General features: G+C 65.5%; 49 protein-coding genes and 2 tRNA genes (1 of these 51 running past the window's edge). 30 read left to right on the forward strand and 21 right to left on the reverse strand.

Going from position 1 to position 46711, the window contains the following annotated elements; genetic code table 11:
• Positions 1-728, forward strand: the 3' portion of a protein-coding gene (locus tag AC6EKW_RS11580) for a zinc-dependent metalloprotease (protein ID WP_498514465.1). 301 nt of this gene lie to the left of the window's left edge; the window shows 728 of its 1029 coding nt (coding positions 302-1029); its start codon lies beyond the left edge, outside the window; its stop codon occupies positions 726-728.
• Position 729: 1 nt separating this feature from the next.
• The gene (locus AC6EKW_RS11585; RefSeq protein ID WP_273846495.1) at positions 730-1062 is read left to right on the forward strand and encodes a hypothetical protein; all 333 of its coding nucleotides are present in this window, start codon (positions 730-732) and stop codon (positions 1060-1062) included.
• A gap of 9 nt (positions 1063-1071) precedes the next feature.
• Here AC6EKW_RS11585 and AC6EKW_RS11590 read toward each other — a convergent pair whose 3' ends face one another.
• Positions 1072-1365 carry a hypothetical protein gene (locus AC6EKW_RS11590; protein WP_273889441.1) on the reverse strand — a complete coding sequence of 98 codons (294 nt, stop codon included), beginning with the start codon at positions 1363-1365 and terminating at the stop codon, positions 1072-1074.
• Positions 1366-1472: 107 nt separating this feature from the next.
• On the opposite strand from AC6EKW_RS11590, the gene selA reads away from it, so the two are divergent.
• From selA to tatC, 17 genes are all read left to right on the forward strand, one after another.
• A complete protein-coding gene (selA, locus tag AC6EKW_RS11595; RefSeq protein WP_498514466.1) occupies positions 1473-2834 on the forward strand; it encodes an L-seryl-tRNA(Sec) selenium transferase in 1362 nt (453 codons plus the stop codon).
• Entirely contained in the window at positions 2809-4668 is a 1860-nt protein-coding gene (gene selB, locus AC6EKW_RS11600; protein ID WP_498514467.1) for a selenocysteine-specific translation elongation factor, read from the forward strand. Before selA ends, selB begins: the two co-directional genes overlap by 26 nt.
• 23 nt (positions 4669-4691) lie before the next feature.
• A tRNA-Sec gene (locus AC6EKW_RS11605) sits at positions 4692-4783 on the forward strand.
• Positions 4784-4818: 35 nt separating this feature from the next.
• Entirely contained in the window at positions 4819-5274 is a 456-nt protein-coding gene (moaC, locus tag AC6EKW_RS11610) for a cyclic pyranopterin monophosphate synthase MoaC (protein ID WP_498514489.1), read from the forward strand.
• Positions 5275-5361: 87 nt separating this feature from the next.
• Positions 5362-5931, forward strand: a complete 570-nt coding sequence (locus AC6EKW_RS11615; RefSeq protein WP_273889437.1) for a precorrin-2 dehydrogenase/sirohydrochlorin ferrochelatase family protein — start codon at positions 5362-5364, stop codon at positions 5929-5931.
• Positions 5907-7190 (forward strand): glutamyl-tRNA reductase, encoded by a 1284-nt coding sequence (gene hemA / locus AC6EKW_RS11620; protein ID WP_273889436.1) that lies wholly within the window; start codon positions 5907-5909, stop codon positions 7188-7190. Before AC6EKW_RS11615 ends, hemA begins: the two co-directional genes overlap by 25 nt.
• Positions 7187-8113 (forward strand): hydroxymethylbilane synthase, encoded by a 927-nt coding sequence (gene hemC, locus AC6EKW_RS11625; protein ID WP_498514468.1) that lies wholly within the window; start codon positions 7187-7189, stop codon positions 8111-8113. Before hemA ends, hemC begins: the two co-directional genes overlap by 4 nt.
• A complete protein-coding gene (cobA, locus tag AC6EKW_RS11630) occupies positions 8110-9651 on the forward strand; it encodes a uroporphyrinogen-III C-methyltransferase (RefSeq protein WP_273888447.1) in 1542 nt (513 codons plus the stop codon). Before hemC ends, cobA begins: the two co-directional genes overlap by 4 nt.
• A gap of 1 nt (position 9652) precedes the next feature.
• Positions 9653-10636 carry a porphobilinogen synthase gene (gene hemB, locus AC6EKW_RS11635; protein ID WP_273842990.1) on the forward strand — a complete coding sequence of 328 codons (984 nt, stop codon included), beginning with the start codon at positions 9653-9655 and terminating at the stop codon, positions 10634-10636.
• A gap of 64 nt (positions 10637-10700) precedes the next feature.
• A complete protein-coding gene (hemL, locus tag AC6EKW_RS11640; RefSeq protein WP_498514469.1) occupies positions 10701-12035 on the forward strand; it encodes a glutamate-1-semialdehyde 2,1-aminomutase in 1335 nt (444 codons plus the stop codon).
• A 3-nt stretch (positions 12036-12038) separates the two neighbouring features.
• Positions 12039-12458, forward strand: coding sequence for a hypothetical protein (locus tag AC6EKW_RS11645; RefSeq protein WP_273888449.1), 420 nt, complete (start codon positions 12039-12041; stop codon positions 12456-12458).
• Positions 12459-12460: 2 nt separating this feature from the next.
• Complete coding sequence (locus tag AC6EKW_RS11650; protein WP_273888552.1) at positions 12461-13189, forward strand: ubiquinone/menaquinone biosynthesis methyltransferase; 729 nt, start codon at positions 12461-12463, stop codon at positions 13187-13189.
• A gap of 10 nt (positions 13190-13199) precedes the next feature.
• The gene (locus AC6EKW_RS11655) at positions 13200-14150 is read left to right on the forward strand and encodes a polyprenyl synthetase family protein (protein WP_273888450.1); all 951 of its coding nucleotides are present in this window, start codon (positions 13200-13202) and stop codon (positions 14148-14150) included.
• Positions 14143-15375: an amidohydrolase family protein gene (locus AC6EKW_RS11660; protein WP_498514470.1), complete on the forward strand. Its 1233-nt coding sequence runs from the start codon at positions 14143-14145 to the stop codon at positions 15373-15375. The genes AC6EKW_RS11655 and AC6EKW_RS11660 overlap by 8 nt, the downstream gene beginning before the upstream one ends.
• Before the next feature lie 30 nt (positions 15376-15405).
• The gene (locus AC6EKW_RS11665; RefSeq protein WP_273888452.1) at positions 15406-16038 is read left to right on the forward strand and encodes a tetratricopeptide repeat protein; all 633 of its coding nucleotides are present in this window, start codon (positions 15406-15408) and stop codon (positions 16036-16038) included.
• A 72-nt stretch (positions 16039-16110) separates the two neighbouring features.
• Positions 16111-16305 carry a twin-arginine translocase TatA/TatE family subunit gene (gene tatA, locus AC6EKW_RS11670; RefSeq protein ID WP_273888453.1) on the forward strand — a complete coding sequence of 65 codons (195 nt, stop codon included), beginning with the start codon at positions 16111-16113 and terminating at the stop codon, positions 16303-16305.
• Between the two features lie 35 nt (positions 16306-16340).
• The gene (tatC, locus tag AC6EKW_RS11675; protein ID WP_498514471.1) at positions 16341-17159 is read left to right on the forward strand and encodes a twin-arginine translocase subunit TatC; all 819 of its coding nucleotides are present in this window, start codon (positions 16341-16343) and stop codon (positions 17157-17159) included.
• Here tatC and AC6EKW_RS11680 read toward each other — a convergent pair.
• Together AC6EKW_RS11680 and AC6EKW_RS11685 are read right to left on the reverse strand one after the other, a co-directional pair.
• Complete coding sequence (locus AC6EKW_RS11680; RefSeq protein WP_273888456.1) at positions 17138-17629, reverse strand: SRPBCC family protein; 492 nt, start codon at positions 17627-17629, stop codon at positions 17138-17140. The two genes, tatC and AC6EKW_RS11680, sit on opposite strands and share 22 nt — an antisense overlap.
• Positions 17629-18528, reverse strand: a complete 900-nt coding sequence (locus AC6EKW_RS11685; RefSeq protein ID WP_273888457.1) for a 1,4-dihydroxy-2-naphthoate polyprenyltransferase — start codon at positions 18526-18528, stop codon at positions 17629-17631. The genes AC6EKW_RS11680 and AC6EKW_RS11685 overlap by 1 nt, the downstream gene beginning before the upstream one ends.
• Positions 18529-18683: 155 nt before the next feature.
• Here AC6EKW_RS11685 and AC6EKW_RS11690 point away from each other — a divergent pair, with 155 nt between their 5' ends.
• The 8 genes from AC6EKW_RS11690 (at position 18684) to AC6EKW_RS11725 (ending at position 27143) form a co-directional block, all read left to right on the forward strand.
• Positions 18684-19568 carry a decaprenyl-phosphate phosphoribosyltransferase gene (locus tag AC6EKW_RS11690; protein ID WP_273888458.1) on the forward strand — a complete coding sequence of 295 codons (885 nt, stop codon included), beginning with the start codon at positions 18684-18686 and terminating at the stop codon, positions 19566-19568.
• A gap of 10 nt (positions 19569-19578) precedes the next feature.
• Positions 19579-20544 carry a lysylphosphatidylglycerol synthase transmembrane domain-containing protein gene (locus tag AC6EKW_RS11695; RefSeq protein WP_273888459.1) on the forward strand — a complete coding sequence of 322 codons (966 nt, stop codon included), beginning with the start codon at positions 19579-19581 and terminating at the stop codon, positions 20542-20544.
• Positions 20545-20628: 84 nt separating this feature from the next.
• Positions 20629-22707, forward strand: coding sequence for a DNA topoisomerase I (locus AC6EKW_RS11700; protein WP_273888460.1), 2079 nt, complete (start codon positions 20629-20631; stop codon positions 22705-22707).
• Between the two features lie 188 nt (positions 22708-22895).
• Positions 22896-23636 carry a gamma-glutamyl-gamma-aminobutyrate hydrolase family protein gene (locus tag AC6EKW_RS11705; RefSeq protein ID WP_498514472.1) on the forward strand — a complete coding sequence of 247 codons (741 nt, stop codon included), beginning with the start codon at positions 22896-22898 and terminating at the stop codon, positions 23634-23636.
• Positions 23609-24253, forward strand: coding sequence for a dTMP kinase (gene tmk / locus AC6EKW_RS11710; RefSeq protein ID WP_273888462.1), 645 nt, complete (start codon positions 23609-23611; stop codon positions 24251-24253). Before AC6EKW_RS11705 ends, tmk begins: the two co-directional genes overlap by 28 nt.
• A 4-nt stretch (positions 24254-24257) precedes the next feature.
• Positions 24258-25331: a DNA polymerase III subunit gene (locus tag AC6EKW_RS11715; protein ID WP_498514473.1), complete on the forward strand. Its 1074-nt coding sequence runs from the start codon at positions 24258-24260 to the stop codon at positions 25329-25331.
• Entirely contained in the window at positions 25325-26182 is an 858-nt protein-coding gene (gene ricT / locus AC6EKW_RS11720; protein ID WP_273888553.1) for a regulatory iron-sulfur-containing complex subunit RicT, read from the forward strand. Before AC6EKW_RS11715 ends, ricT begins: the two co-directional genes overlap by 7 nt.
• Entirely contained in the window at positions 26175-27143 is a 969-nt protein-coding gene (locus AC6EKW_RS11725; RefSeq protein ID WP_498514474.1) for a P1 family peptidase, read from the forward strand. The genes ricT and AC6EKW_RS11725 overlap by 8 nt, the downstream gene beginning before the upstream one ends.
• Here the strand turns inward: AC6EKW_RS11725 and AC6EKW_RS11730 are convergent.
• Complete coding sequence (locus AC6EKW_RS11730; protein WP_498514475.1) at positions 27137-27685, reverse strand: septal ring lytic transglycosylase RlpA family protein; 549 nt, start codon at positions 27683-27685, stop codon at positions 27137-27139. The two genes, AC6EKW_RS11725 and AC6EKW_RS11730, sit on opposite strands and share 7 nt — an antisense overlap.
• Positions 27686-27997: 312 nt before the next feature.
• Here AC6EKW_RS11730 and AC6EKW_RS11735 point away from each other — a divergent pair, with 312 nt between their 5' ends.
• Positions 27998-28639, forward strand: a complete 642-nt coding sequence (locus AC6EKW_RS11735) for a MerR family transcriptional regulator (protein WP_498514476.1) — start codon at positions 27998-28000, stop codon at positions 28637-28639.
• A gap of 54 nt (positions 28640-28693) precedes the next feature.
• Here the strand turns inward: AC6EKW_RS11735 and AC6EKW_RS11740 are convergent, their stop codons facing one another.
• The 3 genes from AC6EKW_RS11740 to AC6EKW_RS11750 are packed head-to-tail and all read right to left on the reverse strand — an operon-like array spanning position 28694 to position 31478.
• Complete coding sequence (locus AC6EKW_RS11740; protein WP_498514477.1) at positions 28694-29740, reverse strand: NAD(P)-dependent alcohol dehydrogenase; 1047 nt, start codon at positions 29738-29740, stop codon at positions 28694-28696.
• Complete coding sequence (locus AC6EKW_RS11745; protein WP_498514478.1) at positions 29737-30441, reverse strand: iron-sulfur cluster assembly protein; 705 nt, start codon at positions 30439-30441, stop codon at positions 29737-29739. Before AC6EKW_RS11745 ends, AC6EKW_RS11740 begins: the two co-directional genes overlap by 4 nt.
• Positions 30438-31478, reverse strand: coding sequence for an amidohydrolase family protein (locus tag AC6EKW_RS11750; RefSeq protein WP_498514479.1), 1041 nt, complete (start codon positions 31476-31478; stop codon positions 30438-30440). The genes AC6EKW_RS11745 and AC6EKW_RS11750 overlap by 4 nt, the downstream gene beginning before the upstream one ends.
• A 238-nt stretch (positions 31479-31716) precedes the next feature.
• Here AC6EKW_RS11750 and AC6EKW_RS11755 point away from each other — a divergent pair, with 238 nt between their 5' ends.
• Together AC6EKW_RS11755 and AC6EKW_RS11760 are read left to right on the forward strand one after the other, a co-directional pair.
• The gene (locus AC6EKW_RS11755; RefSeq protein WP_498514480.1) at positions 31717-32493 is read left to right on the forward strand and encodes an IclR family transcriptional regulator; all 777 of its coding nucleotides are present in this window, start codon (positions 31717-31719) and stop codon (positions 32491-32493) included.
• A 58-nt stretch (positions 32494-32551) separates the two neighbouring features.
• A tRNA-Thr gene (locus AC6EKW_RS11760) sits at positions 32552-32624 on the forward strand.
• Positions 32625-32714: 90 nt separating this feature from the next.
• Here AC6EKW_RS11760 and AC6EKW_RS11765 read toward each other — a convergent pair.
• From AC6EKW_RS11765 to AC6EKW_RS11830, 14 genes are all read right to left on the reverse strand, one after another.
• Positions 32715-36092, reverse strand: a complete 3378-nt coding sequence (locus AC6EKW_RS11765) for a pyruvate carboxylase (protein WP_498514481.1) — start codon at positions 36090-36092, stop codon at positions 32715-32717.
• Positions 36093-36231: 139 nt separating this feature from the next.
• Positions 36232-36453: a dodecin gene (locus AC6EKW_RS11770; RefSeq protein WP_273888506.1), complete on the reverse strand. Its 222-nt coding sequence runs from the start codon at positions 36451-36453 to the stop codon at positions 36232-36234.
• Between the two features lie 104 nt (positions 36454-36557).
• Positions 36558-37637: an epoxyqueuosine reductase gene (locus AC6EKW_RS11775; protein ID WP_498514482.1), complete on the reverse strand. Its 1080-nt coding sequence runs from the start codon at positions 37635-37637 to the stop codon at positions 36558-36560.
• Positions 37638-37731: 94 nt separating this feature from the next.
• Positions 37732-37932 (reverse strand): tautomerase family protein, encoded by a 201-nt coding sequence (locus AC6EKW_RS11780; protein ID WP_498514483.1) that lies wholly within the window; start codon positions 37930-37932, stop codon positions 37732-37734.
• Between the two features lie 16 nt (positions 37933-37948).
• The gene (locus tag AC6EKW_RS11785; protein ID WP_273888510.1) at positions 37949-39013 is read right to left on the reverse strand and encodes an alcohol dehydrogenase; all 1065 of its coding nucleotides are present in this window, start codon (positions 39011-39013) and stop codon (positions 37949-37951) included.
• A gap of 13 nt (positions 39014-39026) precedes the next feature.
• Positions 39027-39344, reverse strand: a complete 318-nt coding sequence (locus AC6EKW_RS11790) for a luciferase domain-containing protein (protein ID WP_498514484.1) — start codon at positions 39342-39344, stop codon at positions 39027-39029.
• Between the two features lie 206 nt (positions 39345-39550).
• A complete protein-coding gene (locus AC6EKW_RS11795; protein WP_273888512.1) occupies positions 39551-40558 on the reverse strand; it encodes a 2Fe-2S iron-sulfur cluster-binding protein in 1008 nt (335 codons plus the stop codon).
• Entirely contained in the window at positions 40551-41576 is a 1026-nt protein-coding gene (locus tag AC6EKW_RS11800; protein WP_273888513.1) for an aromatic/alkene monooxygenase hydroxylase subunit beta, read from the reverse strand. The genes AC6EKW_RS11795 and AC6EKW_RS11800 overlap by 8 nt, the downstream gene beginning before the upstream one ends.
• Positions 41577-41578: 2 nt before the next feature.
• Positions 41579-41869 carry an MmoB/DmpM family protein gene (locus tag AC6EKW_RS11805; RefSeq protein ID WP_273888514.1) on the reverse strand — a complete coding sequence of 97 codons (291 nt, stop codon included), beginning with the start codon at positions 41867-41869 and terminating at the stop codon, positions 41579-41581.
• Positions 41870-41874: 5 nt separating this feature from the next.
• Positions 41875-42258 carry a Rieske 2Fe-2S domain-containing protein gene (locus AC6EKW_RS11810; protein ID WP_273888515.1) on the reverse strand — a complete coding sequence of 128 codons (384 nt, stop codon included), beginning with the start codon at positions 42256-42258 and terminating at the stop codon, positions 41875-41877.
• Positions 42251-42502: a toluene-4-monooxygenase system B family protein gene (locus tag AC6EKW_RS11815; RefSeq protein ID WP_273888516.1), complete on the reverse strand. Its 252-nt coding sequence runs from the start codon at positions 42500-42502 to the stop codon at positions 42251-42253. Before AC6EKW_RS11815 ends, AC6EKW_RS11810 begins: the two co-directional genes overlap by 8 nt.
• A 74-nt stretch (positions 42503-42576) precedes the next feature.
• Entirely contained in the window at positions 42577-44070 is a 1494-nt protein-coding gene (locus tag AC6EKW_RS11820; RefSeq protein ID WP_273888517.1) for an aromatic/alkene/methane monooxygenase hydroxylase/oxygenase subunit alpha, read from the reverse strand.
• Positions 44071-44150: 80 nt separating this feature from the next.
• Positions 44151-45140, reverse strand: a complete 990-nt coding sequence (locus AC6EKW_RS11825; protein ID WP_273888518.1) for a catechol 2,3-dioxygenase — start codon at positions 45138-45140, stop codon at positions 44151-44153.
• A gap of 64 nt (positions 45141-45204) precedes the next feature.
• A partial coding sequence (locus tag AC6EKW_RS11830; RefSeq protein ID WP_498514485.1) for a 4-hydroxyphenylacetate 3-hydroxylase N-terminal domain-containing protein occupies positions 45205-46711 on the reverse strand: 1507 nt, incomplete at its 5' end.

The raw sequence follows: 46711 nt of genomic DNA on the forward strand, positions 1-46711 counted from the left end.
CGGCCCAGGTCGGGGTCCTGCTCGGGTTCCTCTCCACGCGGGTTCTGGGGCAGTACGACGCCGGACCATTCGCGGCGCGGCGTGAGAGGCCCGGCAGGGTCTTCTTCCTGGATGGGAACATCGCCTCCGCCGCCGCGAGGCTCGGGGTTCCACTCGACGGGCTCAGGCTCTGGATAGTTCTGCACGAGATGACCCACGCGCTGCAGTTCGAGGGGGCTGCCTGGCTCGGCGAGCACCTCGGGGATCTCATGCAGGGGTTGCTCGCGCCCCTGGCCGAGCGGCTCGGTCTGCGCGAGCTTCTGCGGCGTCTGGCCGACAACCTCTCCAGCGGAGGACGCCCGCTCGAGCTCCTGATGAGCCGCTCCCAACGGGCGACCTTCGACCGGGTGCAGGCCGTGATGTCGCTCGTGGAGGGATACTCGGATTACGTGATGCACCGGGTGGGCAGGGAGATGGTGCCCCACTACGAGCACATAAGCTCCGCGATGGCCCGCAGCCGGGAGCATCGTCCTCCGCTGGAGAGCGCCATCTTCAGGCTGACCGGGCTCGACCTCAAGATGGAACAGTACCGCCTCGGCGAGCAGTTCGCGGAGGTCGTCGCGAGGCGGGTCGGCATGGAAGGGCTCGGGCGTGTCTGGGAGCGGCCGGAGAACCTGCCGAGCCTCGCGGAGATCCACGACCCGGGACTCTGGTTGTCGCGCATGGAATTTGAGCGGGAGGCAGGCTGAGATGGCTGATCCCGGAGAGAGAACCCGGGCGATAGGTTACGAGTTCGCCCGCGAGGACGAGGCGCGCGGCTGTGCGGCCGAGCTGGCGCGCAGGTTCTCCGAGCGGGAGATCGTGGGGCTCAGGATCTACAGGATACGGTGGAACGGGGACTATCTGGTCGAGGCGGTCTTCGGGGAGGGTGTGCCGGAGCAGCGGGTGCGGGATGCCCGGGCCATCCTCGGCGAGCTGGGGGCCCCCATCCGGGAGGAGGACCTCGAGGACTACAAACGCGCCACGGAGGCCGGCTTCAACGAGGGGCTGCCGACCTGGATCCGCCGGCTCTTCGGCCGCTGAGAGGGCCGATCAGCCCCGCCGACCCTCGAGGTTCTCGATCTGCTCGCGCAGCTCTTCGATCTCGCGCTCGAGGTAGGCTTCGCGCCCCCGCAGACGGGTGTAGCCGGACTCGAAGGTCGTTGCGAGGCCGTCCGCGGCCCGGGAGAGGGCGCTCCCCAGGTGGCGGGCGGAGATGCCGAGGCCCCCGAGCAGAGAGTGTCCGGCGGAGCGGGCCGCCGGGGTCGTGACGAAGGATCCGGCGGCGAACCCACCCAGGGCGCCGAGAAGGACGCCGGCGAGAAACTTTGTAGATCCTTCCCTCAAGAAAAGAGTCCTCCCTGTCCTCTCCGATACAGGAACTTCCAGCGGGGACCCAGTTTAGCATAGCCGCGCGGAGGTTCTTGCCGAGACCGTTATATACTGGCGAGGGTATGCGGGATTCCCTGAAGAAAGAGAGGCTGCGGGCGCTTCCTTCCGTCGATGCCGTGATGAGATCGCCCGAGGCCGGCCGCGCCGCCAGGCGGTACGGGCGCGCCGTGCTGACCGGAGCGGTGAGGCGTGTGCTTGAAGCCAGGCGCAGGGACATCCTCGAAGGCGCCGGAGAGGGGAAGGTCTCCGTGGAGGACGTGGTGGGCGAGGCCGAGCGGGATCTCGCGCGGCGCGGGCTGCGGCGGGTCATCAACGCCACGGGCGTCGTCCTGCACACCAACCTCGGCCGTTCGGTCCTCTCGCGGCGCGCGGCCGAGGCGGCCTACGTCGCGGCGACCGGCTACTCCAACCTGGAATACGACCTCGGGCGCGGGAAGAGGGGTTCCCGCTATGACCACGCCGTCTCGCTGCTCACGGACCTGACCGGAGCGGAGGACGCGCTGGTGGTCAACAACTGCGCCGGGGCGGCGCTGCTCGCGCTCACGGCCGTGGCCCGGGGAGGAGAGGTCATCGTCTCCCGGGGACAGCTCGTCGAGATCGGGGGCGGCTTCCGCATACCCGAGGTGCTGGCCCTCTCAGGAGCGAAGCTGCGCGAGGTGGGGACGACCAACCGAACCCGTCTTTCTGACTACGAGGCCGCGCTCGGGGAGGAGACTCGGGCCATCCTCTGGGTGCACCAGAGCAACTTCGAGACGGTCGGGTTCACGGAATCCGTGTGGATCGACGAGCTCGCCTCGCTGGGCCTCCCGGTGATCGCCGACGTGGGCAGCGGGGCCCTTTTGCCGATCGCCGACGAGCCGCTCGTGCAGCGGGCGGTGAGGGACGGGGCTGCCATCGTGACGTTCTCCGGGGACAAGCTCCTGGGCGGTCCGCAGGCCGGGATCGCGGTGGGATCGTCGCAGATCGTCTCGTCCATGCGCTCCCATCCCCTGACCCGTGCCCTTCGCGCGGACAAGATGTGCCTGGCGGCGCTCTCGGAGACGCTGCGGGCGTATCTGGAGGGCTCCGCCCGGGACGAGCTCCCGGCGCTCCGGATGCTCGCTGCAGCGCCCGGTGAGGTCGAAGAGCGGGCAAGGACGCTCGCGTCCCGCATCGAAAAGAAACTCCCGGAAGTCCGGGTCGGGGTCGTGCCCTCGGTGGCCCGCAGCGGCGGCGGTACGCTGCCGACGCACGAAGTCCCCTCTTTCGCCGTCAGGATCGAGGCGCACGATGCCGAAGGGCTCGCCGGGAGGCTTCGGAGGTTCGAGCCCCCCGTCATCGGGAGGGTTCAGGACGATGCGTTGCTGCTCGATCTAAGGACGATACTCCCCGGTGAGGAAGAGGAGGTGTGCTCTGCGCTTGCAGAGACCTGCAGGGATGTCTGAGGAGAGGCCCATAGCCCTGACTATCGGGACGGCCGGGCACATAGACCACGGCAAGACCACCCTGGTGCGCCGCATGACCGGCACCGACACCGACAGGCTCGAAGAGGAGCACCGGCGGGGGATCTCCATCGTCCCGGGTTACGCGGAGCTCACGCTGCCGAGCGGGCGCCGGGCGAGCCTGGTCGACGTGCCGGGGCACGAGCGGTTCGTCAGGAACATGGTCTCCGGGGCGACGGGCGTGGATGCCTTCCTGCTCGTGGTCGCGGCGGACGACGGGGTCATGCCCCAGACGCGAGAGCACATGGACGTGCTCAGGATCCTCGGCGTCGAGCAGGGGGTGGTGGCGCTGACCAAGATAGACGCGGTCGACGAGGAGACGGCCGCTCTGGCCGAGCTCGACGTGGAGGAGTACCTGGAGTCGGTCGGGATAGAGGCCCCGGTTGTGCGGGTCAGCGGCGTCACGGGGGAAGGCGTGGAGGAGTTGCTCGAGGCCCTGGACCGTCTGGTGGAGACGGTGAGGCCGGGACGCGGCGCGGAGGACGTCGCCCGGCTCCCCGTGGACCGGGCCTTCGTCTTGCAGGGGATAGGGGTGGTCGTGACCGGGACGTTGTGGTCAGGGGAGATACGGGTCGGGGACGTGCTTCATACCCGATCCGGGCTGCGCCCGAGGGTGCGCAGCATACAGAACCACGGCCGTCCGGCCGAGGTGGCCCGCCGGGGGGCGCGGACGGCGCTCAACCTCGCCGGGGTGGAGATCTCGGAGATCTCCGCCGGCGAGGTGTTGCTCTCCGAGCCCCATCCTCCCACGCGCACGATCGACGCGAGGATAAGGCTCCTGGAGGGGGCCAGGCCGCTCAGGCACGGTGTCAGGGTGCGGTTTCATCACGCCACCACCTCGGTCAACGCCCGGGTGCTCCTGGCGGGGCGGGGTGAGCTCGCACCCGGAGAGAGTGCGCTGGGGCGTCTCAGGCTCGAAGCGCCGGTGGTGGCTTTCTTCGGCGACCGGTTCGTGCTGCGTTCTCTGGCTCCGCAGATCACGATAGGGGGCGGCACGGTGCTCGACCCCCGTCCCAGAGGACGGAGGCTGGACGAGGAGTGGCTCGTTGCGCTCGAGGATGGGGATCTCACGAGGATACTGCCCGCTGCCCTGCGCCGCTCTCCGGGTTCCGGTCTCTCCCGGGAGGAGGTGGCGGAGCTTGTCCCGTCCTCCCGGGGCAGATTGCGGGGCGACGAGAAGATCGAGGGCGTCGTCTTCGTCGGCGGGATGTACGCCCTCGAGTCCGCCGTAGAAGAGGGGGAGAGGAGGCTGCTGCGGGCGGTGCGGGAGCGTTACGAGGGATCTCCCGAGAGCCCCGAGCTCTCGCTCGCGGAGGCGCGTGCCGTGACGGGTCTGGAGGAGCGCCTCGCCGACGCCGTCGTGGATGGGCTTGCAAAAGCCGGGAAAGTGAGGGTCTCCGAGGCCGGGGTGAGTCTCCCGGAGGCGGAGGTGCCCGAGGAGATCGAGGAGGGAGCGCGCAGGCTCCTTTCGCGCCTGCGCGAGGCGGGTGTGGAGGCGCCGACGCTGGAGGAGAGCCCGGAGCTTCGGCTGCTGTTGCGACGGGGCGAGGCGGTGAGGGTCGGGGAGAACATGTTCGCCGCCCGGGAGGTCGCGCGCAGGATGATCGAGGAGATAATCGCGTTCTGCAGGGAGTCGGACGAGGTGACCCTCGCCGGCTTCCGGGACCGCATGTCCACGAGCCGCAAGTACGCTCAGGCCTGGCTCGAGTACGCGGATGGAGAAGGCGTGACGCGGAGGGTGGGGGACAGGAGGGTCCTCACCCGCCGCTACCGCTAGGTTGCTGTATTAAAATCCGTCTCGGAATGCGTGGGCCTGGTGGCCCGGCCGGTCTTCAAAACCGGTTTGCGGCTCCGAGAGGGGCCGTGGTGGTTCGATTCCCCCGCATTCCGCAGCAGGTTTTTGCAAACTCTTGGAGATCGGTCGGTGATGGACGAGTTCTCGCACATAGACGCCGGGGGCGCCGCCCGGATGGTCGACGTCGGTGGGAAGCCCGTCGTCCGGCGCGCCGCCCGGGCGACGGGACGCATCAGCCTCTCCCCGGGGACGGTCGATCTCCTCAGGCGGAAGGCGCTCCCGAAAGGGGATGCCCTCAACACGGCCAGGATCGCCGGGATCGTGGCCGCCAAGCGCACGCCGGAGCTCATCCCGCTGTGCCACGGCATCGCTCTGAGCCACGTGGACGTCGAGTTCGAGGTCGAGGAGGATGGGGTCGTGATAGAGGCCACCACCCAGGCTTCGGATCGGACTGGGGTGGAGATGGAGGCGCTCACGGCGGTGAGCGTCGCTGCGCTCACGCTGTATGACATGTGCAAGGCGGTAGACAAAAACATGCGGATAGAGGGCGTGAGGCTCCTCGAGAAGATCAAGAGCCCGGCGGAGTGATCATCGATACGGAATTCCGAAAAGATTTGTGAGAAGATCTGCCAACCGAAATCCTTCCTGGTCAGAGGCTTGAGCGTTGGAGGTGCTTTGCCGGAGGAGCCCGCGAAAGAAGATTCCTTCCTCTACCCCGTGTTCCTCGACCTGCGCGGCCGGCGGTGCGTGGTGGTAGGAGGAGGCGGGGTCGCGACCCGCAAGGCCCTCGAGCTCGCCCGGGCCGGTGCCGAGGTGGTCGCCGTGGCCCCCAGCGTCGGTCCGGAGATCGTGAGGATCAGCCGGGAGGTTCACGAGCGGCCCTACCGGAGCGGGGATCTCGATGGAGCCTTCCTGGCTTTCGCAGCGACCGACTCTCGGGAGGTGAACCGGGCGGTGGCGGAGGAGGCACACCGAAGGGGCATCCCGGTGAACGTGGCCGACCGTCCGGCGGAGGGCGACTTCTCCCTCCCATCGGTGCTCCGGCGGGGACCCCTCCAGATAGCGGTCTCCACGAGCGGTGCGTCCCCCGCTCTGGCGCGTTCCATCCGGAGGCAGCTGGAGGGGTTGTTCGGGCGGGAGTGGGAGGATCTCGTGCGGCGTGTGGGGGAGACGCGACGTCTGGGGGAGCATGACGAAGGGCTCGAAGAGGAGGTGAGGGCTTGCTTGTCGCGGTTGCGGGGATAAGCTACAAGACCACACCGGTCGAGATCAGGGAGAAGGTCGCGTTCCCGGTGTGTGCCGGACGTAGCTTCCTGCGGCGCATCAGGGAGGAAGGCCTCGTCTCGGAGGCCGTCCTGCTCTCCACGTGCAACAGGACGGAGCTCTACGCCGTCCTCGATGACGAAGGGATGCGCGCCCCGTTGCTGGCGGCGATCTCCGAGGACCGGGGGGTGCAGCTCGCGACGCTGGAGCGCGAGTCCTACTGGCTGACCGACGAGGAGGCCGTGGAGCACCTCTACCGGGTGGCGAGTTCGCTCGACTCCATGGTCGTCGGTGAAGCCCAGATACTGGGACAGGTGCGCGAGGCCTACCGCGTGGCGACGGAGGAGAAAGCGACCGGCCATATCACCAACCGGCTCTTTCACACCGCGCTCAGGATCGGCAAGCGGGTGCGGGCGCAGACCGGGATCGGGGACGGCTCGGTCTCGGTGCCGCACGTGGCGGCGAAGCTGGCCGAGGAGGTCTTCGGCGGGCTGCGCGGTCGGCGGGCGCTGGTGATCGGCGCGGGCGACATGAGCGAGCTGGTCGTCAAGCACCTCAGATCTCGCGGCATCGGGGAGGTGAGGATAGCCAACCGCACCCCGGAGCGTGCCCGGCTGCTGGCCGATCGCCTGGAGGGAGTCGCCGTCGGGTTCGAGAACATCGGCCGGGAGCTCGCCGCTGCGGACGTCGTGGTGAGCTCCACGGGATCCGGAGAGTGGGTCGTTCGCCTGGAGGAGGTCGGGCGGGCCGTCGAGAGACGGACGGCGCCGCTCTTCTTCGTCGATATCGCGGTGCCCCGGGACGTAGACCCCCGGGTGCAGAGCCTCCGAGGGGTCCACCTCTACGACATAGACGACCTGCAGGCGGTCGTCGAACGCAACGCCTGCGACCGGAAGGCCGCGGCGGAGGCGGGGGAGGCCATGATCTCCCCCGCCGTCATGGAGTTCATGAGCTGGCTCTCGACCCTGGACGTGGTGCCGGTCATCAAAGAGATGAGGGACGAGGCGGAGGGGATCCGGCGCCACGAGCTGGCGCGGGCGCTGAAGAGGCTCGACCTCTCTCCGGAAGAGGAGCAGGTGCTGGAGAAGATGACCCACGCCATCGTCAACAAGCTGCTGCACGGTCCGATCCAGGAGGTGAAGTCCCGGGCTTCTTCTCCTCTGCAGAGCCCGGAGGTGCGGAGGCGACTGTGGGAGCGGGAGGGGTTCGAGGTCGAACTGCACGGTCCGAAGCGCGGATGAGCCGCCGGCGTCTCGTACTCGGCACCAGGGGCTCGCGGCTTGCTCTGGCCCAGGCGGAACTCTGCGCGCGGCGGCTGCGCGAGAGTGGCCTGGAGGTCGAGATCAGAACCATAAAGGCGACGAGCGACCACCGTCCGGAGGAGCCGCTCTCGAGGATGGACGAGCGCGACGTCTTCACCCGCCAGCTCGACGAGGCCCTCCTACAGGGTGGGATCGACCTGGCGGTCCACTCCTGCAAGGACGTCCCAACCGAGATCCCATCTGGCATCTTTATCGTTGCCACCGTGGAGCGTGAGGACCCGAGGGACGTCCTCGTCTCCGATGGTCAGACCTCCCTCGATGCCCTCCCCGCAGGCGCTACGGTCGCCACCTCCAGCCTCAGAAGACGCTCCCAACTCCTCCACCTCCGACCCGACCTCCATGTGGTCGAGATCCGGGGCAACATAGATACCCGCCTCCAGAAACTCGCCCGCGGCGACGCGCTCGCCCTCGTCCTCGCCCGCGCCGGCCTCCTCAGATTGAAGCTCGACGTAAGGTATACGGTCATGCCGGTAGAGACCCTCGTGCCGGCCGTCGGGCAGGGGGCGCTGGCGGTGACGATGCGGGAGGGGGATCCTCTGGCCGGTGTGGTGCGTGGGGTCCTCGACCACCGGCCCACGGCGGTCGCGGTCGAGGCGGAGAGGGCTTTCCTGCGGGCGCTGGAGGGCGGCTGCCGGGTTCCGGTGGGGGCGAACGCGGTGGTCGAGGGGGGCGAAGTACGGTTGAGGGGGCGGGTGGGGTCGGTGGACGGGAGCGAGATGTACGAGGGGGAGGCGTCTGGCGCTGGAGCGCGGGAGGTCGGGGAGCGGCTGGCCGGTGAGCTTCTGGCGCGGGGGGCTGGAAGGGTTCTCGAAGAGGTACGTCGGGCGAGGAGCGGGGCGTGATCTACCTGGTCGGGAGCGGGCCCGGGGATCCGGGGCTCTTCACGCTGAAGGGGTTGAGGTGTCTCGAGCGGGCCGATGTCGTGGTCTACGACCGGCTGGCCCCCGAGGAACTACTGAGATATGCCCCTGCCGGGGCCGAGCTCGTCTACGTCGGGAAGCTGCCCGGACGTCCTACGATGCGGCAGGAGGAGATAAACGAGCTCCTCGTGCGCAAGGGGCGTGAGGGGAAGACCGTCGTCAGGCTCAAGGGGGGCGACCCCTACGTCTTCGGGCGTGGCGGGGAGGAGGCGCTCGCGCTCGCCGAGGCCGGGCTCCCCTTCGAGGTCGTACCCGGAGTGACGAGCGGAATCGCCGCGCCGGCCTACGCGGGCATCCCGGTCACCCACCGCGGGATCGCCGCGAGCGTGGCCTTCGTCACCGGCCACGAAGACCCCGAGAAGGGCAGGGTCGACGTGGACTGGGAGAGGGTGGCGCGGGGTGCGGACACCCTCATCCTCTACATGGGGGTGGGCAGGATCCGCCAGATCGCGCGGAGCCTCGTCGAGGCGGGCAGGCGTCCCGAGACGCCGGTCGCCTGCATCCGGTGGGGGACCTTGCCCGAGCAGCGGACGGTGACGGGGACGCTCGAGGACATCGCCGGGCGGGTGGAAGAGGCTGGTCTTGGTCCCCCGGCCGTGATCGTCGTCGGAGAAGTCGTCCGGCTCAGGGAAAAGGGTCTCGGATGGTACGAGAGTAAGCCGCTCTTCGGCAGGAGAATAGTCGTCACCCGGGCGAGGAAGCAAGCCGGGGAGCTCTCCCGCAGGCTGGAGGAGCTCGGCGCCGAGGCCATCGAGTTTCCCACTATAGAGATCCGTCCCCCCCGGGACTTCGGTTTGCTGGATAAGGCGATAGACCGGCTCGACTCCTACGATTGGCTCGTCTTCACCAGCGTCAACGGCGTGGAGAGCTTTCTGGGGCGCCTGCGAGATCGCGGCCTCGACATACGCTCCGTGCCGAGGGGGGCGAAGATCGCGGCGATAGGCCCGGCGACCGCCCGGCGGGTGGAGGAGGCCGGGCTCAAGGTCGATGCGGTGCCCTCCGAGTACCGGGCGGAGGCTCTGATCCCGGAGGTTTCAGGGGATGGTTCGCTGGCGGGGAAGAGGATTCTCATCCCGCGGGCGAAGGTTGCCCGGGAGGTGCTCCCCGAGAGGTTGAGGGAGGCCGGAGCCGAAGTGGACGTGCCTCCGGCCTACGAGTCGGTCCCGGATGCCAGCGGGGCGGAAGCCCTCGCGCGGAGGATCGAGGACGGCGAGGTGGACTGCGTCACGTTCACGGCGAGCTCGACCGTCGAGAACTTCGTCCGGGCCTTCGGGGAGGAGCGCTCCGTCCGGCTGCTGCGGAAGACGAAGGTCGCCTGCATCGGCCCGCTGACCGCCCAAACCGCGCGCGGGCACGGCTTACGCGTCGATGCCGTCGCGCGGGAGTACACTATCCCCGGACTGGTGGAAGCCGTCACGGAGCTCATGAGTTCCGCAGCGTCTGAAGGAGAGGTCGGATAACATGCCGTTTCCACAGCAGAGACTGCGCAGGATGCGCCGCACCGGGAGGCTGAGGTCGCTGGTGCGGGAGACACGCCTCTCGCCCGAGGACCTCATCTACCCCATGTTCGTCACCGTCGGGGAGGACGTCCGGAACCCGGTCCCTTCGATGCCGGGCGTCTTCCAGCTCTCCATAGACAACGCCGTCGAGGAAGCCCGGCGCGTCAGCTCGCTCGGGGTACCGGGGGTGATGCTCTTCGGCATCCCGGAGCACAAAGACGAGGCCGCCTCAGGAGCCTACGACCCCGAGGGTATCATCCAGCTCGCCGTGCGGGCCATGAAGGACGCCCTGCCGGAGCTTCTGGTCATCACCGACGTATGCCTCTGCGAGTACACGAGCCACGGCCACTGCGGCGTGGTCGAGAAAGAGACCGGCGAGATCCTCAACGACGTCAGCCTCGAGCTTCTGGCGCGCACCGCGGCCTCCCAGGCCGAGGCGGGGGCGGATATCGTCGCCCCCTCGGACATGATGGACGGTCGGGTCGCCGCCATCCGCTCCGAGCTCGACCGCGAGGGGTTCGAGAACACCCCGATCATGGCCTACTCCGCCAAGTACGCGACCACCTTCTACGGCCCCTTCCGCGACGCCGCCGAGAGCGCCCCCGCCTTCGGCGACCGGCGCAGCTACCAGATGGACCCGGCCAACGCGCGCGAGGCGCTGCGCGAGGTCGCCCTCGACGTCGAGGAGGGGGCGGACATCGTGATGGTCAAGCCGGCGCTTCCCTACCTCGACGTCATCCACAGGGTGAGGGAGGCCACCGACCTCCCGGTGGCGGCTTACAACGTGAGCGGAGAGTACGCGATGATAAAGGCCGCCGCGCAGAACGGTTGGCTGGACGAGCGCGCGGCCGTCCTGGAGGTGCTCACGAGCATAAAGCGCGCTGGCGCGGGGATGATAATAAGCTACCATGCACCGGACGCCGCCCGCTGGCTGTCGGGCGAGTAAGCGGCATTACGGCCGATTTTGCGTTTGTCGTATACAAAGACCAGGCTTTCGAGAGACGGAGGTTATGAGCCGGTTGCGAGGTAGCGGAGAGAGCGGCGGGAGCGTTCCGGCGGTGGAGCGCTCGGCCCGGCTCATGCGCCGGGCCGCTTCGAGGATGCCCGGCGGCGTCAACAGCCCCGTCAGAGCCTTCCGTTCGGTGGGCGGTGATCCCCTGTTCATCCGCAGAGGGGAGGGGGCTCGTATCTTCGACGTGGACGGCAACTCTTACATCGACTACGTGATGAGTTACGGGCCTCTCATCCTCGGGCACGCCCATCCCCGCGTCGTGGAGGCCCTCGAGCGGGTGGTGCGAGACGGGACCAGCTTCGGCGCCCCGACCGAGCTCGAGGTGGAGCTGGCGGAACTCGTCTGCGAGGCCGTGCCCTCCGTGGAGATGGTCAGGATGACCAACTCCGGGACCGAGGCCACGATGAGCGCCGTACGCCTCGCACGCGGCTACACCGGGCGCGAGAAGATCGTCAAGTTCGAGGGCAACTACCACGGGCACGGGGATCCGCTGCTCGCTTCGGCCGGGAGCGGGGTCGCCACCTTCGGGCTCCCGGACAGCCCCGGGGTGACGCGTGGTGCGGCGGCCGACACCGTAGTGCTGCCGTACAACGACCTGGATGCCGTGAGGGCCCTCTTCGAGCGGGAGGGCGAGAACGTGGCCGCCGTGATCGTGGAGCCGGTGGCCGGGAACATGGGGTGCGTGCCTCCCGTGGAAGGGTTTCTCGAGGGCCTCAGGGAGATGACGCGGGTTCACGGTGCTTTGCTCATCTTCGACGAGGTGATGACCGGATTCAGGGTGGCCTACGGCGGGGCGCAGGAACGCTTCGGTGTGGTGCCGGACCTCACCACGCTCGGCAAGGTCATCGGCGGGGGGCTCCCGGTCGGTGCGTTCGGGGGGAAGCGTGAGATCATGCAGCTCGTCGCCCCCTCCGGGCCCGTCTACCAGGCAGGGACGCTCTCTGGCAACCCGCTGGCGATGGCCGCAGGGCTTGCGACGCTGCGGACCGTGCGGGAAGAGAACGTCTACGAGCGGCTCGAAGAGCTGGGGCGGCTCTGGAAGGAAGGCGTGCAGCGGGCCGCCTCGGAGGGAGGGGTGCCCGTCACGGTACACCAGGTGGGATCGATGGTGAGCGTCTTCTTCACCGAAGGGCCGGTCAGAGACTTCGCCTCCGCCGCTCGTTCCGACCTCGAGGCCTTCAAGGACTTCTTCTGGCACATGCTCCAGAGGGGTGTCTACCTCGCTCCCAGCCAGTACGAGACCATTTTCCTCTCGGCGGCGCACACGGCGGAGGACGTCGAGCGCACCGTCGAGGCGGCGTCGGAGTGGTTCTCCCGGGCCGGAGGGGGATGAACGGTGCGGGCCGCTCGCAAGAGGACACCGCAGGTCTCCCTCAAAGGGGTGTTTTTGCACGCGGTCAAAGCCGTCGGCGGGGACGACCATCGCGGCGGGGTGGTGGCGGAGGCGCTGGATTTTCTGCAGCGGGGTTTCGACGCCCACTACGCGCACGGGCACGCCGCCGACGGGGAGATACTCGCCGGGGACGATGCCTACGCCGGGGCCGTCGAGATCATCTCGTGCCTCAACGAGCCGCACTTCGTGGCGGTGGCGAGCAGGATGATACGCGACGGCGCCGGGCACATCTCCTCCGGCGGTGAGGTCTCGCTCGAGACCTGGGTGCCCCACCTGGCCGATCTTTTGCGCATCATCTCCGGGGAGAGCGTCGAGCGCTCGCGCGATCGAGTGCGCCGGGCGGCGCGCGAGGCCGCGGGTTGAAGATGGGAGCGGGACCTTCGGGATCCGGCGGGGTCTCTGCGGAGCGGGCCCGGTACGTGCGCGAGATGTTCGACAGGATCTCCCGGCGCTACGAGCTGCTCAACTTCCTCATGACCGCCGGGATGTACCGCAGATGGAACGCCCGGGTCGTCGAGGTGGCCGGGGTGAGGCCCGGAGCGAGGGTGCTCGACCTCGCGTGCGGCACGGGGAGCCTCAGCCGGGAGCTCGCCCGTGCCGTGGGACCCGACGGGTACGTGCTGGGGATCGATTTCTCCCCCGAGATGCTCCGGATCGCCAGGCGCAGGATGTACGCGAATCTGGAGTACCGCCTCGGGGATGCGACCGATCTGAAGGAGGTAGAGAGCAGGAGCTTCGACGTGGCGACGATCGCTTATGGGGCGCGCAACATACCGGACCTCGCCGCGCTCTTCTCCGAGATGAGGCGGTGCCTCAAGCCCGGAGGACGAGCCGTCTGCCTCGAGATAGCCCGGCCCGGGGGCGTCCCGGCGCGTGCCTTCTACGGGATCTGGTTCGACAGGATCGTTCCCCTCCTCGGAGGGATGATCTCAGGGGACAGGGAGGCCTACGCCTACCTCCCGCGGTCGGTAAAGGAGTTCGTGGCGCCCGCAGAGCTGGCTGGCATAATGGAGAGAAGTGGACTACGAAACGTTACATGGGAAAGACTCGCCGGTGGAATTATCACGCTCCACAGTGGAACCAAGCCTCGCTAGCCTGAGGGCGTTGCTCCCGGAGGAGATCGGGGAGCAACTGGGGGCGGTGGAGAAGACGCTAGTCGGTGTCGCCGAGGGGGCTCCGCGACCGCTCGCCGCGCCGGTCCACGAGGTGCTCACCTCCGGCGGTAAGAGGCTGCGTCCGCTGCTCATGATCCTGAGCGCGAACATGGGGGAGCCGGACCGGGAGGCGCTCGTCTCCGCGGCGGCGGCGGTGGAGGTACTCCACACGGCCACGCTCATCCACGACGACGTGGTGGACCGGGCCGAGAGCCGCCGGGGGCGCCCGACCACCGTCGCGGCCTACGGACGGGAGGTGGCCGTGGCGACCGGGGACTACCTCTTCGCGGAGTCTTTCGCGCGGCTGGCCGATATCGGGGACCCGAGGATAGTACGGGTCTTCGCCGAGGCGGCCCGCGATCTCGCCTCCGGGGAGCTCGAACAGTTCCGGGCCTCCGGGGACGAGGTCGGCATCGAGGAATACCTGCGGCACATCAGGATGAAGACCGCCGGGCTCTTCAAGGCGGCGTGCGTCGCCGGGGGGACCCTCGGTGGGCTCTCCATCCGGAGGATAGACGCCCTCGCGACCTACGGTCAATCGCTCGGGGTCGCCTTCCAGATGTCCGACGACGTGATGGACTTCGTCGGGGAGCCCGGCGTCATGGGCAAGGGGGCGGGTTCGGATCTCGCGGAGGGTACGATCACGCTGCCCATCATCCTCGCCATGCAGGAGGGTAACGCCGGGCTGATCCGGAAGGTGCTCAGGACGCCGCGGCCGGAGAAGGCCCTGCTCGAGGCCGGGATCGAGGCCGTGCTCGAGACCCGGGCGATCGCGGGGACGGAAGAGCGGGCGAGAAAGGAGATAGAGACCGCCCTGATGGAGCTCGAGCTCCTGCCTGCGGGGCCCGAGCGCGACGTACTGCACATGATAGCCAGCGAGGTGGTGGGAAGAGATGCCTGAGATCTTCGCCGCGGGGGTCTTGCTGCCGGTGGAGGGTGAGGTCATCCGCGAGGGGGGCGTGCTGGTGGAGGAGGGGAGGATAGGCTCCGTGGGGCCGCTGGGGGAGATCTCGCGGGAGCATCCCGGTGTGGAGGTACGCTACTTCCCCCGGTGCGCTCTCGTGCCCGGGGCGGTCAACGCGCACGCCCACCTGGGTTTCGCCCGGGGAGAGGGGCCGGAAGGGGGGAGTTTCTCCCGCTGGCTCAAGGGCCTGATCGAACGCCTCCCGGAGAAGGATACGGCCCGGGCCGCCGAGGCGGGCGCCCGAGAAGCGGTCGAGGCCGGGACCACCTACATGGCGGAATCCTCGCCTTACGGCGAGTGTCTGCCGCAGCTCGCCGCGAGCGGGATGGCGGGGAGGGTCTACGCTGAGTTCTTCCCGCACGAGATCGGTGACGGGACGCCCGGCGAGGCGGTCGAGTACATAATCCGCAGGGTGCGTGAGCTGAGGGAGGGGCTTCTTCCTCCCAGGGTCGAGGCTCACGTGAGCGTACACTCGCCCTACACCGTGGACCCCGAGTCCTCGCGGCTCGCGGCGCGGCGCACGAGAGAGCTCGGGGACCTGCTCGCGATACACCTCTCCGAGAGCCCGGAGGAGGTGGAGTTCGTGCGCGACGGGAAGGGACCCCTGCGGGACATCTTCGGGGAGAACGACTGGGGAGGTGTCGGGCTCTCCCCGGTGGCCTACGCCGAGAGCGTAGAGCTCCTCGCCCCGCAGACGATAGCCGCGCATCTGGCCACCGGGGTCTCGACCGCGGACATCGAGATACTCGCCCGTACGGGTACCGCCGTGGCGCACTGCCCGCGCTCGAACGATTTCCTCGGTTGCGGGGTCTCTCCGGTGCCGGACATGCTGGCGCGGGGGGTGCGCGTGGGGATGGGCACCGACGGCCTCTGGAGCAGCCCGAGCCTCAACCTCTTCGAGGAGACGCTCCACGCCGTGAGGCTGCACGGCTTCAGCGGCGCGGAGGGCCTGCGCCTCGCTACGCTCGGAGGGGCCGAGGCGCTGGGCATCGCCCGGGAGACCGGGAGCCTCGTGCCCGGCAAGTGGGCGGATTTCGCCATCGTGGAGTGCTCCCCGGGCGGGCACGAGCCGGAGATGGAGGTGCTCGAAGCCGCAGCAGATGGTGGTGTCATGGCGACTGTCGCCAGGGGCGAGCTGATATACAATCGGGTCGAGAGCTGAACCAACCTCCCCGAGAGAGGCCTCCCCGCGATGATGATGGACCGCGACAGGATAAGCTTCTGGACCAGGATCGGTGCATTCGCGCTCATCATCCTGTTCCTGGCCACTTTCCTGTTCGCCGGGCTCGGGACCGGTCTCAACATCGACTTCCTCCAGGCGTTCCGGAGCAACCAGCCGGCGCAGCAGCACCCGCAGACGGTGAGCGTGAAACAGCAGATCAAGTATGCCGAAAGCTACGCGAAGGATCACCCGAAGGACCCCGCCGCCGTCTTCCGTCTGGGATACCTCTACGCCCAGGACGGCCAGATGCGTAAGGCCGGGCAGGTCCTCGAGAAGGGCCGGAAGGACTTCCCGAAGAACGCTCAGATCGCCATGCTCCTCGGGGACGTCTACGCGCAGCAGGCCCAATCGGCTTCCGGGAAGGAGCAGAAGAAGCTCTACGGGAAGGCCGCAGACGCGTTCGCCGGGGCCTCGAAGATCGCTCCGAGCGGTGATGTCGCGCGTCTGTACCTGGCCGCCGGAGAGGCTTACCAGCGGGCCGGACAGCCGGGGCTCGCGGTCAAATACTGGAACAAGTACCTCGACAAACATCCCAAGGGCAAACAGGCGGATCAGGTACGCAAGCAGATCTCCGACGCCCTGCACGGTGGCAGCACCGGATGATGTTTTCGGGAGGTAGTAGAATGAGTCCAGCGCTCTTTCGCGAGCAGGACTTCAGAACGAGGAGGAGAAACCTTGCCGGGTTACCTGGGTGGATCCGAGCTACTGATAGTATTGATCATCGTGCTCTTGCTCTTCGGAGCCAGACGCATCCCCGAGCTGGCCAGAGGGCTCGGCAGCGGGGTCCGCGAGTTCCGCAGGGGGATCTCCGGCGAGGAGCACGACGAGGAAGAGCAGCGGCCCCGTTCCGTGGAGGGCAATCGCGACTGAAGTATCGGAGTAATCCCGGGAGGCGAGGCTGAGCTTTGGCTGGTAACCGCCTGAGGGCGCTGGCGCGTCCCCGCGACGAGAAGAGGATGACCCTGATCGAACACCTCGAGGAGCTGCGCTCGAGGATAATCAAGGTCGGGGTGGCCTTCGTCGTGGCGACGGTCGTCGCCTGGTTCTTCCGGGTGCGGATCTACGACTGGCTCCTGGCCCCCTCCGGGCTCAAAAAACTTCACTTCACCGGGGTCACCGCGCCGGTCTTCACCGACCTCAAGCTGGCCCTCTACGCGGCGTTCGTGGTGACGCTTCCGGTCTTGATCTACCAGGCGTGGGCGTTCGTGGCCCCGGCGGTGGGCGAGGCCGGGCGCATCTTCACCTATATCTTGATCGGCTTCTCCTCGCTCCTCTTCATCGCCGGGATCGGCTTCGCGTACTACGCGGCGCTGCCGGTGGCGTTGCACTTCCTGCTCCACTACGCGCCGAACCGCTACACCGAGATCATCACCGCCGACACCTACCTCTCCTTCGTCACGCGCTTTCTGCTCGCCTTCGGGATAGTCTTCGAGTTCCCGGCCGCCACCTTCGTCGGGGCGAAACTCGGTCTCGTGGACGGTGACTTCCTCAAGAAGTACCGCCGGCATGCGGTCGTCGTCATCGCTGTGGTCGCCGCCGCCCTCACCCCGACCCCGGACCCGTTCACGATGCTCCTCATGATGGCCCCGATGCTCGTCATGTACGAGGCGAGCGTCCTGATCGCGCGCTACGTGAACCCAGCGACCGTCCCGCCGGAGCCCGGCGACGGGGGCGAGCGCGAGGAGGAGCTCGAGCGCAGCGTCTACGGGGACGACGATCGCTGAAATGACCCGCCGGAGGAGAGGTAGGAGCCCAGTCTCCTGAGCGAGCGACGCAGCAGGTCGTCGGCGGCTCGCCGGAAGAAGGGGCGGGCCGCGATCCGGTCCAGCCACCGCGGTTCCACCACGTAGTTCGTCGTGAAGGTCACGCGCACGCTTCCTGCGCTTTCCCGGTCCACCGCCAGACCGCCGGTACCGCTGGCACCTCTCGTGTAACGCCACTGCAGGGTCCGGGGAGGATCCACGACGGTGATGGTGCTCTCCACCTCGTGGCGGATGCCGGCTGCGTTCAGGGCGAAGCTCAGCGCGGTGCCCGGGCGCACCTCACGGCCGCCTCCGAGTATGCTGACCCGCTCCAGCCCGCAAGCCCATTCCGGGAAGCGCCAGACTTCGAGCAGGGCCGCGAAGACCTCCTCCTGGGAGAGCCCGCTGATCGGGTAGCTGGCGCTCACGTAGTGTCCGCCCGTTACCACCATCAGAAGATCGTACCCAGCAGGATTCCGGCCGCGTAGAGCAGCCCGAAGATGGCGTGCAGCCCGGCCGTGCGCTTGACCACGGGGTCGAGGCGTTCCGGGGAGGTGCTGGCGAGGATGGCGCGCCAGAGGCGCAGCGCGATCGGGATGCTGAGGAAGACGAGCAGGACGCTCCAGGGGAGGATCCCGACGATCGGGAGCATCGCCGCCCAGAGGTAGGCGCCCGCCAGGAGGGCGCGGTAGACGGCCGCGCCGCCCCTGCGGCCGAGGACTATCGGGAGCGTCTTCCTGTTGCCGCGCCGGTCGGACTCCAGGTCCCGGATGTTGTTCGCGAGCAGTATGGCGGAGACGAGAAAGCCCACCGGGACCGCGACGAGCGGGACCGTGGCCGGGTAGCCGTGGGTCTGCGCGCCGTAGGTGATCACGACTATGATCAGCCCCATGAACACGAAGACCGTCGCCTCGCTCGCCGGGGTGTAGGCGATGGGGCGCGGGCCCGCGGAGTAGACGTAGCCGCCGAGCGCCGAGAGGCATCCGAGAACGAGGATCGGCCAGCCCCCGACCGCGACCAGGTAGAGGCTGAAGAAGAGCGCGAGCGTGTAGCAGAGGAGCGCCCCCAGAAGGACCGCCCGCGCCGGGAGTCTCCCCTTGACTATCGATCCGGCTATCCCGACCGAGCGCTCGGTGTCCAGCCCGCGTTTCTCGTCGTAGAACTCGTTGAACATGTTCGTCGCCGCCTGGATGAGGACGCTGGCCAGGAGCATCGCCAGCGCGGGGCCTGCCCGGAACCCGCCCTCCAGCGCCGCCAGGGAGGAGCCGACCAGCACGGGAACGACCGCCGCCGTCAGCGAGAAAGGCCGCGCGAGCCAGAACCACTCCGAGAGCGAGCGCCGACCAATCAACCGCTTCCCCTGCCGGTCTTTTCCGAGATCTCCTTCAAGGTCCCCACATATATAGCCGATCGCCGGTCACCCTGCCGGGTATTTTGCCAGCACCACAAGGATCGTGCCCGCCTTCCCGAAGACTTTGGCCGGCGTTTGTGGTAGAACCGGCTTTCGTGAAGACCGTCGGCCTCAGCATGAAAAACCCCTACCTGCGGCTGGCGCGACCCAAACAATGGACGAAGAACGGGTTCGTGCTGGCGGGGCTCCTCTTCGCGCGGCAGGCCTACCATCCCCCGGCGGTCCTCTCCGCCCTCGTCGCTTTCGTGGCCTTCTGTGCTCTCTCCTCCGCGACCTACGCTGCGAACGACGCTCTGGACGTCGAGGAGGACCGGGAGCACCCGACCAAGAGGTTCCGTCCCGTGGCGAGCGGTGAGATAAAACCACGGGCCGCGCTGACCTTCGCGGCCATGCTCGCCGCCATCGGGCTCGGGCTGTGCTTCGCGATCGGACCGGTCGTGGGGCTCTCTGCGGTGGCTTACCTGCTGCTTCAGGCCTTCTACACGCTCGTCCTCAAGCATCTGGTGATACTGGACGTGATGGCCATCTCGGCCGGCTTCGTCATCCGGGCGCTCGCGGGCGTCGCCGCGGTGCACAGCCCGGTCTCGCCCTGGCTGATAGTCTGCACCGGGCTCCTGACGCTCTTCCTGGGTTTCTCCAAGCGCCGCCACGAGCTCGCGGTGCTCGGCGAGGATGCCGGAGGGCACCGCCGGAACCTGGAGGACTACTCGGTCGAGATGCTCGACCAGATGATGAACATCATGCTCGCGGCGACCATAATCGCCTACTCGATGTACACGTTCTTCGTGTACAAGAGCGAGGCCGAGAACTACATGATGGCGACGATACCTTTCGTCATCTACGGCGTCTTCCGCTACATGCTGCTGGTACACCGGGCGGGAGGGGGCAACCCGGACACGCTGCTCCTGCGGGACCGGCCGCTGCAGATCACGCTGCTTCTGTGGCTCGTCGTGGTGTTCCTCGTCCTCTACGTGCAGTAGGGGTGGGTGGGTGAACCGCATCAAGCGCAACCTCGCGCTCGCGCTGAGCTTCGCGGTCGCGGTCTATCTGGCGCTCGCGGTCTACTCGGGGTTGGGCGACTTCGAGTCGGCGCTAGGGCGGTTCCGGTGGTCGCTCCTGCCGGCGATCCTGGGGCTCGTGCTCCTCTCTTACGTGGGGCGTTTCGTCCGCTGGAGGTACTATCTGGGCGTCATCGGGGTGGAGGTGCCGCTGGCAGCGAACGTGGCCATCTTCGCCTCCGGGCTCTCCATGGCGATCTCGCCGGGCAAGCTCGGGGAGGTGCTCAAGAGCGCCTTCATCCGGCAGGTGAACGGCACCCCGATAGCCCGCACCGCCCCGGCGGTCGTGGCCGAGCGGGCGACGGACGGGACCGGGATGGTGCTGTGGGGGCTGCTCGGCGCTCTCTCGTTCAGCTTCGGTCCGGAGGTTCTGCTCCTGTTTCTGGCGGTGGCCGTCGTGGGGATCGCGGTGCTGAGATCCGAGAGGCTCTCGCTGGTCGCCGAGCGTATCCTGAGCCGGCTCCCGCTGCTCGACCGGCTCGCGCCGCACGTGAGGGTGTTTCACGGAGCTTCGAGCGAGCTTCTGGGGCTGCGGCCTCTGGTGGCAGGGACGGGGATCTCCTTCGTATCCTGGGGATTCGAGTGTTCCGCGGTCTATCTCTGTTCGGTGGCGCTCGGTGTGCAGCGGCCTTTTCTGATGGTGGTCTTCATCTTCGCGGTGAGCTCGCTCGTCGGGGTGGGGAGCATGCTGCCTGGAGGTATCGGGGCCGCGGAGGCCGGTCTTACGGGGATGTTCGACGGGCTGGCCGGGCTCCCGGCCGGGCTCGCGGTCGCGCTCACCTTCCTCATCCGGCTCGCCACGCTCTGGTTCGCCACCCTCATCGGGATCGTCGGTCTTTTCGTCGTGCGGGCTTTCGTCGGGGGGGAAGCAGGGTTGAGCGCGGCCCGCAAGCGCTGATAGACTTCCCCGGGCGTGGGGGTGTGAACGCGCGTTCTTCGCCCCGGCGCATCGTATTCGTGTTGTGTTATAAACAGGATCAAGATGCGATTAATAATCTCTGAGAAGGCGAATGCGGCCAGGAAGATAGCTTCGTTTCTGGCCGAGGGCAAGGTAAAGGACGGCAAGCACCGCAGCGTGCCCTACCACTCCTTCGAGTGGAAGGGCGAAGAGTGCGTCTCGGTCGGGCTCAAAGGGCACGTGCTCAACCCGGAGTACCCCGAGGAGTACTCGAACTGGCAGAAGGTCGAGCCGCGCGAGCTGATAGACGCCAGGATCCTCAAGTCCGTCTCCGAGAAGGGCGTGGCCGAGGCGATAAAGTCGCTGGCTAAGAAGGCCGACAGGATCGTCATCGCCACCGACTTCGACCGGGAGGGCGAGCTCATCGGGGTGGAGGCGCTCACGCTCGCGCTCGACGCCAACCCGAAGCTGGTCGACAACGTGGAGCGGGCGCGCTTCTCGGCGCTCACCAGGGGGGAGGTGACGCGTGCCTTCGAGGATCTTGTGGAGGTCTCGCACGAACTCGCCGCCGCGGGCGAGGCCCGCCAGGACATAGACCTCATCTGGGGCGCGACCCTCACCCGCTGGGTCTCCAGGGCGGTGAAGCGCTACGGGAGCGCCTTCCTCTCGGTGGGGAGGGTGCAGTCCCCGACGTTGGTCTTGATCGCCGAGCGGGAGCTGGAGCGCCGGGCGTTCGTCCCCGAGCCCTACTGGGAGATAGAGGCGCTGCTCGAGAACGGCGAGCGGTTCACCGCCCGCCACGCCGCCGGGCGCTTCAAGGAGGAGGATGCAGCCCGGGCCGCGCACGCGAACCTCACCGACGAGGCGGTCGTCACGAACGTCGAGCAGCGCTCCGCCAGCCGCCCGGCCCCGGCTCCGTTCAACACGACGGCCTTCCTCTCGGCGGCGGCGAACCTGGGGATCGGACCCTCACGTGCGGCGCGCATCGCGGAGGATCTCTACACCGAGGGGTACATCTCCTACCCGCGCACGGACAACACCGTCTATCCGGAGTCACTCGATCTGCGCGAGGTCGTGGATTTCCTGCGCGGGGTGGAGGGTGTGGCGCCTTACGCCGAGAAGCTCTCCGGACAGAAGCGCTTCACCCCGACCCGCGGCAGGCGGCAGACCACCGACCACCCCCCGATCTACCCGACTGGACCCGCCCGCAAGGGTGATCTGCGGGACGATCAGTGGAAGATCTACCAGCTCGTGGTGAGGAGGTTTCTGGCGACCCTCTCCGGACCGGCGCAGACGCTGCGCACCACGCTGCGCTTCGAGTCCGGTGGGGAGCCCCTCATCGCCCGCGGTACGGTCCTCACCGAGGAGGGGTGGCTCGGGGTCTACCCCTACGGGCGCAGGCCGGACGAGGAGCTTCCAGCGCTCGAAGAGGGGCAGCGGGTGCGGCTCGTCGAGGCCGAGGTGCTCTCGAAGCAGACCCAGCCGCCGGGACGCTACGGGCAGGGGCGTCTCATAAGGGTGATGGAGGATCTCGGGCTCGGCACGAAGGCCACCCGGCCGGCGATAATCCAGAACCTCTACGACAGGGGCTACATCCACGGTGATCCGATAGTCCCGACGGAGACCGGGATGGCGGTGGCGCGGGCGCTCAAGCAGTTCGCTTCGGAGATAGCCTCGCACGAGATGACCGCCGAGCTGGAGAGGAGCATGGACGCGATCTCCGAGGGCCGGGTCGAGAAGGAGTCCGTGGTGGACGCCTCGCGCGAGGTGCTGCGCCGGGTCTACGATCACCTGACGAGCCAGGAGGAGAAGTTCGCGGACATCGTCTGGGAGGGCATCCGCGGGGACGAGACGCTCGGACCCTGTCCGGTCTGCGGTCGCAACCTGAAGATAAGGCGCAACCGCAAGAGCGGCAAGCGCTTCGCCGGCTGCGAGGGGTACCCGGAGTGCCGCACGACCTTCCCGCTCCCCCAGAAGGGGGACATCATCCCTCTGGGGACGCTCTGCGACGCCTGCGGTGCCCCGGAGATAAAGGTCATCGGCAAGCGTCGTCCGTGGACCACCTGCATAAACATGGACTGCCCGAAGAAACGCGAGAACGGAAAGGGTGAGGAGCGATCGCGAGAGGCAGCGAAGGAAGAGCTGGAGAAGTCCACCACATAAGCCACCGGGTGGACCTTCGGGAACGCCCCGCTCCTTACAGAGTTTCTCCTCCCGGACGTGCCTGCGCCGCTGGATACGTGCTCCTGGCGGTCCTATCCGCTCTAGTCTGCTACGCCGCGACGCTGTAGGCCATCATGGGGACGCGGACGGCTCATCGGAGGCGAATTGAATCAGACCCGGTAATCGGCGTGAGCGCGACGCTCAAGGACGACACGGAGACGGTGGCGGAGCGTCCGCTCGGGCGCTTCGTGCGGGCTGACCTGGACTACGTGCAGAGCGTGGTGGAGGCCGGAGGGGTGCCGGTGGTGCTGCCTCCCGTCGTCGGCCGTGGTGCCGTGGACGCGCTTTTGGGCGGGATCGACGGCTTGCTCCTCTCGGGGGGCAGCGACCTCGATCCCTCTCACTACGGGGAAGAGAGGATGCCCGAGACGGGCACGACGCTCCCCGAGCGTGACGCTTTCGAGCTCGCGCTCGCCGGGCGGGCGCTGGAGGCGGGGCTGCCCGTGCTCGGCATCTGCCGGGGGCTGCAGGTGCTGAACGTGCTGCTCGGCGGCAGCCTTTACCAGGATCTTCACGCTCAGTTCGGCGAAGGGGTGCTCGAGCACAGGCAGAAAGAGCCGAAGTGGGTTCCGGCGCATGAGGTCGAGATCGCCGGTGAATCCCTTCTCGGGAGGATACTCGGTAAGGAGCGGCTCGCGGTCAACTCGTACCATCACCAGGCCGTGAAGGAGGTCGCCGGGGATCTGCAGGTGAGCGCGCGCTCTCCCGACGGTGTGGTAGAAGCCCTCGAGTGGCGCGACGGTTCCCGCTGGGTCTTGGGTATCCAGTGGCACGCCGAGGCCATGCGGGAGGCGTGGCCGGAGCAACGTCGGCTTTTCTCCGCTTTCGTCGAGGCGGCCGGGTGTGGATCCGGCAGGCGGGCGGCCTAGAAGAGGGGGCAGGGCTGTTCGTCACCGTAGAAGGCGCCGACTTCTCGGGGAAGTCGACGCTGGCGAGGTTCCTCAGGAACCACTTCCCGCAGGCTCATTTCACCCGGGAGCCCGGGGGGACCCCAACGGCCGAGCGTATCCGGGAGGTGTTGCTCGACCCCCACCTCGAGATGGACCCCTGGACCGAGGCTTACCTCTACGCGGCGGCGCGCGCGGACCACACCAGGCGTGAGATACTGCCCCGCCTCGGACGGGGTCAGCTCGTCGTCTGCGAGCGGTATCTCGACTCCAGCATCGCATACCAGGGATACGGCCGGGGGTTAGGCGCCGACGCCGTGCGACAGATCAACGCCCGCGCGGTCGATGACCTCGTCCCGGACGTGACCTTCTACCTTCGTGTCGAAGAGGACGAGAGGATGGAACGTGCCCGGCGTGCCGGCCTTCCGCCGGACAGGATCGAACGTCTGGGGGAAGGGTTCATGAGACGGGTCGTCGAGGGATTCGAGGAGATCGCCCGCTCCGAGCCCGGACGCGTCGTCACGCTCGACGGCCGCAGGGAGCCGGCGCACCTCGTCACCGTCGTGAGGGAGGAGATCCTGCGGCGCTATACTCCGTAGGAGGATGGATCCTATCTTCGATGGTGTGATCGGCAACCCGGGTGTCCGGCGGCTGCTCAGCGGTGCGCTTCAGAGCGGGGACGTCTCTCACGCCTATCTCTTCTACGGGCCACGAGGCGTCGGGAAGCGTACCGTGGCGCGCAGGTTCGCCGCCGCTCTTGTGGCGGGGGATGACCCCGTGGCCAGGGAGCGGGTCTTGCGCGGGCACCACCCGGATGTGGTCGAGGTGGTGCCGGAGGGGACGTTCACCACCATAGGGCAGGTTCGACACGTGATCCGCGGAGCCTCGAGCCGGCCGTTCGAGGGTCTGCGGCGCGTCTTCCTGCTTCGCGCGGACACGCTCAACCTGCAGGCCGCAAACGCCCTGCTCAAAACCCTCGAAGAGCCCGAGGGAGAGACGGTCTTCATACTGCTCTCGACCTCCCGGGAGGAGGTGCTCCCGACGGTAGCCTCCAGAGCCCGTGGGGTACGCTTCGATCCCGTCCCGGTTCCCGAGGTTGAGCGGTTCCTCGCAGAGCGGGGGGTCGAAAACCCGGCGCTCGCCGCCTCGCTGGGGAGGGGGAGCGTGGGGCGTTCACTGCGTTATGCGGATGAGGGGATGATGCTGCTCAGGGATGCCGCTCTCGAGGCCGCTTTCGACCTCTCTTCCGGGGTGGGGGGTGTGCTCCGGCATGCGGAGGCCATGGCGGATCGTGCGGAGGGGGTTGGAGAGGGAAAGGAGCGGGATTTCCTCGAAGCGGCCCGAGAGCAGGACCGACGCACCAGGGATGACGCGCGCCGCGCCGGACGGGCGGCGCGGGAGGAGGCGACGGAGGAGGCGCTCGACCTCCTGAAGCTTGCCTATCGTGACGCCGCGGTTACGGCCGCGGGGGCACCGGAGCTGGTCGCGAACGTGGACCGCAGAGACAAAATAGAGGATGTCGTGGCGAGCTTCCCGGGAGCCGACTGGGTCGGGGCCGCCCGGGAGGTGGACGAAGGGCTTTCGGCGCTGGCGTATAATGCCTCTCCAGAGGCTGTACTGGAGGTGGTGCTATCGAGAGCGCGGCAGAAGATCCTGGAACCCTCCCGCGGCTGGTAGACGTCAGACTACCCGGCTGGAGCGTCACGCGACTCTGCTACGCACATGACCTCGACCTCAGGGTCGGCTACAGGGTCGTCGTCGACACCGAGGTGGGGCCGCTGCTCGGCCGGGTCGCTCTCACCCCGCGCCGCCGGGAGCCGTACACCACGCCCTACGAGATAATCCGGGTCGCCACCGAGGAGGACGAGCGGGTCGAGGACCGTCACAGGGAACTCGGCCGGGAGGTGCGCGTCGAGGCCGAGAAGCTGGCCCGCGATCACCGTATTCAGGGGGTAAGGTTCATCGGGTGTGACCTCACGCTCGATGAGTCCTACATCGAGGTGAAGTACCAGTCCGACGGCAGGCCCGACCTGCGTCCCGTACAGGCCGGGCTGGAGCGGAAGTACGGGGCCAGCGTCTCGCTCAAGCGCTACACGTTCATCGAGCGCTCCGGGCGGGCCGGCGGGTGCGATACCTGCGGGCTACCGCTGTGCTGCGCGACCTGGAGCGGGGCCAGGAGCCTCGGGCCCGTGAACCCTCGCCTCGCCCGCCAGCAGGGCGTAACGCCGAACGAGAAGATCATCGGCTGCTGCGGCGAGGTGAAGTGCTGCATGCGCTACGAGCACGAGGTCTACAAGGAGTTCAAACAGCGGGCTCCCTTCAAGAACACCATGGTCAGGCTCGGGAAGCGCGAGGGTAAGGTCGTGGACTACTCGATGGTGAAAGACGCCGTCTTCGTCCGCTTCGAGCCGCAGGTGAAACCCGAGCTCGTCCCGCTCGGCCGTCTCGCCCGGGACAACCCCGGCGTGCGGCCCGCGGATCCCGAGGAGTGGGGGCTGTCGTCGAAGGACGAGGAGCCCGGTGGCTGACGACCTCTGCGACGTGCCCGGCGTGAGGGTGGGGCACGCGACGGATGCGGAGGGCGTGACCGGCTGCACGGCGATCCTCTTCGACCGTCCGGCCACGGTGGGAGTGGACGTGCGCGGAGCCTCACCGGGCACCCGGGAGACGGATTCTCTGAGCCCGACCGGACGGGTCGGGGAGGTGCACGGGTTGCTTCTGACCGGCGGGAGCGCCCTGGGCCTCGCGGCCGCCGACGGGGTGGTCGGGTTTCTCCTGGAGCGGGGGGTCGGGCTGGACGTGGGGGTGGCACGGGTGCCGATCGTGCCGGCGGCGGTGATCTTCGACCTCACGATCGGCGCGCACGATGCCTACCCAGACCGCACGATGGGTTACGAGGCGGCTCGCTCTGCCACGCGCGAGGGTTTCGAGCAGGGTAGCGTCGGGGCGGGAACCGGGGCGAGCGTCGGCAAGGTCCTGGGGCCGGACCGGGCGATGAAGGGTGGGTTGGGCAGCGCCTCGATCTCCCTCGAGGACGGCCTAATCGTCGGAGCCCTGGCCGTCGTGAACGCCCTGGGGGACGTGCGTGATCCGCAGGATGGACTGCGCATCGTCGCCGGACCCCGGCTGGAGGACGGTACGCTCGGGGACAGCGTGGAGCTTTTGCCCGGTGCGGCCTCGCGCCTGCGCTGGGGTGAGAACACGACGCTTGGCGTCGTTGCGACCAACGCTCGCCTGACGAAGCCCCAGGCGACCCGCGTGGCCCGGATGGCCCACGACGGGCTCGCCCGCACGGTCTACCCCGTGCATACTTCGGTGGACGGGGACACCGTCTTCGCAGCTTCCGTGGGGGAGGTAGAGGCCTCGTCGGACGTCGTCGGGGCGGCAGGAGCGCTGGCTCTGGCCCTGGCGATCGTGCGGGCCGTGAGGGAGGCCAGGAGCCTGGCCGGGCTTCCCGCCGCCTGCGACCTTGCCGGTCCGGGTCAGTAGTAGAGTGCCTGCCCGACCCTTATGTAGTCCGGGTTCGCGAGGCCGTTGTACCGCGCGAGGTAGCCGACAGAGACGCCGAGGTAGGCCGCGATGGACGTGAGCGTGTCCCCCGGCCTCACCGTATAAGTCCGGCCGGTCGCCGACTCCTGAGGGTATGCCGTCTGGGACTGCGGATAGCTGATGATCGAGTAATCCACGTAGGCGACGCCGGGACGGATCAGACCCAGAGACTGCGCCGCGGCCTGCGAGAGATCGAGCGCCCTCGCTCCCACGTACGGGCCCCGGTCGTTTATCGTCACCTCCACCGAGCGTCCGCCCATGCTCACCACGAGCCTCGTCCCGAGCGGCAGCGTCCTGCTCGCCGCGGTGTACGCGTAGGCATCGTAGGGCTCACCGCTCGCCGTCGGTCTCCCGTAGAAGCCGGGACCGTACCAGGAGGCGAGCACACCCGTCGCGTGGGCCGGCTCGGAGTGTACCGCCGTGAAACCGCAGAGGAGCAGCAGAAACCAGAAAACCCTCACGGAGATAAACCTCAGGTTCAACTCATCCCCCTCCATGCTGAAATCTGAAACGTCGTCAGCGAACCTGAATCGCCGCTTCAACGAGTACGGAGTATCGGGCGCACGCAGCTCGTTTTCAACACCCGTAGCACGATTTTCAGCGGGTGAGAAAACCACTCTACGCACCAGAGATCGGATCACCGACAGATAATCACCACAAGATATTGGAAACATGGATAGTAAAGCTTATTGTGAGGTGCAGTATTGCGTGATGATACGTCGGTCATCACGTGTTAGAGTTTCTTACGGCTTGAAGGGTCTGTGAAAATATCTCGGTGATAAGCGGGAGGGGGCTTGTCTTACTCTGTCGAAGAGGTTGCGGAGCTGCTGGGGATTCCGCGGCCGACGCTCTACCGTTACCTCAGGGAATATTCGATACCGCACATGCGGCGAGCCGGGAGGATCGAGGTATCGGAGGAGGGTCTCGAGAGGGTTCGGGTGGTCAGGGAGCTCCACATGGAGGGGATGGGGACGGAGGCGGTGAAGAGGATGTTGAGGCATCCGCTTCCGGACCCGGAGGAGTTCCGGGAGGAGAACGGGCGGCTGCTCGAAGCAATGCGGGAGATGCGGGAGAGCCTGGAACGGGTGAACGAGGCGTTCTCCCGGGAGACCACAGGCACCCTGCTTGCGCGGCAGAGCCTGCTCGTCTCGGCCCTCTACGACCTCAACGAGGCGCTCGGCGTGAGAGAGGGAGCGGGCGGCCGGCGCGGGGTTCTGGATGCTCTGGAGGCCGAGGTGGCGGAACAGCGGGAGGCGCTGGAGAAGGTGGAGCGGCGCCTGGAGGAGGTCGTCCGGGGCCTGGAGGCCAACACCGCCGCCGTGGCGGAGTTCGGGCGTACGCTGGAGGCGATCTGTGAGATGACCCGGTACGTGACGAGCGTAGCCTCGCTGTTGAAGAACGACATCCTGCTGAACGGGGTCGGGGAGCGCTCATGAGAAAGGAGCACGTCTTTCTGGACGTGCTCCGCGCTTCACCGGTACCGGGGAACATCAGGGGATCAAGATACCTCTCCCCTGCAGGCGTCCCTCGTTGAGGTCGGCTATGGCGGAGTTCACCTCTTCCAGGGGGTAGGTTTTGGTGTGCAGCTTCACCTTGCCCTGGGCGGTGAGCTCCATCAGCTCGGCCAGGTCGTTGTAGGTGCCGACGAGGTTGCCCACGATGCTGCGCTCGGTGGAGATGATGTCTATGGTTGGTACCTCGACCACCCCGCCGTAGCCGACGACGAAGTGGGACCCTCCCTGACGGGTCATCTTCCAGGCGTCCTTCTCGGCGCCCCTCTCCCCGACGAAGTCGATGACGACCTCCGCGCCACCGTCGGTCATCTCGAGCACCTTCTCCACGTAGCCGTCTTCTACCCTTACCGTCTCATCCGCGCCTATCTCTTTTGCAAGAGATAGCGCCTTCTCGGAGGGGTCGACCACGATCACCCCGGCGGGGGTGAGCGCTTTGAGGGTCTGGATGCCGATGTGCCCGAGACCTCCTGAGCCTATCACGACCACGTGGGTGCCGGGGTAGAGCAGGGGGGCGGCCTTCTTCACCGCGTGGTAGGCGGTGAGGCCCGCGTCGGCGAGCGCGGCTATGTCCCTGGGGTGCAGGCTCGGGTCGAGCTTGACGACCGAGCGGGCGCTGGTCTTCAGGTACTCGGCGAAGCCCCCGTCGGTGGAGAGCCCGGGGAAGGCGGCGTTCTCGCAGTGCATGTCGTCGCCGGCCCGGCACGCCCGGCACAACCCGCAGGTTATCAGGGGGTGGACGATGACCGTGTCTCCGGGCTGGACGTTGGTGACCGCCGAGCCCACCTCCTCGACCCAGCCGGCGTTCTCGTGGCCCGGGATGTACGGCAGGAGGGTGCCGTCGGGATCCTGGATGGGTTTCCACTGGCCCTCGATGATGTGCAGGTCGGTGCGGCAGAGCCCTGCGGCCCCGATGCGTACGATCACGTCGAAGGGGCCCTCTACCCTGGGATCCTCGACCTCCTCCACCTTCAGGGGCTTCGTACCTATCTTTTCATCGTACTCGTGCAGCCGGGCTGCCTTCATGCGCTGCTCTTCTCCTTTCTCCCGTACCTCGCTTGGAGCAGATCACTGCACAGCGCGCCGTTGCTCTCCAGGCTTATCCTGGTCAGGCGCGCCTTCCTCAGGTGCTCGACCACGGCTTCCTCGGGGACGGGATCCCCGCTCGCGCTCAAGAGGAGCGGGGAAGAGGGGGAGAGGTCGAACCCGAGCTCCCTCCTGCGCTCCAGGTATACCTCGAGCTCCGGGCAGGGTGGGACGTCGCCGAGGCGCATGTGCGCAAGCTCCCGCGGGCTTGTGCCCCGGGAGAGCAGGGTGCGGCAGAGGATCTCCTGGCGACGGACGAAGGCTTTCTTGCGGAAGGTCTCGCGTACGGCGTCCAGGTCCTCCCCGGTCGTCTCGTCGGAGAAGGAGGCCATCGCCCGGTCGAAGCCCTCGTCCCTCTCCACCCCACGGCTTATCTCCTGGGCGACGTGGAACTCCTCGAGGACGACCTCGACCCGCTCCACCCGCGGCAGCGAGATGAGCGCCCTCTTGGCGTCCTCGGCCATGATGTAGGCGAAGTTGGGCGAGCAGAAGTAGGTGGGGAGCCTGAGCCTCAGGCGGACCGTTCCTTCATCCCGCTCTACGTGCGAGACGAACCCGAGGTTGGTGATCGGCTCGTCCAGTTCGGGGTCCCGGACGCCCGAGAGGGCGTCCAGGACCTCCGATTCCCGAATCTCGCTCACGGCGCGACGGGCTCGGCGTCGCTCCCAACAGGACCGGTGCCCGAGTGAGCGCCCTTTAGCTTCAGCTCCTCCGGTACCTCTATGCCGTAGAGCCCGGCCAGGTTGAGCCCCAGGATCTTCTTCTTTATCTCCGGGGTGAGCGTGCCGTACTCGCCCTGCATGTCCTCCGGTATCTGGAAGTCCACGAACTCCTCTATGAGCCACTTGGGCTGCCAGATGGCGTAGTCGCTGCCGAAAGTGATCCTGTCCTCCCCCAGCCAGTACAGCAGCTCCCCGATGATCTGGGCGAAGTAGCGCGGCCGGGTGTGGATGAACGGAATGGCCACCGCGAGCCCCCCGTAGACGTTGGGCTCCTGCGTCCCGATCCAGCAGAAGTCCTCCAGCCTCGGCAGCCCCACGTGCTCGACGATGAAGTTGAGGTCGGTGAACTCAGAGGCCACGTCGTCCACGTCGGCCACGTCGAAGGCGTCACGATTGAGAGGCCGGATCGTCGGGCCCTTGTGAACGTGGATGTTCTTTATCCCCAGCTCGACACATTTCTCCAGATAACGTTTGGCCCAGTCGTCCTTGAGGCTCCAACCCTTCGAGCGCCCCTTCCACTCCGCCGTGTAGAGCTTGACGCCCTTGAGGTTGTACCTCTCCGCGAGCCGCTCCAGCTCCCTGAGCCCCTCCTCGCCGTCTCTGGGGTCGAAAGCACCGTTGACGATGAACTTGTCCGGGTACTTCTCCGCCAGCACCCCGTCCTGCTCGGTGGTGTTGAACCCGTTCTTGTAGAAGTCCGTGAGGTAGGTCGGCTGGAAGATCGCCTTGTCGTCGTAGCCCACCTCGAAGAGATCGTGCAGGATCCTCTCCTCAGAGTACTTGTAGAACTCCTCTATGGGCCACTTGTACTCTTCGGGGCTCAGCGCCGTCTGGTAGTCGTGGAAGCACTCGATGAACTGCTGGCCGTGGACGTTGCGCCAGTTCTGCGGACTGCCGTCCCAGAAGTGGACGTGCCCGTCCACCACGAAGTACTTCTCACCATCCTTCTCGTACACCACTCCTCCTTTCTTGCTTTCTTTGAGCCGAATATATATTCCGGAAGATGTCAATCAAGTTGCAAGCGGAGCGTTTTCTAATATTGTGCGAAAATCATTCGTGCCGGGGGCTTGGTCGACGTGTGTGGGGTAGATTATCCTGCAGGAAAGGGGGTAAGTGGTCTTGGTCTTTGAGGCTGCACCTCAAAACAGGCTGGGAAGCAGAGGAGCCGGGGGTGGGTTCCGGGGGGCCCGGAGGATGTTCGAGATCCTCGACTTCGTGAGTCGCAGGGAGAGGGTGACCGCGAAGGTGATCGCCCGCGAGCTCGACGTCAGCCTCTCGACCTGCTACCGGTTGCTCGGGATCCTGGTGGATGAAGGATACCTGGAGAAGCTGCCGCGTTGCGGCGGCTACAGGCTCGGGCCGGCCATACCCCTTCTCTACGGACGTGCCACCGGGAGGTTTCTGGAGACCTCCGTGGAGCCGGTCATAGAGGAGCTGGCCATGAGGAGCGGGCGCCACGCTTACCTGGGAGTTCTCGACGGTGGACAGGTGACCGTGGCGCAGGTAAAGTCCCCGCCGGAGAGCCCTCCGGTGGGTGTGGTTCGGGGCTTTCACGGCGCCTCGCATGCTCTGGCTCTCGGAAAGGTGCTCATAGCCGGGGCGGGACCGGATGGCATAGAAGAGTACGTCGAGTGCTACGGGCTGGAGAAATTCACCCCCAGGACCATAACCGAGAAGCGCCATCTGGAGGACCACCTGCGGGGCGTGATGGTCCGGGGGCTGGCCATCGACGTGGAAGAGTTCGCGGAAAACCTTTGCTGCATAGCCGTACCGATACTGGACCGGGACGGCCGTACCCGGGGAGCGATCGGCATCTCCACCTCCGCTCGACGCTTCGACAGCGAACTCAGGGCTCTGGCTCCCATGGTGAGGCGTGCCGCCCGGGAAGCCTCCGATATTCTCGAAGAACAAAACCGGCCGATGCGGGGTGTTCTGGCAGATAAGGTGCAGCAGAAGCCGCCGCGGGGATGAGGGAGGGGGGAGTTTCGACACATCGGCCGAGGTGCGATATACTCGCACCCCGCAAGGTGCCGACGTAGCTCAGCTGGTAGAGCAGCTCACTCGTAATGAGCAGGTCAGCGGTTCGAGTCCGCTCGTCGGCTCTTTATTTTTGTCTTCAGCCAGCCTTCAACGTCAAGCTCCAGAGCGGACGAGGCGCTCGGAGACGGGTTTGCTCTTCTGTGAGGACCGCATCAGGTTTCGAGTACGACGAGAAGATCCCCTGGTTCGACGTTCGTTCCGGAGGTGACGGCGAGCCGCGCTATCCTCCCTCCCGATGGCGCCCTTATGGCGCTCTCCATCTTCATGGCTTCGATCGCGCCTATCTGTTCTCCTTCTTTTATGTTCTGCCCTTGTTCGACCATGATCGTCACCACCCCGGTCATGGTGGCGGCGATGTGGCACGGATTGGATGGATCGGCCTTCTCGCGCACCGGCGTCTCGGGCTTGAGTGAGCGGTCCTGCGCATCTACGGGCCGACTCTGACCGTTCAGAGTAATGTGGAGGGTCCTTATGCCACGCTCGTCGGGTTCTGTTATGGCTTCCAGCTGGATGTAGAGCCTTACACCGGGCTCGAGATCCACGGATAGCTCCTTCGCCGGTTCCAGCCCGTAGAGGAACGCTTTCGTGGGGACTACCGAGACGTCACCGTAGCGTTCCTGGGCTCGTTCGTACTCCCGGGCTGGCCCCGGAAGCATCAGGTGGCTGAGTGCCGAGCGGCGATCCCCGTCTTCGAGAGCGGCCCGGCTCTCCTCGGGGAGCTTCGTCTCGGAAGAGACCGGATCTCTCCCTTCGAGCGCCCGCGAACGCAAGGGCTCCGGCCATCCGCCGGGAGGTTTGCCGAGATCTCCACGCAGAAATCCTATGACGCTCTCCGGAAGATCGTAAGAGGCTGGATCTCTGGCAAAATCGTCCGGGTCTATGTTCGCAGAGAGCAGGTAAAGGGCCAGATCTCCCACCACCTTGCTCGTAGGGGTTACCTTCACCAGCCTCCCCAGTATCTTGTCACAGCGCTCGTAGTATCTTTCCACTTCCTCGAAGCGATCCCCGAGCCCCAGCGCTATCGCCTGCTGACGCAGGTTGGAGAGCTGCCCGCCGGGGATCTCGTGCCGGTAGAGCGTTCCGGTGGGGGAACGCAGACCCGCTTCGAAGGGTGCGTACAGGGTACGCACCGCTTCCCAGTAAGGCTCCAGGTCTCCCAGGGATTCGAGCGAGAGTCCGGTGGCCCTCTCGGTATGATCCGTGGCCGCTACGATGGCGGCGAGGTTGGGCTGGCTGGTCATGCCAGACATGGGAGCGGCTGCTCCGTCTACGGCATCCACTCCTGCTTCTATGGCCGCAAGATAGGTGGCCAGTTGTCCGCCCGATGTGTCGTGCGTGTGCAGGTGAACGGGTAGCTCGAACTCCCGACGCAGGGCCGCAACCAGTTTGCGCGCTGCGGGAGCGCGGAGGAGGCCGGCCATGTCCTTTATGCACAGTATGTGAGCTCCGCTTTCGACCAGCTCTTGCGCCACCCTGAGGTAATAATCGAGGGTGTAGAGCCTCTCGCCCGGGTCGGAGAGATCCGCCGTATAACAGAGGCACCCTTCCACCAGAGCCCCGGCCTCCAGTACCGCGTCGATCGCCGCCCTCATCTGCGAAACGTCGTTGTTGGCGTCGAATATGCGAAAGATGTCCAGTCCGGTGGCGTGGGCTTCTTCGACGAAGGCTCTGATGACGTCTTTGGGATAGCGAGTGTAACCGACTATGTTCTGCCCCCTGAGAAGCATCTGCAGGCAGATGTTCGGTATCGCCTCCCGCAGACGGGCCAGCCTCTCCCATGGATCTTCGTGCAGAAACCTGAGCGCCACGTCGAAAGTCGCCCCACCCCATACCTCACAGGAGAGGAGCTCCGGCATGAGCCGGGATACGTGAGGCGCCGCGGCGAGTATGTCGAAGGTGCGCATCCGGGTGGCGAAGAGCGATTGGTGCGCATCACGCATGGTGGTGTCGGTCACCAGAAGCGTGGGCGTGTCGCGCAGCCAGCGGGCGAATCCTTCCGGACCGAGCCGCTGCAGGCGCTGGCGTGATCCCGGTGGCGTCTCTCCCTCCGGGAGCGGAGGCAGCTTGATACGCGGGTCGGGTGTGTCGGGCGGTTCGCCGTGGGGCCGGTTGACGGTCACGTCCGCGAGCAGATCCAGAAGACGGCTGGCGCGGTCCTGTCCCGTGGAGACCGTGGTGAGGTGCGGCCTCTCGTCGATGAAGGATGTGCTCAAACGACCCGCGAGAAAGTCGGGGTCCTTGAGGACCGCTCTCAGAAAAGCCGTGTTGGTAGCCACGCCCCTCACGCGGAACTCGGCCAGAGCACGCCTGGCCCTGCGGGACGCGGTCAGCAGATCCGCTCCACGGGCCGTGAGCTTGGCCAGAAGGGAGTCGAAGTAGGGGCTGATCTCGGCTCCCGCGTAGGTCCCCGCATCGTCCAGACGTATGCCAGCCCCACCGGGCGTCCTGTAAGCAGAGACTTTGCCGGTGTCCGGCCTGAAGCCCTGCGCCGGATCTTCCGTAGTGATGCGGCACTGCAGGGCCACCCCACGCTGCACGATCTTCTCCTGGACGAGCCCGATCTCTTCGAGCGTCTCCCCACCGGCCAGGCGCAGCTGGGCACTCACTATGTCTACATCGGTGGTCTCTTCGGTGACGGTGTGCTCGACCTGTATCCTGGGGTTCATCTCGATGAAGGCGTATCTCCCGTCCTCACCGAGGAGGAACTCCACCGTCCCCGCCCCTCTGTAGCCGACCGTCCGCCCGAAACGTACCGCATCCTCGCACAGCCTCTCGCGCAGCTCCGGGGACAGGTTCGGCGCAGGCGCCATCTCGAGCACCTTCTGGTGTCGCCTCTGCACCGAGCAGTCACGCTCGAAGAGGTGGATCACCTCGCCGGTGGCGTCCCCGAGGATCTGTACCTCTATGTGTCGGGGGCGCTCCAGGGCTTGTTCCAGAAAGATCGTCGGGTTGCCGAACGCAGCCTCTGCCTCCCGCATGGCGGTATTTACGGCTCCCGGCAGATCGGCGGGATCCCTGACCGTGCGCAGTCCCCTACCTCCACCCCCGCCAGCGGCCTTCACGAAGACCGGATAACCTATCTCTTCGGCCGCGGCGAGAGCCTCCTCCGGCCCCGCAACGGCCTCTGAAGCCTCGAGCACCGGAATGCCCGCTCGGCGTGCTGCGTGACGCGCCCGCAGCTTGTCGCCGGTGAGCTCGAGCACATCAGCGGGAGGACCCACGAACACTATCCCCGCTTCCTCGCACGCTCTGGCGAATTTGGCGCTCTCGGAGAGGAATCCATACCCGGGGTAGATCGCGTCCGCACCGACCTGGAGAGCAGTCTGAACCAGAACCTCGATATCCAGATAGGCCCTTACCGGATGGCCGGGTTCGCCGATCTCGTACGCCTCGTCCGCCTTCTGACGGTGCAGGGAGCTGCGGTCGTCCGGGGTGTAGACGGCGACCGTGCGGATACCCAGCTCGTAGGCCGCCCGGAAGGCCCGGATGGCGATCTCGCCTCGGTTGGCAACGAGTAACTTTTTTATCATGGTCTTGATACCTTGCTCCTGCCTGTACAGAGGATCGAGAAGGACCCTCTACGAACATCTACGGTCTTCCCGGGCCCGCGGCGGCATGCGGTCTGCCCGGGGCACGACGCTCCGTTGTACGCGCCGAACCCGCGACGACTCAAGGACTTTCTTCTACCTCGGATCCGATCTCTAGCGTGATCTGAAACTCGATCCTGCCGTCATCGACACGGCCGCGTTGTTCGACGACCTCGAACCACCGTACGTGGTGGATGGTTCTCCGGGCGCGCTCGAGCGCCCTGGCGATCGCATCCTCGAAGCTGACCTCGGAAGTGCCGACCACCTCTGTCTTCTGGTAGAGTTTGTTGCCGTCTGCGGACATCGTCCCGGTTCACCTCTTTCTCTTCGGGTCTGCTTGGTTCCATTCTACATATTCGGGCACCTGTTGCCCTGCTATCAAAGCGTTGTTCACACGATGATCCGGGCCTACTTCATGTCGCTTTCTTCCAGCGCCCGGCGAGCTTCGTTCCTGACCCGGGGGTCGGGGTCCCTGAGCAACCCCTCTACCTCGGCTACGCCGCCCAAACGGACCAGCGCCTCGGCTGCTGTCGCACGTACCAACGGGCTCGCATCCTGCGCTGCCACCTCCACCAGCGGCAGGTGGTCCGTGTTTCCCGTGTTCGCCAGCAGGACCAACGCGTTGCGGGCCAGGCGTGCACGCCCCGCTCGTTCGAAGGGGCTGCCCGCGTACATGCGGGCGAATTCGCCTTCGGAGGAGGTCAGCAGGTTGATGAGATCGGGGTGCGCAAGGTCGGAGTCGGCATGAAATCCTTCCCAGAACCAACCCGCTCTTTCAGCCTTCCAATTCCAGGGACAGACGTCCTGGCAGACATCGCAGCCGAACAACCAGTCGCCGATCGAGGACCATAATTCGACGGGGATGAGTCCTTCATGACGTGTCGTCCAGTAGGAGATACATAGGTTCAGGTCAACCCTCCTGTCGCCCAGTAAGGCACCAGTAGGGCAGGAAGAGACGCACCTCCTGCAGCTGCCGCACCTGTCGGGGTGCTGGGGAGGGAGAGAGACAGGTACATCCGTCAGGAGGCAGGCGAGAGTAACGCGGGTACCGAGCATCTGACTGTTGGGCATCGCGTTGCGGCCTCGCCAGAAAAGCCCTGAGCGGATGGCGTAGAGGTTGACCGGCAGCGGCCCCTGATCCACATAGTCCCGCGTGCGCAGCCCGAGTTGGCTGGCGAGATCCTTCAGCGCCTCGATGTGTGGCTCCAGGAGACGTTTCAGGAAGAATGGATCTGGTTCCCTCACCCAGAACTTTCGCGCTACACGTCCGATCCTGAGGCCGTCGGAAGGTTTGCCGGGATCCGGATAGGCGTGGGGAGCAGCGAGCACCATGACGCTCTTCGCCCAGCCGAACCGCATGTTGGGTGTCAGCCGCACCTCGAGTGCCCGCCCCAGGTTCCCGATCCCGGCATGTCTTCTCTCCCGTATCCAGCGCTGATAACTGAGCTTCCATTCGTCGGGGAGCTCTATCGGGGTCCAGGAGACCACGAACCCGCGCTCTTCCGCTGCGGCTTGCAGCTTGCGAGCCTCCGCTGATTGGGGGTGGGGGGCGACAGGAAGAAGTTGTATTCTCCCGGGCCGTCTAGTCATCCTCAGCGCTTTGTTCTTCCAGAAGCCCCTCTATGGTGTGTGTACGGGGGACCTCCGAGAAGAACAGCCGCAGCCTCCCCGGAGGAGTTCCGAGAACCTCCTGGAATATCTCCAGTGCTCTGCGTGCAAAGGCTCGCCTGCTCTCGATTTTCAGCTCGTCTTCCGCGGAGTGGATAACCTCGACCATCGGCATTTGCGTCCTCCTTCATTCATTCCGGCTGTATAAGGACCTTATGCACCCCGTCCTCCTTGTCCGCGAACACACGAAACGCCTCATCCGCCTGAGCAAGCGTGAAGCGGTGGGTGAAGAGCTTTGAGACGTCTACGACCCCTTCCGACAGCAGACGCGCCGCTTCCCACATATAAGGCTGGACGTTGGCGAAGCCGTTCATGTGCAGCGAGATGTCTCGCAAGAATACGTCGGAGAGGTTGAGGTTGAATCGATCCGCGGTGAAGACTCCGATCGCAGCCACCGTGCCGCCGGGACGGACGAGGTCTAGAGCCAATTGCAGGCTCTCGGGGCTGCCCACCACCTCTATGACTTTGTCCACACCACGGCCCTCGGTTGCCTCTCTGATCTCTTCGACGCCTTCGCCTCCTGGCTCGAACCCTTCCACTCCGAAGCGCTTTTGGATGTACTCCCTCCGGTGGGCAACGGGTTCGAAGGCAAAGACCTTCCCCGGTCCACGCTTCAACGCCAGCTCCAGGGACATGATGCCCGTGGGTCCCAATCCCACCACCGCGACAGTCTCTCCAGGCTGGATATCCGCCAGGCGGTTGGCGATCAGGGCCGAGGGCAGGTTGCAGGAGAGTGTGAGTACCTCATCGTCCGCGAGCCCTTCTGGCACCTTCAAGGCGTGAGCGTCGGCATGGGGTATGACCAGGTATTCTGCCTGAGTCCCGTTGAGGGCACCGAAGGCCGTGCCGAACCCATAGACCGCCTTCTGGGTGGTCTCACAGTGCGCGGTCTGACCGACACGGCACATGTAGCACTCTCCGCAGGAGGCGGAGTAAGCCATGGTTACCGGGTCTCCTGGGTCGAAGTCGCCTACCTCATCGCCGACCTCGATCACTTCCCCGGAGAGCTCGTGGCCTATGCGTGATTTGCCACGTTCCATTATCCCGTCGAGAGATCCCCGGTAGATGTGCAGGTCCGAGCCGCAGATAGAAGTCGCCTTCACCTTCACCAGCATCTCGTGCGGGGCGTTTATCCGGGGTTCTTCAACATCGTCGATTCTGATGTCCCTCGGCCCGTAGTAAACGGCTGCTTTCACACCAGCTCCTCCTTTACCAGGCGCTGTCAGGCAGCACCATGTCCTCGACACGTCCCTGGGCATGCCAGTAAGCGGCTTCCACTATCTTTTGGATGACCCTCAACTCTTTTTTATCTCTGGGAGCGTAGACGATCATGCTCTGGGGCGGTAACGCACCCGCCATATAGCGGGCGAGTGGATGTATGGTGGCCCATCCCTTGTCCAGAACTTTTTGTCCCCACCCGGGATCCAGACTTAGCTGAACACTCCCTTCCTCTCTGACGATGGAAAACTCCCGACCCGCTATGAACGCTTCAGGTTTGCCTTTGGCCAGCTCCTCTTCCAGAACCAACGCATCTGCAGGTAGCGAGAACTCGGTGGGACGTACGCTCACACCTTCGAGCTTGCCGGCCCAGGCAAGAAAAGCTTCTCTCATCGCGGGGGGAGCGGTGTCGTCTAACTGAAGGCACGGATAAAGGTTGTCGATCCGGGGCTTCCGGCCTGTCCGCGCTGGCAATCTTCGCAAAGAGGGTGGCAGGTAGCCATACTTTTTGCTCATTATGATCCCGGCCCAAAACCCTCGGCGCGGATACGCGTCACCCTTATGCCTGCGTTCTTCAGCATGCTCGAGACCGGATCCACGGCGGATGATGGTCCGGCGGCGTAGAAGGTATATTCCTCCCAGGGAGTGGGCAGGGAGTTCTCGATGACTCTTTGGACCGTTCCCACCATGCCTCTCCAGCCGCTGTGTGGGTGCTCGATTGCCGGCAGCAGCTCTGCACCCAGATGGTCGGCGAGTTCTTCCAGTTCATCCAGCAGTACCAACTCTTCAGGAGAGGGCGCACCGTAGAAGACATAACGCGGCTTCTCTCTCTGTCCGTCTTGCATTCTCAGCCACCGCAACATGGATAGAATGGAAGCCACCCCGGCTCCGCACGCTATCAATACCGGCGTTCGGTTGCTCTCCCGGTAATAGTCGGCTCCGTAAGGGAGCTCGATCGGGAGATGATCTCCGTTCGCAAGCCCGAAGAGGTGCTCGCTAGCCGCACCCTCTTCCTTGTACCTGACGATGAACTCGACCTTCTCCTCTCCGGGTGGGTTTGCGATGAGGTAAGCTCGTCGCAGCCTCGGTGCAAGCTCCACCATAGCGTACTGACCCGGGATGAAGTTTGCTGGACCTTCGAGGGTGAAGCTCAAGCGCTGGATGCCGGGCCCGAGCACCTCGCTGGCCGCAAGAGTTCCGCGATGATCCTTCGTCGGCAGGTCCTCGCGTGGGCTGTTCAGATCCTTCTTTTTTACCTGCAACACGAGGTTTGATCGGGCGGCGGACTGGCAGACGAGGATCCTGTTGCGCCGCTCGTCCTGTGGTTTGATCGCCGGTGCTTCGGGAAACAGGTTCTCGACCTCGCCCTCTTTGAGGGCGAGCTTGCAGGTGCCGCAGTCCCCCCAACCGCACTCGAACGCGAGCCAGAGGCCAGCGCGCCGGGCTGCATTGAGGATGGTCTCTCCTTCGTGTGCCTTGAAGGAGAGACCATGTGGCTCCAGCTTTACGGTGTAATCAGGCATGCACCTCTTCCTGCCCCGACAGCTCACACTCTTCCCAGAAAGCTCTCAGACGTTGCTCGACCGCACCGGCCACTTTCCCGGGCTCGATGGGTTGTGGAGCCTCACCGAAAAAGCCGCTCAGTTCCTCGATCGCTCGACGGGCGAGCGGGGTCCATTTCTCGGTCCATTCGTTGAGAAGATCCCGCAATTCCGCCTTGTTCTGCAGGGCGTACTCTACGAGCGCTTTGGCGGTTTGACGGTGCCGCTGGGCATCCAGCTCGAAGTCCTCCGCCATCAGGGCGAGAAGCTCGTCTCCGTTCTTGCGTGCCAGCTCGGCGAACTGCTCGTTGAACAGCGTATCGTAAGCGGGTTTCGCTACCAGGCCCAGCACTGCGAAAGCCTCTCCCCAGTCGTAGGCGACGAGCATCTTCTCGAGAAGTTCCCGCATCGGTTGCCAATGCGGGTCCTCTTCCCATATCTGGCGGGATTTCTGGCTGTCTGCAAGCCCTTCGTAGTGGTCCAGGGAGAGTGCCTTGGCGAGGTACGCTGTTCTTTGAACCCGGCGCATCTCGTCTCCACCCTGAAAGTGGAATGCTATGGTGATGTAAGAGGATGGTGCCATCTGGCTCACGTACATCGCAAGCATCTGCAGCACGTGACCTGAGAACCTGCCGGGCAGGTAGAGTTTCTCGAGGAGCTTCACCCATTCAGGATCGAGGCTGGCGTAGTGGTCCTTACGCTCGAATTCATCTATGAGGTTGTCGAGGTAGATCTCACGCTCTTGTTGGCGTTTTATGTAGCCTCGGTAAGTCAGCCTCGCTGGATCGCGGAACCCATCCCAATCGTCGACCTGAAACGGGGACCCTTCCCGCTTCTCGAGGTACCATTTATTCAGAGGGGCGTCTGGGCTCAGCTCAAATGGAGCGGGGGCTCGCCGAAAGTGGTAGTTGAGCTTGTGGGTTACTATCTCGTACTCGCTCGGTTTGCGCCGCTCGGTATACAGGCTCCAGGTCTTCTGCCGCTTCCTCTTTCGGCCCACCGTCAATCCTCCCTGTCGAGGTAAAAGACCACTTCATCGTCACCCACGAACTGGATCCTTCCTCCAAACGAGGAGAGCGAGGGTTCGAGCTCGGAGAGCTTGAAGGGCCTTCCGAGTGCTTCCTCGAGGCTCTTCTGTGTAATCCGGAGCCTGCGCGGCGCCTGAACCCGCATGTAGCCTCCGCGATCCTCGGTGATGAGCCTGACCCCAGGGTTGTCCACTTCGGCGGCTTCTATCACCGCCTCGTAGAGCTCTCTGTTGCTGAGTACGGGCCCGACCAGCTTCTCACTCAAGTCCACTACTCCTCCTCTTCCCGACAACGGTTGTAGCGATGCTCCCGATCGGATTCGGGGTACCCCACGTGTATCGTCTCGTCTTCGTCCACCTTGACTTCGTACTGGTAGAGCCGGCATCCGATGGGGTTTACGCCCTCTCCGTTGCGCACGTCGAACTGCCACTCGTGGGCGGCACAGGTCAGAACGTTCGTCTCTTCGTCGAGTTCCCCTTCCACCAGCGAATACTCCTGGTGCGGACAGATGCCCTGGTAGGCTACGACCCGACCCCCAGGGAGGTGGACCAGGAGCACTTCCTCCCCGTCGACCTCCACATCCATCATCTCTCCCTCCCAGAGGTCATCCAGGGTAGCTACCTCGACCCACTTCAGCGTGGCCTCGCTACTCATCTGCGTAGCGCACCTCTACGAAATCCATCGGACCTATGCCTGCGTCGGCCACCGTGTTTTCGGAGGGCAAAACTTCTTCCTTGAAGATTACTTCCATCGGTGCATCCTTCGGCGCCACCCTGAGGCCCACCGCGTGCGCTGCTACCTTCTCCGCCACCTGGTCGATGGTGTCGGTATCCTCTACAGGCACCAACTGGACTACGAAATCCCCTCTGAAGGCCGCCGTGAGCGGAACCATCGCCATGCTTTTCCTCCTTTGTTTGGGGGAGGTGTGATGGGACGTGCGTCCCACCACACCTCTCTGAGCTCTACGGAGCTTTAGCCTTTCACCCCGGCCGTAACCCTGGCCCAGGCGTAGTCTTCTGCGTCCTGCCCGGCCACTTCGGGTGTTATGCCCATGTAAGCCAGGGCGCCCTCGAGGTTGGGTGGCTGGATCTCGCCCGCCAGGAACCGATCCACGACCGTCTTGTGCCCGGCGTAACGCGAGGGGTTTTGCTCGAAGATCCACTTGCAGGGCTCGGAGCAGAAGTGATAGCGCCGTCCGCCGTGATCGAGGGTGTAAGGCGCTATGTGACGTTGCTTGGGATCCGAGGGGGTTATGATCGGGATCTGGCACATGTTGCAGATGAGAGGCAGGGTTTCAGGCAGCGTCTTCTCCGCTGTTCCGTTGCGGATGTTCTCCGTGATCACATCCCAGTACTTGCCGAAGGTGTCGTTCCACCCCGGGTACTTGGCTTCCAGCCATTCACGCTCGGCCGGCGAGACACCACCGTCCGGGCTCCACCAGACCGTCGGCCGCCAGAACCAGACCCCCAGGTGCAGCCCATGGTGGTACCAGTCGAGCTCGTCCAGGAACGTATCCCAGTACCACGGCCTCTCCATGCCCAGATCACGGAACTGATCCATGAACTGCTTGACGATCCACTCCTGCATGAACTCTTTGAACGACATCGAACGATGCTCAAGCGGTGTGTAGTAGTCCATGGACAGGCCGGTCAGCAGGCAGAATATCCGCCAGCTGCGCCAGAACATGGTGTCGACGAGTTTCTGGGCTTCTTCTTTCTTGCCGTTCTTGACCAGGATCTTGAGCGTCGGCTCACCCTGCTGGGAGTGCCGGGCCTCGTCGGTCTGGATGCTGGAGATCAGCGACCCGAACTCCACGTCGCCCACGTCCATGGCGTCCGCTGCCATGCCGAGGAACTGCAAGTTCGTAAACCCGGTCTCGAAGGTGAAGGTGAGCTGGATCGCGGTGCTCAGGGCATCGTTGGCCGTGAACATGTCGTCGAAGAGGTGACGCGCCGCTATCGCCCCCCACTCGTTGGTGTGGAAAGCTTTGTGAGCCCAGTCGTATCTGGGGCTGTTTTCCAGCAGCCCGTACGGGAAGAAGAGCTGGATCTGGCCGTGCCGGGTCTCGTCCAGCGCACCGAAGGTAGCCATGTTGCGCCAGGCCGCCGCTTTACCGAAACGAGCCATGCGTGCCTCACCTATGGAGGCGGTGTATTCGGGGACTGCTATGGCACCGTAGTGAGCGATGATGGCCGACTTCCACCCGGCATCCACGTGATCGAAGAGGTGAGAGCGAGCGATCGCGTTCTTGACCGAGTAGGTGGTGGTGTCCTTATCGGCCTGGGTGTGCGTGTACTCACGGTAGGTGAGCTTGTAAGGCTCGTCCCACTTGTGCCACTCCTCCGCCGGAACGCCGCTGTTGCCGGAGAGTTCCTCGGGGAAGGCTTCCTTCTCGTCCACGTACTTGAGCTTCCAGTTCATGTCTCGGGTCAGATCGTAGTATTCGGATCTGTTGAGTTTCGGCATGGATGTCCTCCTCGTTTATCCTGCCAGTATCCTGGTGGACGGTGGGGAACCCGTCCGGTTCCCCACCACGATGGTTTGTGTTACTGCCTGGCTTCTTGCAGTTTCTCCGCCTCCACCTGGGGTGTTCCGTAGAGGAAGTACTCCGCCGGAAGCGGCGAACCGTACCAGATGATCCCTTTCTCCAGGTTCTCCTCGCGCCACGTCACAGGCTTCCAGTCGGGGTCGAAGATCAGGTACCCCGCGTCCCCGAAGAGCTCGACGCGGTTCCCGCCGGGCTCGAAGACGTACATGAACCAGGCTTGGCTGATGCCGTGTTTTCCGGGGCCGGCTTCTATCTGGATGCCGTACTCGGAGAATACGTCGGCGATGTCGGAGTTGTGCTGGGGGATGCCATACCAGTAGCAGATGTGGTGCAGCCGGCCCTTCGCTCCCGTCCGATCACCCATGACGGCTACTTCATGTACCAGCGGACTCACGCTGAGCCAGGCTCCGGCCTCGGATCCGTCGTTCAAGACGATGTGCTCCCGCAGTCGGAATCCGAGCTGATCCATGAAGAACTCTTTGTTGGGAGTCACATCGCTGACCAGGAGGTTTACGTGATCCAGTCGGCGCACCGGGATGCCGCGCAGCGGGCGCTTCTGAGGCCTGTTCAGGAGCTCCGTCTTCATATCCTCCGGAGGTTCGTAGTACTCGACCTCCCAGAACAGCTCCATCGGGTGTCCGTCCGGGGTGGTGAGCTGGTAAGCCGGACCGTGGCCTTTGTCGCCGTCGATCCATCCCTTGCCCGCGCCACTGGCCTCGAGAGCCTGCACCCTGCGCTCGAGTGCCTGAGGGGAACTCGTGCGCCAGGCGACGTGTCCCAGACCTGCCTTGTCCGACTCGGTGACCTTGAGCGTGTGGTGGTAGAAGTCTTCGTAGGCCCGCAGGTAGACCGACTGCCCCTCGCGCTCGGTCTCTTCGAGGGCGAGCAGGTCCTTGAAGAACCAGAGTGTCTCCTCCGGCTTGGGGGTGAGGATCTCGACGTGCGCCAGCTGCGCTACGTCGTTGATCGGTTCCTTGAACTCCGCCATCTACTCTCTCCTTTCTCCCTGCTGGTTTCTGCCGCCGCTACCTATGCGACAGTTGATCTCTTTGCTACTTCTTCTGGAAGAGATTTACGTCGTCCGGGTTGATGAGATCCGGCACCGTCCAGCCGTCGAGGTCGTACTCGGCCATGCACTGCTCGGCGAAGCCTTTGTACTGGTCGGCCTGACCGGTCGCCAGCGCCGTGAAGAGCACCTCCATGCGGATGTTTTCGTGGTTGCCGGCGTAGTTGCGCTCGTAGAGCTCGTGCCGCCCGCCGAACTCGCTGATCACAACGTTCGAGAGCAGCTTCATCAGCTTGATACGCTCCTCGGCGCTGTAGCCGTTGGATCCACGGACGAACTTGTCCAGATACTTGCGCGTCTCCGGGTTCTTCAAGTCCCTCGCATGCGAGGGCAGGTAGATGAGCGAGCTAGAGACATCATCGAGTATGATGCTCTTCACCTTCTGGTAGGCCATCGGTGCGAAGACCCGGTAGGCAAGCCCCGCGTCCATGTTGGGTAGGACATAGTCGTCGTTCCACGGATCGGGATTGCGAGCCATGGCATCGGTTATCGCCCAGAAGAGGTTGCGCCAGGCCAGCACCTCGCCCACGCGAGCCTGGACGCCCCGGAAGTCCTTGGTGCCCGCCGCCTCGACGGCCTTCAGGAGAAGTCCCGCTATGAAGTCCAGCTTGACCGCTATGCGGGTGCAGCCGTGGAAGGTGAAGCGAGGTATGAAGCCCGAGAGCGGGAAGAAATTGTTGGCCTTGTCCACGTCTCCGTAGACGAAGATGTTCTCCCACGGAACGAGCACCCGGTCGAAGATGAAGATCGCATCGTTCTCGTCCAGCCTGCTCGAAAGCGGGTAGTCGAACGGACTTCCCATCACGGCCGCGTCGTACTCGTAGGAGGGGCGGCTGATCAACTTCACGCCCTTGGCATCCATGGGGACCGTGAAGATGAGTGCGAACTCTTTCTTCTTGATCGGTAGCGGCCCGTAGTGAGCGATGAAGTTGTAGTGGGTGAGGACCGATCCAGTCGCAACCACCTTCGCACCGCTGACGATGAGCCCGTTGTCCGTCTCTTCCTCTACGTGCATGTAGACGTCGCCGACCTCATCGGGCGGAAGGTTGCGGTCCACGGGTGGATTGACTATGGCGTGGTTCCAGTAAAGGACGTTGTTCTGGGCCTTCTTGTACCAGTTCTTCGCGTTCTCCTGGTAGGGATCGTAGAAGTCCGAGTTGGCCCCGAGCGTCCCGAGGAAGCTGGCTTTGTAGTCCGGGCTTCTGCCCAACCACCCGTAGCCCACCCTTGCCCACTCCGCTATGGCGTCCCGCGCCCGTACGAGATCCTCGGCGCTCTTGGAGGCCTTGAAGAACGGGTGGGTGAAGCCGCCGTTGCCAGTGTCGGTCTCTGTGCGGAGATTTTCGTTGGATTCATCGTGTAGCGCGTCGTACATGCGTGCGATCATGCGCGCGGCGTTGCGGAAAGCAGGATGGGTCGTTACATCCTCCACCCGTTCTCCATAGACGTAGATCTCGCGCCCATCACGCAAGCTCTCCAGATACTCCTCTCCC

It is taken from the genome of Rubrobacter sp. M3-4, assembly GCF_059772285.1.

Bases quoted from the DNA above. Each gene is read 5' to 3' on its own strand.
- AC6EKW_RS11700 (WP_273888460.1), top strand. From the start codon at position 20,629: ATGCGATTAATAATCTCTGAGAAGGCGAATGCGGCCAGGAAGATAGCT.
- moaC (WP_498514489.1), top strand. From the start codon at position 4,819: ATGGACGAGTTCTCGCACATAGACGCCGGGGGCGCCGCCCGGATGGTC.
- AC6EKW_RS11795 (WP_273888512.1), bottom strand. From the start codon at position 40,558: ATGCCTGATTACACCGTAAAGCTGGAGCCACATGGTCTCTCCTTCAAG.
- AC6EKW_RS11650 (WP_273888552.1), top strand. From the start codon at position 12,461: ATGGGAGCGGGACCTTCGGGATCCGGCGGGGTCTCTGCGGAGCGGGCC.
- hemB (WP_273842990.1), top strand. From the start codon at position 9,653: ATGCCGTTTCCACAGCAGAGACTGCGCAGGATGCGCCGCACCGGGAGG.
- hemL (WP_498514469.1), top strand. From the start codon at position 10,701: ATGAGCCGGTTGCGAGGTAGCGGAGAGAGCGGCGGGAGCGTTCCGGCG.
- AC6EKW_RS11755 (WP_498514480.1), top strand. From the start codon at position 31,717: ATGTTCGAGATCCTCGACTTCGTGAGTCGCAGGGAGAGGGTGACCGCG.
- AC6EKW_RS11820 (WP_273888517.1), bottom strand. From the start codon at position 44,070: ATGCCGAAACTCAACAGATCCGAATACTACGATCTGACCCGAGACATG.
- AC6EKW_RS11810 (WP_273888515.1), bottom strand. From the start codon at position 42,258: ATGAGTAGCGAGGCCACGCTGAAGTGGGTCGAGGTAGCTACCCTGGAT.
- AC6EKW_RS11770 (WP_273888506.1), bottom strand. From the start codon at position 36,453: ATGTCCGCAGACGGCAACAAACTCTACCAGAAGACAGAGGTGGTCGGC.
- AC6EKW_RS11680 (WP_273888456.1), bottom strand. From the start codon at position 17,629: ATGGTGGTAACGGGCGGACACTACGTGAGCGCCAGCTACCCGATCAGC.
- AC6EKW_RS11740 (WP_498514477.1), bottom strand. From the start codon at position 29,740: ATGAAGGCAGCCCGGCTGCACGAGTACGATGAAAAGATAGGTACGAAG.
- AC6EKW_RS11765 (WP_498514481.1), bottom strand. From the start codon at position 36,092: ATGATAAAAAAGTTACTCGTTGCCAACCGAGGCGAGATCGCCATCCGG.
- AC6EKW_RS11815 (WP_273888516.1), bottom strand. From the start codon at position 42,502: ATGGCGATGGTTCCGCTCACGGCGGCCTTCAGAGGGGATTTCGTAGTC.
- AC6EKW_RS11585 (WP_273846495.1), top strand. From the start codon at position 730: ATGGCTGATCCCGGAGAGAGAACCCGGGCGATAGGTTACGAGTTCGCC.
- AC6EKW_RS11665 (WP_273888452.1), top strand. From the start codon at position 15,406: ATGATGATGGACCGCGACAGGATAAGCTTCTGGACCAGGATCGGTGCA.
- AC6EKW_RS11825 (WP_273888518.1), bottom strand. From the start codon at position 45,140: ATGGCGGAGTTCAAGGAACCGATCAACGACGTAGCGCAGCTGGCGCAC.
- AC6EKW_RS11660 (WP_498514470.1), top strand. From the start codon at position 14,143: ATGCCTGAGATCTTCGCCGCGGGGGTCTTGCTGCCGGTGGAGGGTGAG.
- AC6EKW_RS11780 (WP_498514483.1), bottom strand. From the start codon at position 37,932: ATGCCGATGGTCGAGGTTATCCACTCCGCGGAAGACGAGCTGAAAATC.
- AC6EKW_RS11715 (WP_498514473.1), top strand. From the start codon at position 24,258: ATGGATCCTATCTTCGATGGTGTGATCGGCAACCCGGGTGTCCGGCGG.
- hemC (WP_498514468.1), top strand. From the start codon at position 7,187: ATGAGCCGCCGGCGTCTCGTACTCGGCACCAGGGGCTCGCGGCTTGCT.
- selA (WP_498514466.1), top strand. From the start codon at position 1,473: ATGCGGGATTCCCTGAAGAAAGAGAGGCTGCGGGCGCTTCCTTCCGTC.